The sequence below is a fragment of the Kitasatospora sp. NPDC042419 genome (assembly GCF_056437345.1).
Genome location: NZ_JBWKAW010000013.1, coordinates 114,425 through 172,095, shown reverse-complemented (window position 1 = coordinate 172,095; position 57,671 = coordinate 114,425). Strand labels below are relative to the sequence as shown.

Here is a 57,671-nt window from a genome sequence, read left to right as displayed (position 1 = left end):
TGCGGTGGTCGGCCAGGACGTTCACCGGCAGCGGCGCGGCCCGCACCAGCGCCTGCACCGCCGGAAGGTCCAGCACCCCGAGGACGAAGATCCCGTCGGCTCCGGCCTGCGCGTAGGCGCGGGCCCGGGCGAGGGTCTCGTCGAGCCAGGCCGAGCGGTCGGCCTGGGAGAGGCGGTGGGTGTCGATGCGGGCGTTGACGAACAGTGGGACGCCCGCCTCGTCGGCCGCCGCACGGGCGGCGGCGATCCGCTCGGCCTGCTCGCGGATCGGGCGCAGCGTGTCCTCCAGGTTGATGCCGACGGCGCCGGCGGCCAGGACGCCGCGTACGGTCTGTGCGACTCCGGCGGGGTCGGTGGCGTAGCCGCGTTCGATGTCGGCGGTGACGGGTACGGCCACGGCGGCGGTGATGCGGGCGAGGGCGGCGAGGGCGTGGTCGCGGTCGAGGTGTCCGCCGTCGCCGTAGCCGAGGGACCAGGCCACTCCCGCGCTCGTCGTGGCGACCGCTCGCGCGCCCTCGGCGGCCACCACGCGGGCGGACGCGGCGTCCCACGCGTTGGGCAGGACGACGGGGCGGCCCGGTACGTGGAGCGAGCGGAAGAGCCGGGCCTTGTCGAGCAACGTTGTCACGGGGGGCATTCCACCACGGCGCTCCGGCGGCCCGGAAGGCCCGACCGGCCCCGCCACCAGCCGGTCCGCCCGGCGGGGCCCCGGTTCCTGTGACGACCAGGATGACCAGGGCGACCAGGGCAACCCGGGTGACCCGGGTGACCGGGACGACCGGGGCGACGCGACTGACAGGGACGACAGGGACGACCGTCAGGCCGCCGTCACCGGGAGCGCGTTCGCGGCGGACCGGCGAACGGCACCGGGGCGCGTCGTCATGCCTGGCCGGTCGGACTCAGCTCGCGTTCCAGGGCGGACAGGGCGAACGTGTGCGCGGAGGCGTCCTGCCAGCGCTGCCGCCCGAACATCACGTCGGCGGAGAGCCCGTTGAGCATGGCCACCGCCCTGATGACGAACTCGGGGAGGTCCACGTCGGCGAACCGTCCCAGGGCCCGGCCCTCCAGAACGATGGCTTCCAGACGCTCCTCCCAGACGTCGGACAGTGCAGTGAGGAGCTGCCGGCCGGCGTCGTCGTGACGCTGGGCCAGCACCTGCGTCCACAGGGCGTAGCGTTCGTCGCCCTGGTGGCGGGGCAGGTAGAAGCGGACGAACAGCTCCAGCTTCTCGGCGGGGGACGCCGTCCCGTCCGCGGCCTGCTGGAACCGGCTCCCGAGATCCGCTTCGCTCCATGCGAGGACTTCGAGCAGGAGGCGGTCCTTCTTGCCGAAGTGGTAGAGGATGTGCCCGGTGCTCATGCCGGCCCGTGCGGCGATGTCCGACATCCGCACGGCCGCGGTGCCCTTCTCGGCGATGGCGCTGATGGCGGCCCGCATCGCCCGTCCCCGCGCCTCGTCGCCGCTGGGTTGACGCTTCCGGTCGACCGGGCTCCGTTCAGGCCGGGGGGCGGCGCCCGCCTCGGTGTCCGTGGCGGGCCCCGGCGCGCCTTCCGGTGAGAGGTGGTGCTGCGGCCGCTCGGGTCCGGTCTGTGGCGTCGGCATGGTCTCACCCTAGGTTCTGGGGATCTAGATCCGTAGTCTAGACTGAAAATCTAGTCAGTGCGACCGAGAGCACGACGGCCGCGTGCGCGCGGTCGGCCCGACGCCCGGCGGTTCGCCTGTCCGACCCCCCACCACCCAGGAGGCACCCGCATGACGCGCGGATTCGACGTTGTGGAGACCTGTATCGCCGACCTGCGCGCGGCGCTGGAGAAGGGCGAGACCACCGCGGTCGGGCTGCTCGACGCCTACCTCGCGCGGATCGAGGCGTACGACCGGCCCGGTACCGCCACCGCCCTCAACGCGATGGTCGTGATGAACCCGGACGCCCGCGCCGAAGCGGAGGCCTCCGACGCCCGCCGCGCACGCGGCGAGACGCTCGGCCCGCTGGACGGCATCCCGTACACCGCGAAGGACAGCTACCTCGCGAAGGGACTGACGGCCGCGGCCGGCTCGCCCGCGTTCGAACACCTCGTCGCCCAGCACGACGCCTTCGCCGTCGAGCGGCTGCGCGCGGGCGGAGCCGTCCTCATCGGCCTCACCAACATGCCGCCGATGGCGAACGGCGGCATGCAGCGCGGCGTGTACGGCCGCGCGGAGAGCCCGTACAGCGCCGACTGGCTCACCAGCGCCTACGGCTCCGGCTCCTCCAACGGCTCGGGCACCGCGACGGCGGCGTCGTTCGGCGCGTTCGGCCTCGGCGAGGAGACCTGGTCGTCGGGCCGGGCACCCGCGTCGAACAACGCCCTGTGCGCCTACACGCCCAGCCGCGGCGTGATCTCGGTCCGCGGCAACTGGCCACTCGTACCGACCATGGACGTCGTGGTCCCCCACACCCGCACCATGGCCGACCTGCTCGAACTGCTCGACGTCGTCGTGGCCGACGACCCGCAGACGCGCGGCGACCTGTGGCGCGCACAGCCGTGGGTGCCACTGCCCTCACCCTCGCAGGTGCGCCCCGCCTCGTACCCGGCACTCGCACCCGCGGACGCCCGGACGGCACGCGCCGCGCTCGCCGGCAAGCGCGTCGGCGTACCCGCGATGTACATCAACGCCGACCCCGACGCCGGAACGAACCCCGACGGAGGCATCGGCGGCCCGACCGGCCGGCGGATCGACACGCGCCCCTCGGTGATCGCCCTGTGGGAAGCCGCACGCCGCGACCTGGAGGCGGCCGGCGCCGAGGTGGTCGAGGTCGACTTCCCCGTCGTGTCGAACTACGAGTCCGACCGCCCCGGCGCGCCCACGCTGTCCACCCGCGGCCTGGTCGGCCGCGACTACCTCACCGTCGAGATCGAGGACCTGTCCGCCTGGGCGTGGGACGACTTCCTGCGCGCCAACGGCGACCCCGCGCTCTCCACCCTGGCCGAGGTCGACGCCGCCGACATCTGGCCCAAGCAGCAGGGCGAACTCCCCGACCGCTACACCGGCTTCGACGACACGATCGAGGACTACCCGCGCCTCGTGCGCGAGCGCCCGTACGCGTCCTTCACCGACATGCCGCACCTCGAAGAGGGGCTGCGCGGGCTTGAGGAGACCCGCCGGCTCGACCTGGAGCAGTGGATGGACGGCCTGCGCCTGGACGCGGTGGTGTTCCCCGCCGTCGCCGACGTGGGGCCCTCGGACATGGACGTCTCCGAGGCCTCCGCCGACCTCGGCTGGCGCAACGGCGTCTGGGTCGCGAACGGCAACCTGGTGCCCCGCCACCTCGGCATCCCGACGGTCACCGTGCCCATGGGCACCATGACGGACACCGGCATGCCCGTCGGACTGACCTTCGCGGGCCGCGCCTACGACGACAACGCGCTGCTGACCCTCGCCGCGGCCTTCGAGGCGACCGGCAGCCGGCGGACGGCGCCCCCGCGCACGCCGCGGCTGCCTGCGGAGTGACGTGACGGCGCCGCCGGCCTGAACAGCGGACAGGGGCCGGAAGACCGGGGAAGGTCCTCCGGTCCCTGTCCGCGTGCCGCCTTGACGCCCTGTGACCCGTCCCGGTGAAGCTTGGCCGTTCCCGAGAAGTCTGACCACGCCGCTTCTAAGCTCGGGCCCGGCTTCGTACCCCTAGCGAACGGGAGACCCACATGGCCGAGCAGACCGACCTGATCCTCCACGGCGGCGAGATCGTCACCCTCGAAGAGGGCGGCGGCGCCCCGCCGGAGGCGGTGGCCGTCAAGGACGGCGTGATCGTCTTCGTCGGCGGCCGTCAGGAGGCGCTGGACCACTGGAGCGGCCCGCACACCGTCGTGCGTGACCTCGAAGGTCGCGCCCTGCTGCCCGGGTTCATCGACGCGCACGGGCATCTCGGCGGCATCGGCCTGCAGGCCGTCATCGCCAACCTTCTGGCCGCCCCCGACGGCGACGTCACCGACCTCGACTCGCTGAAGGAGAAGCTCCGCGCCTGGGCCACGAGCCCGGTGGGAGCGGACTCCGAGTGGATCATCGGGTTCGGGTACGACGACGCGATGCTCACCGAAGGCCGGCACCCCACCCGCGACGACCTCGACGAGGTGTCGACGGACCGCCCGGTGCTGGCCATCCACCAGTCGTTCCACCTCGGTGCGGTGAACAGCGCCGGCCTGCGGTGGCTCCGCTACTCCGCCGCCACACCGGACCCCCAGGGCGGGGTGATCCGGCGGCGCGAGCTCGCGGTCCCGCCCTCGCACGGCGAGCCCGACGGCGTGCTGGAGGAGAAGGCGTTCACCCCGGCCTCGGACCTGGCCCTCGCCGGGCTGCCGGAACGCGAGCTGAACGCCCTGTTCGTCACCGGCGCGGCCGCGGCGGCGGCCTTCGGCTTCACCACCGTCCAGGAGGGCGGCACCACCCTCGCCAACCTCAAGGCGCTGCGCGACACGGCCGCCGCCGTGCCGCTGCCGGTCGACGTGGTCGCGTACGTGAAGGCCGACGAGGTGACCCCCTCCGGATCGGACGACCCGATCGGGGTGAGCGACGAGTACGTGAACGGCGTCCGCGCGGCCGGGGTGAAGCTGGTCCTGGACGGCTCACCGCAGGGGCGCACCGCGTGGCTCACCCGCCCGTACCTGACGCCGCCGGACGGGAAAGGGTCCGACTACTGCGGGTACCCGGCCGTGCCGGACGACGCGGTCGTGGCCAAGCAGGTCGGCACGGCGGTCGAGCGGGGGTGGCAGGTGCTGGCGCACGTCAACGGCGACGCGGCGATCGACCAGTTCCTGCAGGCCGTCAAGGAGGCCGGGCCGGGCCGGCGGCCGACCGTGGCGATCCACGCGCAGCTGGCCAGCCAGGACCAGGTCGAGGCGTTCGCCCGGCTGGGGATCACGCCGTCCTTCTTCTCGATGCACACCTACTACTGGGGCGACTGGTACCGCGAGACGGTCCTCGGCGAGGACCGGGCGGTGAACATCTCCCCCGCCCGCTGGGCCCTCGACCGGGGCATCCGCTACACCTCGCACCACGACGCCCCGGTGGCGCTGCCGAACTCGATCGCCGTGCTGTCCAGCCAGGTGACCCGGCGCACCCGCAGCGGCACCGTCCTCGGCCCCCACCAGCAGGTGTCCGCCCTGGACGCGGTCCGCGCGATCACCGTCAACGCCGCCCACCAGTACGGCGAGGAGAGCCGCAAGGGCAGCATCGAGGTCGGCAAACTCGCCGACCTGGTGATCCTCAGCGCGAACCCGCTGACGATCGACCCGGAGGAGATCCGCGACATCAAGGTGACCGAGACCATCAAGGCCGGCACCACCGTGCACCCTCCCCTTCCGGCCGGACGGGTCTCCGGGACCCCGTCGACCGCACCCACCCCGCAGTGGGGCTGCTCCTGCTGAACCGGCGGCACCCCGGCCCACCACGCCCGGCGGCCCCGGCCGCCGGGCGTTCACCGTCCCAGCCGCCCGGCCTCCCGTGACGACTCCCGCACCCGATTTCCACGCCGAGCCACCCCCGCCCCGGACCCGCCCCGACGCCGCGCGACTGGCGTTGACCGAACGTCTACCGGCCGGTGGTCGACTCTGAGCACCAACCCCTTCGAGGTCCTGGAGGACCATCGTGATCAAGCGTGTAGTGGTCGGCGTGGCGGCAGCTGCGCTGTTCAGTCTCGGCACCGGCGTGGCACTCGCGAATTCGGGCGTGGACAGCACCGCGCGACCGTTGGCGAGCTACACGACGCCTGTGGTTTCCGACCCCTCCGACCCCCGCGGCACGGAGGCCGCGAATGTCCCGGACGCCTGGATCGGCCACGAGGAACACCGCGTACTGGCAGGGGAATCCCTCCGGAACCCGCGCCCGAACACCGCCGTGTGGGAGTACCGCCCGAACGGGCACCTCGTGACCGCAGCGAGCTGGTTCGACAAGCCCCGTGAGCGCGAGATGTAGTTCGGCACGTCCGCCCCACCAGCGCGGAGTCGCTGGTGGGGCCCTATCGTTGCAACGGCAACGGCAACGGCACGTGCTGTCGCTCCGGGTGGGGTCCCTCCTGGGATCGCGGCATGTCAGCAGGCGAACACGTGACCGGGTCCTCGTTCTCCGTTTGCCGAGGCCGTGGTGAAACGCGACCCGGAGCGCTTTCGCGGCGAGGACGACGAATTCGACTCCCTGATACTGGAGTTGGCGCTCAGCACCGTTGTGCTCGGCGAACCCGCGCAGGAACTCCGCGCGAAGTTCGTGGAGTTGACCCGCAAGGGTTCGGGAAGCGCGGAAGTGCCCGCCGGGCTCGTGCAGCACAGCGCCCTGGGCCTGCGTTCGGACTCGAGTCATCCCCGACATGGCTCTCCTGTACCGGGCCTTGGAGCTCGTCGGCGCAGATCCGGAAGCCGAATTCCGCAGGTCTCACCAACCGCTTCCCGTGCCCTTGGACGGGAACCTCCTCGAATTCGTCGCGAGGGAGCCGCGGAATCGGTCACTGCAGAGCATGCTCTGTCACGAGGAAGGCGAAGGAGCCGGCTTCGGATTCGTCTGCGACTGGTAGTGATCCTCGGCTGACCCTCGCATCACCGTGGTGCGATCCGGGCGGCCACCTCCGACGAGTGCCGGAGAGCTTCGTCCATGGCCGGGACTGCCCCGGCAAGTGAGCGGCGGATGGTGACGGCCTCGCGAATTGCGGCCAGGGCCTCCACCTGGCGGCCGGCCTCGTCCAGATCGAGGCAGAGGTTGTGGAGGCTCGCCGCGAGGGCGGGCAGGTGGGCACCCGGGTTGGCCCGGGCGAGTTCGCGGCCGATGGCGACGGCTTCGTGCCGCGTGGCCAGGGCTTCTTCCTGGTGACCGAGCGCTCTCGCCCCGCCGGCCAGGGTGTTGAGGGCCTTGGCGAGGTTCGGCAGGTGGGCGGCGGGGTTCGAACTCGTCAGGGTCCGGTAGTGGCCGACGGCCTCCCGGGCGGCGGCCAGTGCCTCCTCATGGCGGCCGAGCGGTCCCGATCGGTGGGCCAGGGTGTTGAGGGCCACGGCGAGGTCGGGGAGGTGGGCGTCGGGGCTCGCCTCGGCCAGCGCACGGTAGTGGCCGACCGCCTCCCGGGCGGCGGCCAGGGCCTCCTCGCCGCGGCCCGCGTTTCCCAGGTGCAGGGCGAGGTTGTTGAGGGCCACCGCAAGGCCGGGCAGGTACGCGGCGGGATTCGCTCTCACCAGCGCACGGCGGATGGCGGTGGCTTCCACGCTGGCGGCCAGGCTCTCCTCCCACCGCGCCATGTCCGCCAGGGCGACCGAGAGGTTGTTGAGGACGGCGGCGAGGTCGGGCAGGTGGGCGTCGGGGTTCAATTTCGCCAGGATCCGGTGGATACCGGCCGCCTCCGTGGCGACGGCCAGTGCCTCCTCCCGGCGCCCCGCCGCTCTCAGCTGGAGCGCCAGGTTGTTGAGGGCCTTGGGGAGATTGCGCAGGTGGGCGCCGGGGTTCGCCTTCGCCAAGGTCCGGTAGTGGTCGGCCGCCTCCGTGGCGACAGCCAGTGCCTCCTCCCGGCGCCCCGCCGCTCTCAAGTGGAGGGCCAGGTTGTTGAGGGCCGCGGCGAGGTCGGGCAGGTGGGCGCCGGGGTTCGTCTCCGCCAAGGTCCGGTACTGGCCGGCCGCCTCCAGGGCGACAGCCAGGCTCTCCTCCCACCGGCCCACCTCGCCGAGTCGGCTGGCGAGGCTGGTCAGCGCGAGGGCGAGGAGGGGAAGGTCGGCGTCGGGGTTCGCCTCCGCCAACGCGCGGCCGATCTCGGCGGCCTCCTGGACGACCGTCACGGCCTCCTCCCGCCGCCCCACGTCCGCCAGGCTGTTGGAGAGGTTGTGGAGTGCTCCGGAGAGGGCGCGCAGGCGGGTTTCGGAACTCACGCTCGCCAGCGCTCTGCTGATCTCGGCGGCCTCCTGGGCGGCGGTCAGGGCCTCCTCCCGCCGCCCCACCGCGGTGAGGCGGACGGAGAGCGTGCCGAGGACCTTGGCGAGGTCTGGCAGGTGGGCGTCGGGGTTCGTCGTCGCGGTCGCGCGGAAGACCGCTGTGGCCTCCTGGCTGACGCTCAGGGCCTTCTGCGGCTGGCCCATCCTCGCCAGCCCGATGGAGAGGTTGTTGAGGGCCGCGGCGAGGTTGGGCAGGTAGGCGTCGGCGTCGGCTCGCGCCATCGTGCTGCCGATCGCGGTGGCCTCCTGGGCCGCGGTCAGGGCCTCTTCCCACCGGCCCAGCTCCCCCAGACGCAGGACCAGGTTGGTGAGGGCGGTACCGAGGTTGGCCAGGTTCGCGTCGGGCTCCGCCGTCGCCAGCGCACGGCAGCGGTCGACGAGGTTCCGGGTGAGCCGGACGGCCGCGACTTCGAGACGGCGGCTGGAGTGCGGCAGGAGACCGGTCAGCACGATCAGATCGTCGACACGGGTGGAGGGCGCGGCGGCGACCGCCAGAAGGGCCGTGACGAAGGGGGCGAAGTTGTCGGTGCGGGTGGCGGCCCTGATGATCTCCCCGGCCAGGAAGCGGTGGTGACGGACACACAGGTCGGTGAGCCGGGCGTCGAGGCGGTCGTGGAAGACGGGGTGGGCGGCGGCGCGGCTGTAGACGGCGAGGAGTTGTGCGGTCTGGGCGTCATCCGCGCCGTCGAGCAGGTGCTCGGCGAGGTCCGGGTCGTCGTCGAGGACGCGTCCGATGTGGCGTTCGGCCAGGCGGTCGGGCTGGAGCGTGCCCCATGGAGGTCCGCCCGGCGCGGGTGCGGGGTAGAGGGCGGTGAGCCAGGCGGTGATGCGGTTGCGGCGGTCGCGGGTCTGGTCGGCGAGGGCTGGCAGGCGTCGCCAGAGCCGGTCGGCCTGTTCGCGGTCGGCGGCGCCGGCGAGGTGGGCGGCGGCGAGCCCGGTCTCCAGGGTGGTGAGGCTGAGGGCCGGGGCGAGGACGAGGACGGCTTGTCGCCAGTAGCGGCGCTCGTGTGTGAGGAGGCGGTCCTCGACGAGGTCGGCCTCCTGCCGCACGGGGCCCGCCTCCGCTTGGCCCCGGGAGTCCTGGGGGCGGGGTTCGGCGGTGTCGAGGAGGTCGGCGAGGGCGGTCATGTGGAGGGTGAGGGCGTTGCCGTAGGCGTCGGGGTCCAGCCGCGGCGGTCGCAGGGCGCGGGCGAGGGCGGGCCAGTCGCGGGCGGGAAGGCCGTCCACCTGCGGGAGGGCGTCGGCGAGGGCCCGAGCGGCGTCGCGGTAGCGGTCGTGCCGGTTCTCGGGGGTGTCGTCGAGGGGGGCGAGGCGGTGGGTGCGGGCGGTGGCCAGGTGGTCCTCGGCGAGGCTGGTGGCGGTGGCGGCCTGGTGCCACCAGTCGCCGTCGGTGCGGGCGAGGAGGAGCAGTTTGAGGGGGGTGCCGGCCGAGTGGTCGGCGGCGGCCTCGACGAGGGAGGCGAGCTGGTCGGCGCGGTTCTCGGCGTAGTCGAGGACGACCAGGAGCGGCTTGGCGGCGTGGCGGATCTCGCGCAGTCGTTCCGGGCCGGCGCTGGTGCGGGGCCACAGGACGGCCCAGCCGTCGGTGGCCAGTCGGTGGGCGAGGTGGTGGGCGAGGCGGGTCTTGCCCTGTCCACCGGGGCCGTGGAGGAGCCAGGCGCCGAAGCCGCCGAGGCGGCACCAGGCGGTGAGTTCGGTGAGGAGATCGTGGCGGCCGTGGAAGGGGACGATCTGGTGGCGGGCCTGGAGGAGGGCGGCGGGCGAGGGCAGCCGCTGGGTGCGGTCGGGGTCCTGGGCCCGGTCGGCGAGGTCCTGGTACTCGATGGCTTGCAGTCCGCCGCTGGGGCCGACTCCGTACTCGGCGAGGGCGGCGCGGAATCCGGGGTCGTGGTGCAGGACGTAGGCGGGGACGGCGTTCAGCCGGCCGTGGGCGGAGTGCGCCCGGTCCGCCGCCACGACGCCGGTCAGGAGCCGGTCGCAGAACACGGCGGCGCCGGACAGGCCTGCGAAGGGTGACGTCCCGTCGGCCGGCCACCGCGGCGGGTACTGGTCGAGGTCGACGACGTGCTGGTTTCCGACGAAGCCGGTGCCCGGGTTGAGCCGGCCGCGCAGTTGCTCTGTCTCCACGGCCCGTCCGGGTCGCTGGGCGGCGTCGGGTGTGCCCCAGGTCTCGCAGGGCAGGCCCGGGCGGTCGGTGACGGCGCGGCCCCAGCGCACCGGGGTGGCGGGCGGCTGCCCGTGAGGGCTGTCGTGGACGAGGACGAGCGCGGCGTCGTCGCGTCCGCCGGGGGTGCCCGCCCACACGACCCGACCGGTCGCGGCGCCGTTGCCGCCGGGGTGGAACACCTGCACCCTGCGGGCGAAGGGTCCGGTGACGTGCGCGGAGGTCAGGACCAGGCGGCCACCGACCGCGTATCCGGACCCTCGCCCGCCCGGCCCGTCCACTCCGGCGAGACGTATGCGCTCCACCCGTGCCCCCATGGCTCGGCTCTGTGTGTCACCACCTGGTCGTCGCCGGTGCGCTTGGCACCGGCCGCGATCCCGTTCTCAGCCGTCGACGCGCCCGCTGTGTCCCCCGGCCGGCCCGGACGCTCCCGTGCGGACTCGCGGGGAGGCCGGTTCCGGCGGGGCGCCCGGGGGTACGGGTGACGGATGCGCGGTGGACGCGGGCGCGGACGGCACCGGCTTCGGGCTCCGCTCCGACCGTCCACGCTTCGGACCCCGCCTTCGCTCTCGCGTCGGTGCGCGGCTCGGCCCCGAACTCTGTCTCCACGGGCCCCAGCGTGAACACGACTCCCGGATGGTCCCCGGCCCGGGCCGTCTCGTCCGGGAGCTCGTCGCGCACCACGGCCACCACGGCCACCCGGCGGAGCATCCACCAGACCCACCTCCCGGCGTCCTGACGGTTCGTCAGTCGATGCGAACACCGTAGGGCCCGCACACGGACCCCCGCAGCCGAAAGGTGACTTCGACCCGGTGGGTCCGGCCGGCTCGGGGTCGGCGCGCCGATTCGCGGGCGGGCGGGCCCGCGCGGGGCGAGGCGCCACCGCGCGGCCGCCGTACGCCCGCGAACCGCCCGGCGACGGCGGCCGGGGCGGCACTCCGGTCCGATCGGGCCCGACCTGCCGTCGGGGTGGCCGGAAGTGAATGTTCCGGTCCGAATTGACGGCGTACTGTCGTATGGTCTTAGCGCCGTGGGCGATCAAACCCTTGATCCCGTCGACGGCGTCGCCCTAGGATCCAGATGAAATATCACATGGCAATGGAGCCGTCGTGGGGGATCACAACGTTCCGAGCCGGGGTACCGCCACGAGCGCCCTGCCCAGGCCGTTCTACTGGCTCGCCGTCGGGGACGCCGTCTCCAGCTACGGCAGCCAGCTCAACATGGTCGCGCTCAGCCTCTTCGCCTACGAGGCCGCGGGCAACGCCCTCGGCACGGCCGGGTATCTGACGCTGCGTCTCCTCGGCGGCTTCGGCGCCGGCATGCTCGCCGGGCGCGTCGTCGGCCGCCTCGACCGCCGTCTGCTGATGGTCGGCTGCGCCTTCACGCAGGCCACCGGCCTGGTGGCGCTCGCGATCGTCCCCGACCACCTGCGGATCCCGGTGCTCTACCCGCTGGCCCTGCTCTTCGGCGCGGCCGGCACGCTCAGCGCCGTCGCACTGCGCAGCAGCGTGCCCGAGATGGTCGGCCCGGACCATCGGGCCCGCGCCAACGGCGTGCTGGTGACCGGGCGTTCGACGGCGATGGTGCTCGGGTTCGCCTCCGCCGGCGTGCTGGTCGCCTGGGCCGGATTCCAGGCCGCGCTGCTGACCGACGCGGCCAGCTTCCTCGTGTTCGGCACGGTCGTGCTGCGGCTGCCGCTGCGCACCCGGGCCGCGCGTGACGCCGGGTCCGGGGAGGCGGCGGCAGCGGAGCCGCGCGGGCGGTTCGCCGGGCTGGTGCTGCTGCGCGCCCTGCCGGTGATCGGCGCGATGGTCGCCATCCGGCTGGTCGACGCGTTCGGCTCGGCCGCGCACAACATCGGCCTGCCGGTGTTCGCCACCCGGACGTCGCCGGACAACCCGGCCGCGGTGCTGGGCCTGTTCTGGGCCACCTGGGCGGTCGGCAGTCTGGGGGCCCACCAGTTGGTCTCCCGACTGCTGGTCAAACGCGGCCGGGAGCCCGGCGAACGGGCCTTCGCGGTGGGCACCGCGATGATGTCGGCCTGCTTCATCCTCGCTTTCACCGGGCTGCCGACCCCGCTCTTCCTCGTCGTCGCGCTCGGCGCCGGGCTCGCGGACGGCTTCACCGAGATCTCCTACACCACCCGGATCCAGGCGGTCGACGACGACCGGCGCGGTCAGGCGTTCGGGCTGGTGGCCAGTGCCGAGAGTCTCGGCATGGGCGTCGGCATGCTGCTCAGCGCCGGACTGATGGAGCGGTTCAGTCCGCTCACGGTGGTCGGCTTCTCGCACGCCGTGCCGATCGCGCTGGCCGCCGGGTTCCTGCTGATGGTGGGGATCGGTGCCCGCCGGCGGCGCGGACCGGCCGCGGTGCCCGTGCCCGCCGACAGTTAGCCGGCGGGCACCGTCTCCGGCGCCCTGCTCCACTCGCTGCCCCACTCCCTGTTCCACCTCGTGTTCCGCCTCCTGTTCCGCCTCCTGTTCCACTCCCTGCGGCACACCCGCCGCCGGTGCACCCCTGCCCGCCCTCAGCACCTCCGCTCCCCCGGCTCCCCCGCCGTGCCTGGTTCCCGCCGTACCTCGTTCCCGCCCGCAGAGCCCAGGAAGGTACCACCCGTATGAGCGTCCACGGCCCCGACCGCCCCCGACTCGACGCGGTGGAGGGCCGACTGCTGCAGCACGCCGGCCTGGCCGACTGCGCCCTCGTCCCCGGCGGTGCGCAGGGCGGTGCCGAGCTGGTCGCCTACCTGGTGCCCGCCGACGACCGGGACCGGTCCGGGCTGCGCCGCTGGGCCGCTGCGCAGTTACTGGAGGACGCCCCCGGTGCCGAGATCCGCCTGGTGGACGGCATCCCGCGCACCGCCGACGGCGCGCCGGACGCCGCCGCCCTGGCCGCCGCCCGCGATCCGCACGAGCACCCCCGGCCCACCCGCCAGCACCTGAGCCGACTCTCCGGCCGGTGGAGCCCGTTCGGTTCCGGTACTCCGGCCGCCCCCACCCCGGGGCCCGCCCCTTCCCCCGGGTCCGGGGCGGAGCCGGGGGTGGTCTCCGGCGCGCCGGCCGTCGCGGTCGGGCCTCCCCTGCCGGCGCTGCCCGACGGCCCCGCCGACCTGCCCGGCGCGCTGCTGCGCGCCGCCCGGCTCCACCCCGAGCGCGGCCTGCACCTGGTGCGCGCCGACGGCGGCACCACCACCCTGCGCTACCCCGAGCTGCTGGACCGGGCGCTGCGCGTGCTCGGCACCCTCACCGCCGCGGGCCTGCGCCCGGGCGATCGCGCGATCCTCCAAGTCCCCGACCCGGAGCACTACTTCCCCGCCCTGTGGGCCTGCCTGCTGGGCGGCGTGCTGCCCGTCACGGTGGCCCGCCCGCCCGGCTACGACCACCCGGGCCCGGTGCTGGAGAAGCTGGTCAACGCGTGGGAGACGCTGGAGCACCCGCCCGTGCTGGCCGCCGGTGAGGCGGTGGCCGGGCTCGCGGGCATCGGCGCTCTCCACCCGCAGGCGGCCGGGCTGCGGGTGGTGCCGGTCGACCGCTCCGCCGCGCAACCGCCCGCCGCACCGCACGGCGCGAGCGGGGACGTCGCGATCCTGCAGCTGTCCTCCGGCTCCACCGGGCGGTCCAAGGCGATCCAGATCAGCCACCGGGGCATCCTGGAGTACGTCGCGGGGGCGTACGAAGAGGGCTTCGCGCCCGGTGACGCGACCGTGAACTGGCTGCCGCTCGACCATGTCGCGGGGCTGCTGATGTTCCACCTGCGGGACGTCGTGGCAGCCTGCGACCAGACCCACATCCCCACCGAACTCGTCCTCGCCGAACCGCTGTTGTGGCTGGACACGCTGGAGCGCCGGCGCGCCGCGCACTCCTGGTCGCCCAACTTCGGCTACCGCCTGGTCGCGGAGGCGCTGCGGTCCGCCCCCGAGCGGCGCTGGGACCTCTCGGCCGTCAAGTCCCTGATCAACGCGGGCGAGCAGTGCACCGAGAGCGTCGCCGACGAGTTCCTGGCCCGGCTGGCCCCCTCGGGGCTGCGGCCCGAACACCTGCTGCTCGGCTGGGGCATGGCCGAGACCTGCACCGTCATCACCTACAAGCGCTACGGCGAGGCCGGCGCCGTGCAGGTCCTGGCCACCGACTCGCTCACCGGAGACCTGCGGCCGCTGCCCGAGGGTTCGGCCGAGCCCGCCACCCGCTTCCTCTCGATGGGCCGACCGGCCGCCGGGGCGCGGCTGCGGGTCGCCGACGACCGGGGCACCGTGCTGCCCGAGCTGCGGATCGGGCGCCTGCAGATCTCCTCCGGCCGGGTGACCCCCGGCTACCTGAACAACCCGCAGGCGGACCGCGAATCCGCCACCGCCGACGGCTGGTTCGACACCGGGGACCTCGCCTACCTGCGCGACGGGGAGGTGATCCTCACCGGCCGCCGCAAGGAGATCATCATCATCAACGGCGTCCACCACTTCTGCCACGACCTGGAGGACGTGGTCTCCGCCGTCGACGGGGTGCTCTCCGGCCACGTCGCCGCGTGCGGCGTGCCCGACGAGCGCAGCGGCAGCGAGCAGTTGGCGGTCTTCTTCGTGCCCGCCCCGGAGGCGGGCGAGCCACACCGGGTGGCCGGCGCCGTGCGGGCCGCGCTGGCCGAACGGTTCGGGCTCTCTGCCGCGCTGGTGCTCCCGGTGCCGGCCGCCGACTTCCCCCGCACCACCAGCGGCAAGATCCAACGCACCGCGATCCGCGCCCGGTTACTCGACGGGGACCTCGACGCGCTGGTCGCCCGGCTGGACCTCGCCGAGGGCAACGCCCGCACGCTGCCGGACATCGTGCGCCGTCCGGCCTGGGAGCCCAGGCCCGCGCCGGCCGCCCCTGCCCCGGCGCCGCCGGGGAGCGTCCTGCTGCTCGGTCCCGTCGGGCCCGGCACCCTGTCGGACGCGCTGGCCGCCCTGCTGCCGGGCGCCGTCCAGGCGTCGCAGGCGGACTCCTACGCCCGGCTCGGCGACGGCTACGCACTCGACCAGCGGCGCTCCGAGAGCTGGCCACGGCTGCTGGACGACCTGGAGGCCGCGGGCCGCCGCCCGCAGCGGGTCCTGCACCTGTGGGCGCAGGCCGCCGAGCCCGACGAGGTGCTGTGCGGCGAGGCCCTGCTCGGCCTGGCCCGCGCGCTCGCCCACCGCTACGGCGGCAGCGGCCCGAGCACCGCCGGCGGATCGAGCACCCTCGGCGGACGGAGCGCCGCCGGCGGCCCGGACGCCCTCGGCAGCCCGGGCGGCGTCGAGCTCACCACCGTCAGCGCCGGCCTGCACGCCCTCGCCGACGGTGACGTGCCGCGCCCGGCCGCCGCGCTGACCGCTGCCCTCACCGCCGGGGTCCGGGCCGAGCAGCTGCTCGCCGGTGCCCGCCACCTCGACCTGCCCGCCGGGGCGCCGCCGGACCCGCAGGCCGTGCTGGCCTTCCTCGCCGACCCGCGGCGCGAACCGGAGGCGGCCTGGCGCGACGGGCGCGCGTACGTTCCCCGGCTCGGCCCGCTCGCCCCGCCGGACGACACCGCACCGCCCTGCACGCTGCTCTCCCCCGGGGCCCGCTGGCTGGTGACCGGCGGGCTGGGCGGGCTCGCCGGCGAGCTGCTCCCGGAGCTGCTCCGCCGGTACGGCCCGCACCTCCTGCTCGTCGGCCGCACCGACCCGTACGCGGACGGGCCGGAGCCGGCCCGGCGGCGCGCCGCGCTGGAGCGGCTGGTGCGGGCCGGCGGCCGGGTCGAGTACCGGACGGTGGACGTCACGGACCGACGGGCCCTGGCGGCCGCCGTCGCCGAGGCCGAACAGGCTTGGGGCGCACCGCTGGAGGGCGTCCTGCACCTGGCCGGCGACTACCGGATCGGGCTGCTGGAGGAGCTGGGGCCGGAGCGCTGGGAACAGGCCGTCGGGGCCAAGACCGCGGGCACCGACGCGCTGGCCGAGCTGGTGGCGGCCCGCCCCGGCGCCCAGTTCGTCGGCTACTCCTCGATGATCGGCTTCCAGGAGGTCGTCGGCTCGGCCGGGTACGCGGCCGCCAACCGCTACCTGGAGGCGGCGGTCGAGCGGCTGCGCCGGGAGCACCGGGTGCCCGCCTGGACGGTCTCGTGGGGCCTGTGGCGCGGGGTCGGGATGAACCGCGAGACCTCCCACGACGAGGCCGCCGCCGAGCGCGGGATCGCCGTGCTCGACGCCGCGCAGGGCCGGCAGCTGGCCACCGCGCTGCTGGCCGCCCCGCCCGGTCACTACTACGCCGGTCCCGACACCACCCGCCCCGCCGCCCGGCGCCGACTGCTGGCGGACGAGCCGCGGCTGGTCGCCGAGGCGGACGAGCCGCCCGCCGCCGTGACCGCCCGCCGACCCGTCGCGGCGGCGCCCGCGCCGACCGAGCTGCGCCGCGCCGTGCTGGACACCTTCGAGGCCGTCCTCGGCGAGCCGGTCGACCCCGGTCGGGCGTTCCACGAACTCGGCCTCGGATCCGTGCAGTTGATGCGGGTCCACGCCGCGCTGGCGGCCGGCCCCGCGCCGGGGCTCGGGCAGACCGCGCTGTTCCGCCACCCCACCGTGGACGCGCTCGCGGCCCACCTGGCCGGCGATCCCCAGGAGCAGGTCCGGACCGCCCCCGACGCGGCGACGGTGGTTCCCGCCGACCGGCGGGTGGCGGTGATCGGCCTGGCACTGCGCCTGCCCGGCGCGGACACCCCCGAGCAGTACTGGCGCAACATCGTGGACGGCGTGGTCAGCACCACCCGGTACACCACCGACCAGCTCGCCGCCGCGGGCATCCGCCCCGAGGAGTACACCCACCCCGACTTCGTCCCGGTCACCGCGCCGATCGCCGACATCGGCCACTTCGACGCCGAGGCCTTCGGGATCAGCGCCGCCGAGGCCGCCCTGATGGACCCCCAGCAGCGGCTGCTGCTGGAGACCTGCGCCCGGGCCCTGGACGACGGCGGCTACGGCGACACCGCACCCGACACCCGGGTCGGCGTCTTCGCCGGCACCGGCATGACGCTGTACTCGCTGCGCACCTACCTCCAGCACGCCGTCGGCACGGCCGCCGACCCGGCACAGCCCGTCGAGGCGCTGCAGGTCGCGATCGGCAACCAGGCCGACTTCGCCGCCACCCGGGTCGCCTACCGGCTCGGCCTCACCGGGCCCGCCGTCGGCGTGCAGACCGCCTGCTCCACCTCGCTGGTCGCCGTCCACCTGGCCGTCCAGTCACTGCTGACCGGCGACAGCGACCTCGCCCTCGCCGGAGCCGCCGCCCTGCACATCCCGCAGGCCGCCGGCTACCGCTACCAGGAGGGCTCGATCCTGGCGCCCGACGGCGTCTGCCGGGCCTTCGACGAGCGGGCCGGCGGCACCGTCGGCGGCAACGGCGTCGCCGCAGTCCTGCTCAAGCGCCTCGACCGGGCGCTGGCCGACGGCGACACCGTGCACGCCGTCATCCTCGGCTCCGCCGTCAACAACGACGGCGCGGGCAAGGTCGGCTACACCGCGCCCAGCGTCGACGGCCAGGCCGCCGTGGTCGGCCGGGCCCTGGACGTGGCGGGCGTGCCGGCCGACAGCATCGGCTACATCGAGGCGCACGGCACCGGCACCCCGCTCGGCGACCCGATCGAGGTCCAGGCCCTCACCCGCGCCTACCGGGCCCGCACCGAGGCGGTGGGCTTCTGCGCCCTCGGCTCGGTCAAGCCGAACATCGGCCACCTGGACACCTGCGCGGGGATGGCGGGTCTGATCAAGGCCGTCCTCGCGCTGCGCCACCGGGCGATCCCCCCGGTGGCCCACCTGACCCGGCCCAACCCGGCCCTGGGCCTGGCCGGCAGTCCCTTCGTGCTCCCCACCGGGGCCACGGACTGGCCCGCCGGGGACGCCCCGCGCCGGGCCGGGGTCAGCGCGCTGGGCGTCGGCGGCACCAACGCCCACCTGGTCCTGGAGGAGGCACCGGTGGCCCTGGCGGCGGCACCGGCGGCCACCGGCGCCGCCGAGCCGCCGGTGGCCCTGCTGCCGCTGTCCGCCCGCAACCCGCAGGCGCTCGCCGAACTCGCGGCCGCCGTGCTCGACCGACTGCGCGGCGAGGACGCGCCGCGCCCGGCCGACCTGCTGCTCACCCTCGGCGCGGGACGCCGCCCGCTGCGCCACCGGCTCGCCGTCACCGGCGCCGGGCCCGCCGAACTCGCCGAGACGCTCGCCGCGTTCGTCGGCGGACGCGCCACCGGACCGGCGCACTCGGCCCGGGACGCCGGGCGCGGCGCACCGGCGCCCGTCCTGCTGTACACCGGGCAGGGTGCGCAGTACCGGGGCATGGCCGCCGGGCTGTACCAGGCGTACCCGGTGTTCCGGGAGGTGCTGGAGACCTGCGACCGGCTGCACCGCGAGGCCTGGGGAGAGGCGCTGCTGCCCCTGCTGCTGGAGCCGGCCGCCGAGGGCGAGGCGCAGGCCTGGAGCACCGAGGCCGCGCAGCCGGCGCTGTTCGCCGTGCAGGCCGCCTACACCGCGCTGTGGGAGGAGTTCGGGCTGCGGCCGGCGGCGGTCGCCGGGCACAGCGCGGGCGAGTACGCGGCGGCGTACGCGGCCGGGGCGTTCTCGCTGGCCGACGGGCTCTTCCTGGCGGGGGTGCGCGGACGGCTGATGCACCGTTCGACCGAGCCCGGGGCGATGACGGTGGCCGGCGCGTCCGCCGAACGGCTGGGCTCGCTCGCCGAGTGGCTGCCCGGGGTGGACCTCGCCGTGGTGAACGGGGCCGGGCAGTGCGTGCTGGCGGGGCGGCCGGGGGACGTGGCCGCGGCGGAGGCGGTGCTGGCCCTGGAGGGGGTGGAGACCGAGCGGCTGGCCACCGACCGGGCGTTCCACTCCCGGCTGATGGACCCGGTGCTGGAGCCCTTCCGGGGCCGACTGGAACAGCTCGCCCTCCGCCCGTTGCGGGTACCGCTGGTGAGCAACCTCGACGGCGTGGTGCTGGCGCCCGGCACGGTGCCCGACCCCGGGCACTTCGTCCGCCAGACCCGGGAGACCGCGCGCTTCGACCGGGTGCTCGCGACGCTGGACGGGCTCGGCCACGGGCTGTTCCTGGAGGTCGGCCCGCACCACACGCTGAGCGGGCTGGGCCGGCGCGAACTCCCGCAGGCCGTGTTCGTGCCGAGCGGCCGGCGCGGGCGCGGGCCGGAGCGCCAACTGCTCACCGCGCTCGGCACGCTGTGGACGCACGGGGTGCCGGTGGACTGGGCGGCGGCCGCGGCCGGCCGGCAGTGGCCGGACGGGCCCGCTCGGCGCGTACCGCTGCCGGGGCGGCCGTTCCACCGCACGTACCACTGGTTCACGGCGCCCGGCAGCGGCGCCGGGGCCGTCCCGCCGCCGCCGGGGGCCGGGACCCGTCCGGGCGCCGGAGCCCGGACCGAGGCCGCCCCCGGCCCCGTACCCGTACTCGTGCCCGCACCCGTACTCATGCCCGCACCCGTGGCCGAAGCCGACCGCACCGTTCTGGAGGAGCCCCTCATGACCGACACCCCCGTGCCGGACCCGGTGGAGCAGGCGGCCGTCCTGGTCCTGAGCCGGGTCGTCGCGCAGACCGCGCGTCAACTCGGCGTCGCCGAGGAGGCGGTGGGCGCCGAGGACCCCTTCTTCGACCTCGGGGCCGACTCGCTGTCGATGATCAACATGATCCGGGACCTGGAGCGGGCGTTCGGCGTACGGGTCCCGATGCGTGAACTGTTCGAGGACGCGGACACCCCGGCGCGGCTGGCCGGGCTGATCACGGGGCGGATGAGCGCCGAGGCGCTGGCGGGCCTGGTGCCCGCACCGACCCCGGTACCGGCGCCCGTCGCGGCTCCGGCCGTGGAGCCGGCCACCGTTCCGGCCGCCGTTCCGGCCGCGGCGGTGGTGCCGGCGATACCCGAGCCGGTCGCCGCACCCGCTCCGGTGCCCGTGCAGGCCGCCACCGTCGGCCCGGCCCCCGTCGGCCCCGTCGCCGTACCCGCCGGGCCGACCGTCGCCGCGCCGGCCGCACCGGCGCCGCACGCCGCCGTCGTGCCCGTCGCCGCCTCGGCACCCGGCGAGGCCGGCTCGGTGATCGAGCGCCAGCTCGCCCTGATGGGCCAGTTCTCCCAGCTGATGACCGACCAGCTCGGTCTGCTCGCCGGCACCCCCGCGGCGCCGGCCCTCCCCCTCGCAGCGGCTCTCCCGGCCGCACCGGCCCTCCCCGCCGCTGCCGTGTCGGAGCAACCCGTCGCGGCGCAGCCCGCACCGGCGCCCGTCGCCACCGCCACCACCACCGCCACCGCCACCGCCCAGCCCGCACCCTCCGCCGCCGCGCCGCAGGTGCACGGCCCGCGCGTCACGGTGTCCCGGGACTCCGGGATGTCCGGCGGCGGCCTGACCGCCGAACAGCGCCGCCACATGGACGAGCTGGTGGAGCGCTTCACCGCCCGCACCGCCGCCTCCAAAGCCCTCACCCAGCGCCACCGCCGAGTGCTCGCCGACAGCCGGGCCGTGGTCGGCTTCCGGTCGGCGACCAAGGAGATGCTCTACCCGCTCGCCGCCCGCCGCGCACAGGGCTCGCGCCTGGAGGACGTCGACGGCAACTCCTACGTCGACATCACGATGGGCTTCGGGGTGCTGCTCTTCGGCCACGAACCCGCCTTCGTGCAGGACGCCGTCCGCGAGCACCTGGCCGGCGGACTGCGGCTGGGCCCGCGCGGCGAGGAGACCGGCGAGGCGGCCGAGCTGCTGGCGGAGCTGACCGGCACCGAGCGCGTCGCGTTCGCCAACTCCGGGACGGAGGCCAACGCGGGAGCGATCCGGCTCGCCCGGGCGTACACCGGGCGGGACAAGATCGTGATGTTCGAGGGCTCGTACCACGGGCACTTCGACAACACGCTGGGCCGAGCGGTGGGCCACGGGGCCGACCGCGAGACGGTGCCCGTCTCGATCGGCATTCCCGGCAGCGCGGTCGCCGACCTGGTCGTCCTCCCCTACGGGGACCCGGAGAGCCTGCGGGTCATCGACGAGCTGGGCGACCGGATCGCCGCCGTGCTCGTCGAGCCGGTGCAGAGCCGCCACCCCTCGCGGCAGCCGGCCGAGTTCGTGCGCGGGCTGCGCGAACTCACCACCCGCCGCGGCATCGTGCTGATCTTCGACGAGATGCTCACCGGCTTCCGTCCGCACCTGCGCGGCGCCCGCGGCTTCTGGGGCGTGGAGCCGGACCTCTCGACGTACGGGAAGGTCCTCGGCGGCGGCTTCCCGATCGGCGCCATCGCGGGGCGGGCCGCCCTGATGGACGGGATCGACGGCGGCTTCTGGCAGTACGGGGACGCCAGTTACCCGCCGAACGACACCACCTTCTTCGGCGGCACCTACATCCAGCACCCGCTGTCGATGGCCGCCTGCCGCGCCGTGCTGCGGCACTTCAAGGAGCAGGGGCCGGGCCTTCAGGAGCGGCTGAACGCCCGTACCGGGGAGCTGGCCGCCGGCCTCAACAGCTTCTTCGACGAGGAGGAGTTCCCGCTCCGGCTGGCGCACTTCGGCTCGCTCTTCCGCTTCGAGCCGCGCGCGGACATGGAGCTGCTCTTCCACCACCTGCTGGTCAAGGGCGTGTTCGTCTGGGAGTGGCGCAACTTCTTCCTCTCCACCGCGCACTCCGACGGCGACGTGGAGTTCGTGGCCGACGCCGTCCGGTCGTCCCTGCGGGACATGCGGCGCGGCGGCTTCTTCCCGTCCACGCGCTCGTTCGCCGTCCCGTCCGTCCCCGCGTCGCGCCGCGAGCAGTCGGCGCCGGAGGCCCGGCCGGAGCCGCACGCACCGGCCCAGGCACCGACGCCCGTACCCACGCCCGCACCGGCATCAGCACCGGCACCCGCACCCGCACCCGCACCCGCACCCGCACCGGCCGGTGATCCGGACCGCAAGGTCGACTTCAGTCTCTACTTCTTCGGCGACTACCCGCTCGACACCCGGCCCGAGGACCGCTACCGGATCGTCCTGGAGAGCGCCCGGTTCGCGGACCGCAACGGCTTCCACGCCGTCTGGCTGCCCGAGCGGCACTTCCACTCCTTCGGCGGCATCTTCCCCAACCCCTCGGTGCTGGCCGCCGCCCTGGCCCGGGAGACCGAGCGCGTCCGGCTGAACGCGGGCTGCGCCGTGCTGCCGCTGCACCACCCCGTCCGGGTCGCCGAGGAGTGGTCGGTGGTCGACAACCTGTCCGGCGGGCGGGTCGGCCTCGGCTGCGCCAGCGGCTGGCACCCCAACGACTTCCTCTTCTTCCCCGACCGCTACGGCACCCACAAGAAGCTGATGCACCAGCAGGTCGACACGATCCGGGCGCTGTGGCGCGGCGAGCCCTACCGGGGCCGCAGCGGCAACGGCGAGGAGATCGAGGTGCACCTGCACCCGCGGCCGCTCCAGGAGCTGCCGCCGATGTACACGGCGATCGTCGGCAACCCGGACAGCTTCCGCGAGGCCGCCCGCCACGACCTCGGCGTGATCACCAACCTGATGACCCAGAACGTCGAGGAACTGGCCGCCAACGTCGCCCTCTACCGGCGCACCCGGGCCGAACACGGTCTGGACCCCGAGGCCGGACGGGTCGTGGTGCTGGTGCACACCTACCTCGGCGCCGACCTCGCCACCGCCCGCGAGCAGGCCTACCGCCCGTTCTGCAACTACCTGCGCTCCTCGCTCTCCCTCTTCGGGCAGGTCGCCAACAGCCTCGGCCTCACCCTGGACTACGAGAACACCCCTGAGGAGGACCTGGAGTTCATCCTGGAGCGCGCCTACGAGCGGTACTGCGCCTCGCGGGCGCTGATCGGCACCCCCGAGAGCGTGCAGACCGTGCTGGACTCGCTGCGCGCCGCCGGCGCCGACGAGATCGCCGCCTTCGTCGACTTCGGCCTCTCTCCCGAGCTGGTCGCCACCGGCCTGCCGCACCTGGACGAGCTGCGCCGCACCGCCCAGCAGCCGCGCGAGCGGCGCGCGCCGCTGTCGTACGCCCAGCAGCGGATGTGGTTCCTGCACCGGATGCTGCCCGACAGCTCCCGCTACAACGAGGTCAAGGCGATCGCGCTGGACGGTCCGCTCGACCACCGCGCGCTGGACGGCGCCCTGCAGGCCCTGGCCGAACGGCACCCGGCCCTGCGCACCGTCTTCCGCGAGCAGGACGGCGAGCCGTACCAGGTGGTGCTGCCTGCCGCCGGCGCACCGCTGGAGGTCGAGGACGCCCCGGCCGGGCAGGACGGCGAGGAGGCCGTCCGCGCGCTGGTCGCCGAGGAGGGCGCCCACCGCTTCGACCTGGCCGCCGGACCGCTGCTGCGCACCCGGCTGCTGCGCCTGGGCGAGGAGCGCCACGTGCTCGTCCTCGCCATGCACCACATCGTCATCGACACCCTCTCCGCCGTGGTGATCACCCGTGAGCTGGGCGAGCTCTACCGGGCCGCGCAGTCGGGCCGCCGTGCGGAGCTGCCGCAACTTCCCACCACTTACGCCGAGTTCGCAGCCCGGGAGCGGGCGCTGGTGGCCGAGGGCGCGCACACCGCGAGCCTGGAGCACTGGCGGACGGTCCTCGGCGGCGAGCTGCCGGTGCTGGCCCTGCCCACCGACCGGCCGCGCCCGGCCCTGCCGGACGGCCGGGGCCGCGCCTTCGTCCGCCTGCTGGACGGCGAACTCTCCGGCCGGGTGAGGGAGCTGGCCCGGTCCCGGCGCTCCACGCTGTTCATGGTGCTGCTCACCGCGTTCGCCGGCGTGCTGCACCGCTTCAGCGGCCAGGACGAGATCGTGCTCGGCACACCCGTCGCCAACCGCGACGAGGGCGCCGAGGACCTGGTGGGCTTCTTCGTCAACACCCTCGCCCTGCGCCTCGACCTCTCCGGGGAACCGGACTTCGAGGCGCTGCTCGCCCACGTGCGGAGCACCGCGCTGGACGCCTACGAGCACCAGCAGCTCCCGTTCGAGGTGCTGGTGCAGGAGTTGAACCCGACCCGCGACACCAGTCGCAACCCGCTCTTCCAGGTGATGGTGGAGTTCGAGAACCACGCGCTCTTCGAACTCGACCTGCCGGGCATCGAGGCCCGCCCGCTCGACGACGTCGTCGACAAGGCCGGCTTCGATCTCACCCTCTTCCTCACCAACCTGCCCGAGGGCATCCGCTGCCATGTCGAGTACGCCACCGCACTGTTCGACCAGGAGACCGTCGAGCGCCTGCTGACCGCCTTCGAGCAGCTGCTCGCCGCCGCCGTCACCGACCCCGCCCGGCCGGTCGCCGAGCTGCTGCCCGGCGGCAGCGAGACGGCCACCCCCGCCCTGACCGGCACCGCACCTCTGCGCGAGCGGCTGGCCCGCACCGCGGCCGAGCACCCCGACCGCACCGCCGTCCTCACCCCGGACGGCACCTCCGTCAGCTACCGTGAAGTCACGGACCGGGCCGAACAGTTGGCGGCGCGCCTGGCCGCCGCCGGAGTCACCGCCGGCACCCCCGTCGCCACCCTGCTGCCCCGCTCCACCGACCAGGTGGCCGCGCTGCTCGCCGTGATCCGCCTGGGCGCGGTCCACGTGCCGATCGACCCGGTGCACGGTGCCGAGCGCTGCCGGCTGATCGCCACCGACAGCGGCTCACCCCTCCTGCTCACCCGCACCGGCACCGACCGCCTCGGCATCACCCTGCCCGCCGTCCTGGCCGACGACGACAGCCCGGTGCCGCCCGCACCGGCCGCCGTCGACCCCGACCCCGAGTCGCCCGCGTACTGCCTCTACACCTCCGGCACCACCGGCCGGCCCAAGGGCGTCCTGATGCCCTACCGCGGCCTGCAGTCACTGGTCGACTGGAACACCGACCAGCACGGCCCGCTGCGCACCCTGCAGTACGCCTCCTGCGGGTTCGACGTCTCCGTCCAGGAGGTCCTCACCGCCCTCACCGGCGGCGGCACGATCGTCCTCGTCGACGAGGAGACCCGCTACGACGCCCACGCGCTGGCCGAGTACCTCCGGCACACCCGCACCGAGCGCATCCACCTCCCCCAGACCACGCTGACCAGCCTGCTCGGCGCCCTGGCCGAGGCCCCGGTGCCCGACCTGCGCGAGATCGTCTCCGGCGGCGAGCAGCTGCTCCTCACCCCGGCGCTGCGCGCGTTCCTGCGCGACAACCCGCAGTGCCGGCTGTTCAACCACTACGGGCCCACCGAGACCCACGCGATGACCAGCATCCAGCTGTCCGCCGACGGCCCCGACCACGCCCCGATCGGCCGGCCGGTGCCCGGCAGCCGCGTCCAACTGCTCGACCCGCAGGGCCGTCCGGTGCCGGCCGGCGCGGTCGGCGAGATCCACATCCTCGGCGACTCGGTCGGCCTCGGCTACCTGAACCGCCCCGAGGAGACCGCCGCCGCCTTCGTCCCCACCCCCCAGGGCCTGCGCTACCGCAGCGGCGACCTGGGCCGGCTGCGGCCCGACGGCGCACTGGACTTCCTCGGCCGGATCGACGAGCAGGTGAAGATCCGCGGCTACCGGATCGAACCCGGCGAGGTCGAGAACGTGCTGCGCACCGTCCCCGGAGTGCGGGGCGCCGCCGTCGCCGCGCAGCACGGCCCGCAGGGCACGGCCCTCGCCGCGTACGTCGTGCTCGCCGAGACGGCGGACCTCACCGGGCGCACGGACGGCGGACCGGCCTCCGACGCCGGGCTCGCCCTGGTGCGCGACGAACTCGCCGACCGGCTGCCCGAGCACATGGTGCCCCGGCTCTGGGCCCGCGTGGACCACGTGCCGCTGACCCGCAACGGCAAGCTCGACCGCGCCGCGCTGCCGCCGGCCGTACCGATCGGGGCCGCCGCCGACGCCGCCCCCGCCACCGCGCTGGAGCAGCTCCTCCAGCGTCTCTGGGCCAAGGAGTTGGACGTCCCGGCCCCCGGCGTGGAGACCTCCTTCTTCGATCTGGGCGGGCACTCGCTGGCCGCCACCCGACTGCTCAACCTGGTCCGCGAGGAGACCGGACTGGAGATCGGCATCCTCGACTTCTTCCGCCGCCCCACCATCCGCGGCATGGCCGACCGTGCCCGCACCGCCGAGCCGGCCGAGACCTTCGAGCGAGGGACGCTGTGACCACCATGCCTCCGGTACCCGCCGTGCCTCCCGTGCCCGCCGCGACCGCCGTGACTCCTGCGACCGAGGCCTGGAAGCAGCTCGTCGGGCTGCTGGACGAACGGGAGATCGTCCTCTCCACCGAGGGCGACCGGCTGGACTACCTCGCCCCGCCCGGGGCGATGGACGCCCACCTCGTCGCCCTGGTCAAGGGGGAACGGCAGCGGCTGCTCGCCGCCCTGACCGGCGACGGCGCCGCCGAGGCCGCCGCGCCGGCCGGCATCGCGCAGGCCCGGATGTACCGCAGCCACGCCCGGGTGGCCGACCCGAGCCTGTGGAACATCACCCAGCGGATCACCCTGCGCGGCCCGCTCGACCCCGACCGCCTGCAGCGGGCCCTCACCGCCCTGACGGCCCGCCACCGCAGCCTGCGCACCCGCTACACACCCACCGACCTCGGCCTGCTCCAGCAGGTGCTGCCCGCCCCCGAAGCCCTGCCGCTGCCGGTCGTCGCGGTGGGCGACAGCGGGGAGGCGGTGAGCGACAGCGGGGAGGCGGTTGCCGCAGCCACCCGAGAGGAGGCCGCCACCCCGTTCGACCTCGGCGCGCCACCCCTGCTGCGGGCCCGGCTGCTGCAACTGGCCCCCGAACACCACGTGCTCCTTCTGACGATCCATCACATCGTGCTGGACGGCTGGTCGCTGGCCACCCTGCTGGCCGACCTCGGCGCGCTGTACGGGGACCACCTGGCGGTGCTGCCCGAGCCGGGGTCGATGATCGAACACGCGTGCTGGGAACGGACGGTGGTGACCCGCGAGGCGATCCGCCGGGCCACCGCCCGCTACGCCGAGCGCCTCACCGGACTGCAGCTCACGGTGCCACTGCCCACCGACCGCCCCCGCCCGGAGCGGCGCTCCGGACACGGCGGCGTGCTGCACTTCACGCTGACGCCCGAACTCACCTCAGCGCTGAACCGTTGCGCGGCCCGCCGTTCGACCACCCCGGCGGCCGTGGTCCTGGCCGCCCTGGGCGATCTGCTGGGTGAACTCACCGGTGACGAGGAGACCTTGGTGATGCTCTCGACCGCCAACCGGCGGCGCCGGGAGCACGAGGGGCTGGTCGGGCTGCTCACCACCAACCTGCCGGTCCGGCTGCCCAACCGCGCGCCGGGCGGCTTCGCCGCCCTGATCGACCGGGCGGGCGAGGCCCTGGCGACCACCCTCGACCAGGCGGACGTCCCGTTCGGTCTGGTCACGGAGGACCTGCGGGCGCTGGGGCTGGACCTTCCCCCGTCCTTCCCGCAGGTCCTGCTGGCCGTGCAGACCACCCCGGCGCCGGTCCTGGAGCTGACCGGCCTGGACGTCCGGGTCGAGGACGTCCCGGGCAGCAGCGCGCGGTCGGACCTGCTGCTCATGCTCACCCCCGAGGGGGGCGGCCTGGCGGGCCTGGCCGAGTACGACGCCGACCTCTTCGACGAGGCCACCGTCCGCGGCTGGCTGGACCGCCTGGTGCGGCGGCTGGCCGAGGAGGTGCCGCCGCTGGCGTGACGCCCGCGAGGTCCGGCCCGCCCTTCGGGGCCGGACCTCGTCGGGTACCGCCGAGGCCTCACCGGGTACCGCCCGAGCCTGCTCGGGCCGGATCCCTACGCGCGGTCGGCCGGGGTCCGCATGCCCCCGGCCTGGAGCCCCTCGGGCCGGCCGGCCGACCGGCACCCCGGGGCGCAGCCGGGAGCCGCGAGGAGTGGCCCCGGTCACGGTCGGACGGGCGGTCAGGCGGGCGGTCAGGCGGGCACGGCCCAGACCTGGTTGGCGTAGCCGTTGCAGTCCCAGATCACGATCTGGCCCCCGTTGGTGGTGGAGAAGCCCAGGTCGTCCAGGCAGCGGCCGGACATCGGGTTGTACAGCGAGCCGTCGGGCCGGGGCTGCCACTGCTGGGCGCCGCTGCCGTTGCAGTCGTAGAGCTGCACCGGGGTGCCCGTGGCACCGTTGCCGCCCTTGACGTCCAGGCACTTGCCGAGCGCGCGGACGGTGCCGTCGACGGCGACCTTCCACGTCTGGGCGGTGTTGCCGAGGCAGTCCCAGATCTGCACGGGGGTGCCGTTGGTGGTGTTGCCGTCCTTCACGCCCACGCACTTGTTCCCGTAGCCGACGATCGGCCCGACCGGGCCGGCCGGGACCGCCGGGCCGAACGAGATGCCGAACCACGACGGCATCGCCATGCCGAAGCACCCCGCGGTGGTGCTGGTGTTGCCGGTGACCCAGCCCATGTTCCACGCTGACGTGTAGCTGGGGACCCCTGAGCTGTCGTAGGTCACGCACCACCCCCCGAGGACCCAGGTCTGCATCGGGTCGATGCCCGAACAGGTGCCGCGGTAGCCGGCGCCGTAAGGACTGACGGTGCACTTGTCGGCCGGGGCGGGGCCCGGCGCGACCGGCGTGGCCTGGGTGCCGGCGGTCAGTGCGGATGTTGCGGACGTTGCGGACGTTGCGGATGTTGCGGACGGCGCGACCTCTGCGGCGCCGGCGGCGGGCGCGATGAGCGCGGCGGCTCCGGCGAGCAGGGCGGTGGCGAACAGGGCGGCGGTGCGACGCATCGAAAGGTCCTTCCGGAGACGGGAAGCCGGGCAACCCGCCTGCCGGAAACCGTGATGACGGTGCGACAGTTGTGCGGGCCGCGTGAAAGCGTCGGGGGATGTATGGCCACGGTCAACCACGCGGGTCGACGATCACGCCAACGGTCCGTCCACGGACGGGGGTTGGTACGAACGGGCGGGCGGGAACGTCAGCAGGCGGGAGTCCCGGGCGATCCGTCCGGAAAGCACCCGGCCCGCCGGCCGACCAACCGCCCGGCCGCCGCGGGGAAGGCCGATCTCGGCTACCTGTTCCTGCCGGAGGCATGGGGAATCGGGTACGCCGCCGAGGCGTGCACGGCGGCACTCGGCTGGTTCGCCGGCGCGCTCCCCGGCGAACCGGTGGTGCTCACCACCCAGAGCGCCAACGTCGCCCCGATGCGTCTCGCGGTGAAACGGGGGTTCACCGTGGTCGAGCGGTTCGAGGCCTGGGACGCCGAGCAGTGGCTCGGCATGCGGCCCCCGGTCACGCCGTCCGGGTGAGTCCGCGAGGCGACCGCCGGGCCTGGCCGTCCGGTGCCGGAACGGCCCCCGCACCCGTGCGGTCCCGCGTCAGCGCAGCCGACAGACACGGAACCGGATACCGGCCGCGCTCAACCGGCCGATGAGCGCGTCACCCATCGCCGCCGCCGGTGTGACCTGCCCCGACGTCCGGGGCAGGTCGTCCAGCGCCAGGCACAGCGATGCCTGCGCGAGCATCTTCGCCGTCTCCCCGTACCCGGGATCGCCGCCCGAGACCTCCGTGAAGACCTGCCGTCCGCCGCCCTCCCCCACGAACCGCACCCGGAACCAGCTCCGGGCCCGCCGCTCCTGGCTCGGCCCGCGTCCCGACGCGTACCGAGCCGCCAACCAGGAACGGGCGGCGGGGACTTGAGCGGCCGCCACGAGCGCCCCGGCCCCGACCGACCCCGCCAGCGCCATCGGCAAGGTCTTCACCGACGCGAAGTGCCGGTAACGGAAGTCGGGCCCGTACCGCTCCAGCGCAGCGGCCGAACGCCCCACGACCAGCGGGTCGATCGTGGGCAGCGGCAACGCCCACGCCCCGGTGGACCGGCTGAAGTGCGGCCCCCCGAGGGGCGTACGGACCGAGCGCCCGACGAGTGGTGGCTCGGCCGGCCGCCGCTCGCGCGCCGCGGCCGCCGCCTGCGACCGACGCCCCATGACGGTCAGGGCCGAAGCCAGCGTGCCGCCGGAGATCATCCCACTGGCCCGCACGAAGCCGTCGATCGTCAACGGCACGCCCTCCGGCAGCTGCTGAACCGTGAAGTACGCGCCCAGATCGTGCGGCAGCGAGTCGAAGCCGCAGGCGTGCACGATCCGCGCACCCGTCTGCGCGGCCCGCGCTCCGTGACGGAGGAACATCCGGTCGACGAACTCCGGCTCACCCGTGAGATCGGTGTAGTCCGTCCCCGCCCGGGCACACGCCGCGACCAGCTCCTCCCCGTACCAGCAGTACGGTCCCACCGTCGACGCCACCACGTGCGCGGACTCGGCGAGCGCCCGCATCGCGGCCGGATCACCCGCGTCCGCAGTCACCAACCCGAGCCCGGCCGCCCGCTCGGGACATCGGACGGCCAACTCCTCGCGAAGCCGCTCCAGCTTCTCCCGGCTGCGCCCCGCGAGCGCCAGCCGGCAGTCCTGCGGAGCGTGCGCGAGCAGGTACTCGGCGGTGAGCCGCCCGACGAACCCCGTCGCGCCGAACAGGGCGACGTCGTAGGGCCGCTGGGACCGCGGGCTTCGCGTCATGCCGTCTCCTCTTACCGGATGGTCGAACGCGTCCCTCGCCTCCGCGGCGCGGCGGCGAGGACACCCCGGCAGTATTACCCACGCGTAGCTTTCCAGCCAGCGCCCGGACCGCCGCACGGACCACCGCACAGACCGCTGCGACAGGCGGGCGCGACAGGGCGGTGCGGCGGGCGCGACAGTCGGTGCGGCGGCCGCGCACGGGGCGGCCGCCGCTGCCCTGTCACCAGCGGTCGTGGACCAGCGGGCGGATGCGGTCGTCGTAGAGGCCGCGGATCGCGGCGAGGGTGGCGTCCGGGAGCGGGGGAAGGTCTGCGGCGGCCGCGTTGGCGGCGGCCTGGGCGGGGTTGCGGGCCCCCGGGATGACGGTGGTGACGCCCGGCTGCTGGATGATCCAGCGCAGGGCCGTCTGGGCCGGCGTGGCTTCGCCGGAGCTGAGCTCGGCGAAGGCCGCGGCCGCCTCGACGCCGGTCCCGAAGTCGACCCCGGAGAAGGTCTCGCCCTGGTCGAACGCCTCACCGTGGCGGTTGTAGGTGCGGTGGTCGTCCGCGGCGAACCGGGTCTGCGCCGTGTACCTGCCCGAGAGCAGGCCGGAGGCCAGCGGAACCCTCGCCAGGACGGCGACCCCGGCGGCGGCCGCCGCCGGCAGCACCCGCTCCAGCGGCTTCAGACGGAACGCGTTGAGGATGATCTGCACACTCGCCACCCCGGGGCGGGCGATCGCGGTCAGCGCCTCTGCGCAGGTCTCCACGCTGACCCCGTACGCGGCGATGCGCTGCTCCCCGACCAGGGTGTCGAGGGCGTCGAAGACCTCGTCACTGGAGTACACCGGTGTGGGCGGGCAGTGCAGCTGCACCAGGTCCAGCCGCTCGACGCCCAGGTTGTCCCGTGAACGGTCCGCCCAGGAGCGGAAGTTCGCGAGGTTGTAGTGCTCCGGGCGCTGCTCGGCCCGACGGCCGAACTTGGTGGCGACGAACACCTCCGCGTCCGGGCGGCCCTTCAGGTAGCGGCCGATGAGCTGCTCGCTGCGACCGTCACCGTAGACGTCGGCGGTGTCGAAGAGGGTGACGCCGGCCTCGACCGAGGCGTCCAGCACCGCCAGGGCGTCCTCCTCCCGGACCTCGCCCCAGTCCGCGCCGAGTTGCCAGGTACCGAGTCCCACCACCGAAACGGGTCGCCCGGTGCGACCCAGTACACGCTGTTCCATGGGCCGACCCTCTCACAGCGCGGTCCGGCAGACCCCTCGGCGCGCCCTCCGACCACAGCGCCCGCACCGAGCCGGGCCGCTCCCGGCACACGCCGTCGCCCCACGGACGCGGCCCGCCGGCCTCCCTCCCCCTCCCTCCTCCGCTCCTGGTGCGCGGAGCACAGCACGGCGGCCCGCCGGCGGATGGCCGGCGGGCCGCTTCGTGCGGTGCTGCGGTAGCGCGATGGTGCGGTGCTGCGGGTGCTGCGGGTGCTGCGGGTGCTGCGGGTGTTACTTGAGGCCGTTGTGAATCGCGTTCACCAGCTCGCCGTTGGCGGTGTCACCGCTGAACTCCCAGAAGAAGGCGCCGCGCAGGTTCTGGTCCTTGGTCCACGCCATCTTGGAGCCGATGGTGGCCGGGGTGTCGTAGCTCCACCAGTTGGTGCCGCAGTGGGCGTAGGCGGTGCCGGCCACCGTGCCGGTCGCGGGGCAGGTGTTCTTGAGGACCTTGTAGTCCTCGATGCCGGTCTCGTAGGTGCCGGCCGCCGCGCCGGTGGCGGTGCCGCCCGGGGCGGACTGGGTCACGCCGGCCCAGCCCCGGCCGTAGAAGCCGATGCCCAGCAGGAGCTTGCTGGCGGGCACGCCGATCGTCTTGTACTTGGCGATGGCGTCGGCCGAGTTGAAGCCGGCCTTCGGGATGCCGTTGTAGGTGGTGAGCGGGGAGTGCGGGGCCGTCGGGCCCTTCGCCGCCCAGGCGCCGAAGAAGTCGTACGTCATGACGTTGAACCAGTCGAGGTACGGGGCACCGGCGGCGTAGTCGGCCTTGTCGATGTTGCCGCCCTGCGAGGCGTCGGCGGAGACGGCCACGGTGACGAGGTCGTTGCCGAACTCGGTGCGCATCGCCTGGACCATCTTCTTGAACGAGTCGGCGCCGCTGGTGTCGCAGGTCAGGCCGCAGGCGTTCGGGTACTCCCAGTCGAGGTCGATGCCGTCGAAGACGTCGGCCCAGCGCGGGTCCTCGACCAGGTCGTGGCAGGACTTGGCGAACGCGGCCGGGTTCTGCACCGCCTGGCCGAAGCCGCCGGACCAGGTCCAGCCGCCGAAGGACCAGATCACCTTGATGTGCGGGTAGAGGCGCTTGAGCTCGCGCAGCTGGTTGAAGCTGCCGCGCAGCGGCTGGTCCCAGGTGTCCGCGACGCCGTCGACCGACAGGTCGGCGGTGTAGGTGCGCTCGTAGTCGGCGTAGGCGTCGCCGATGGTGCACTTGCCGTTCTGGACGTTGCCGAAGGCGTAGTTGATGTGGGTGATCTTCGCGGCGGAGCCGGAGGTCACCAGGTTCTTCACGTGGTAGTTGCGGCCGTAGACGCCCCAGTTGGTGAAGTACCCGAGCTTGACCTTGTCGCCGGTGACGACGTCGCCGCCGGTGGTGCGCACGGTGCCGGGCTCGCTGGCGGGGCCGGTCAGGTCCGCGGTGTCGCGGGCGACGACGGTGTAGGTGTAGCTGGTGCCCGCGGTGAGGTTGGTGTCGCTGTAGCTGAGGCCGGTCACCGTGGCGACCTTGGTGCCGTTTCGCAGGACGTCGTAGTTCTTGACGCCGGTGTCGTCGGTGGCGGCGGTCCACGACACCTTCAGCGAGGTGTCGGTGATGTCGGAGCCGACCGGGGTGCCGGGCGCGGAGGGCGCCTGGTTGCCGGGCAGGTCGGTGCCGTCACAGGAGGCGCCGTTGAGCTTGCAGCCGCTGGGGGCGCCCGAGCCGGCGCCGTTGAAGCCGAAGGTCACGGAGGCACCGGGGGCGAGGGTGCCGTTCCAGCCCTTGTCCTTGGCGGTCCAGTGGGTGCCGGAGCTGGTGACCGTGGCGTCCCAGGCGGAGGCGACGCTCGTGCCGGCCGGGAAGTCCCACTCGATGGTCCAGGACGTGAGCGTGGTCGTGCCGGTGTTCTTCACCGTCCACTTGCCGTCGAACCCGGCGCCCCAGTCGGAGCCCTTCGCGAACGTGGCGGTCGCCGAGGTGGCGGCCTGGGCGGGGGTGGACAGGCCGACGACCGCGACCAGCGGCAGGGCGAGCGCGGTCAGGCCGGCCGCGGCGACTCTCAACCTCTTTTTGGACATGACGAAGCGAGTGCTCAAGACGGGGCTCCTCGATGTGGGGGCGGACAGGGGTGGGGAGTCCGTGACCGCACGCTGCGCGACGTCCTTCGCAGCGTGCTCCCGCGAGACTAGAAAGGTCCAGACCAACCCGTCAAGAGGTCCAGACCAGTTTTCCTTTACCTGATCTTTGCCGACAGGAGCGCTGCCAGGTCCGTCCCCTGACGACCCGTCCGGGCACGCCGCCGAGGCGACGGCGACGGCAGGAAGCGGCCACACCGTACGCAGGCGCACCGCCGCCGCAGACCCGGAACCGGATCCTCCTGATCAGCGGTCGGCCGGGGTGCACCGGCCGAAGCCGCGCGCAGCGGCGGCGGACAGTTCGGCCGCGTAGTCGGGCAGGTCGAGGCTGCTGACCTCCCGCCCCTTCTCCAGCATCTTGTCGAGGATCCAGCGCCGGTTCAGCAGCCCGTTGCGCACCCGCAGCCCGGTCGCGGTGCCGGGCGCCAGGAAGGGCCCGGTGCGGTCACCGCCCTTCTGGCAGCCCCGGGCGTAGTCGCGCAGGGCGTGCTCGTAGCGGGCGAACGCGGTGCGGTGGTCGCCACGGGCCCGGGCCAGCTCGCCGGCCAGGACGTAGGCCGCCACCACGGCGGTGCCGGTGCCCATTCCGCCGATGGTGGCTCCGCAGGCCGCGTCGCCGAGCAGGGCGATCCGTCCGGTGGACCAGGTGGGGACGTCGGCCCGGCTGATCGAGTCGAAGTACAGCTCGGGCGCCTGCCCCAGGCTCTCCAGCAGCCGGGGCACCTCCCAGCCCAGGCCCGCGAAGGCCTCCCGGACCAACGCCTTCTGCTGCGCCACGTCATGGCGGTCGTAGCGGAGTTCGGCCGAGGCGAAGAGGAAGAAGGCACCCGCTCGATCCGGGTCGCGATGGTCGGCGCCGACTGCGGCAAGCCGGCCGGGGACGTTGAGGCCGACCGAACCCGGCGGGAAGCCCCGGTAGTTGGGCAGCTGCCAGGTGGCCGCGTAGTAGCCGAGGTGGCGGACGTAGCGCTCCTCCGGACCGAAGGCCAGCCTGCGGACGTTGGAGTGCAGTCCGTCGGCGCCGATCACCAGGTCGAACTCGCGTGGCGCGCCGTGCCGGAAGGTCACACGGACGCCGCCGGACGTCTCCTCCAGGGCGGCGATCGAGTCACCGAAGAGGTACCGGGCGCGCGGGAGGCTGCGCCGGTACAGCGCCTGGGCGAGCTCCCCGCGCGGGACTTCGACGTCCCCGCCCGCGAAGTCGGCGGGCAGGTGGAGGAGTCGGCGGCCGTGCCGGTCGACGAAGGTCATCGGGCTGCCGCCGGTGCCGAGCGCGCGCAGCTCGTCGAGCACGCCCATCCGCTCCAGGACGGTCAGGTGGGTGTCACCGCGGAAGTCGACCGCCTGGCCGCCCCCGCGCAGGGCGGGGGCCAGCTCGACGACGGTGACCTCGAAGCCGTACCGCCCCAGCCAGTAGGCCAGTGCGGGGCCGGCGATGCTCGCACCCGAGATCAGGACCTTGGCGCTCACGCGAACCACTCCTTCGAAGCCGTCGATTAACTGTGTCCCTAGGACACTGTTTATTGCTGTGTACCGTAGACACAGTTGCCTCGCCCCGCAAGGGGCAGCCGGAGTCGACGGGACGGAGCGGGAGTTGGACGAGGAAGCGAGCGCGGCGGTACGGCTGCTCTGGGGACCGCCCGCCAAGCCCTCCCGTGGGCCGAAGCCGGCGCTGAGCCTGGCGCGGATCGCCGCCGCGGGCGTCGAGATCGCGGACCGCGAGGGCCTCGGCGCCGTCTCGATGCAGAAGGTGGCCGGGCTCCTCGACTTCACCAAGATGTCGCTCTACCGGTACGTACCGGGCAAGACGGAGCTGGTCGCGCTCATGGTGGAGGCCGCGGTCAGCGAACCTCCGGCGGCGGTGGAAGGGCTCGGATGGCGCGAGCAACTGACTTCCTGGGCACGGGCGCTGACGACCTCGTTCACCGAACACCCCTGGCTGCTCGACGCCACCGTCGGACCGCGGGTGATGGGCCCCAGGGAACTCACCTGGCTGGAACGGGTGGTCGCGGCCCTGGACGGCCACGCACTCACCGGCCCCGAGCGCATGGACGCCGCGGTGCTGCTGGCCGGACACGTCCGCGGCATCGCCGAACAGGCCCGCGCGACCCGGCCGGGCGGCTCGCCCGAGGCGGAACTCCTGGCCGTCCTCGGCACCCTGGTGCACCGGCACGCCGACCGCTTCCCCGCACTCGCCTCGGCCATGGCCCCCCCGGACGGCCGGGACCAGGCGCTGGACTTCGGCCTGGAGCGCATCCTCGACGGCCTTGAGGCCCTGATCGCACGCCGCACCGGGTAACCCGGGAGGCCCCACCCGCCACCGGCCCCCTCCCCCGGCACACCACCGGGGCCGGCTCGACCCTCCACGCGGGTACGGCGGGAGACGTGCGCCCGGACCGCCGGCGCCCGGCAGGCGGTCCCGCCGGGCTCCCGGCCGCCCGTGGCCCTCCCCCTCGTCACGCCCCTCATCACACCCCTCGCCATGCCCCGCGTGAGCAGCGGAGGGCACCGCGGCGCGCCCGCGCCCGCGTCGGGGCCGGGGCCGGGGCCGGAGGCCTTTCCTCCCAGGGGTGCCGGCAGGCCTTCGGACGGATTGTCCACGGTGGTCCCAGGGGCCTACTGGACAATCGCCGACCGGCGAACACTGAGGTCGAAGCGGTCATCGCCGCCTCCAGGTGCGGCACCGGCAAGCCGGCGCCGTTCGTGCCGCCGGGTCGCACCGTCGGACGCGGGAGCCCCGTGCAGCCGCCCCGCTCCGACCCGGCGAGCACAACGACGAAGAGGAGAGAACATGCGTACCAAGAGGGCCGTACTCGCCGCCTCCAGCTGCCTGTTGGCGCTCGGCGGAGTCCTGACGATCGGCACCGGAACGGCGAACGCGGCCACGTGCACCGGGGCGCAGCCGCCTGTCTACATCTCGGGAGGCGAGTCCCACTACTCGGTGGACTGCGGCCCCACGATCACCCACGTGTCGGGCTGGATCAAGGACACCTCCGCCGACGGGAAGTGCGTGCAGCTCAAGATCTGGTGGCCCGACCACGAGCTCTACACCTACACCGAGAAGGCCTGTGGCAAGGGCACCCGCATCAACTTCGACCACAACGGCCGGACGAACGCGACAGCGCCGAAGGTCTACACGTACACCATCGGCTGAGGTACCGCACCGCCCTGAAGGGGGTGGCATCCGAGCACGCGGATGCCATCCCCGCCGCCGTTCGCGCACATCGCTCCGACCCGGCCCGGCGCGGCGACGTCAGGCGGCTCCGCAGCCCCGGCGCCCGCCCTGAGCCCGACTCGCCCTGAACCGCTCGACTCGCCTGGCCGACCGCCCGGCCCGGGAGGCGTGCAGGCCGTCCCCCTCGCCATTGCCTTGCGGTACAAGACAACGGATGACTATCTTGTACCGCATGACAAAGGAGGCGTCCGCCCGCGACCAGCGACGCAGCCAGCTCCTCCGCGGAGTGCTCGACCTCTGCCTGCTCGCGCTGATCGCCGAACGGCCGCGCTACGGGTTCGAGTTCGCGCAGGGGCTGGCCGAGAGCGGACTGGAGCTGGTCAGCGACGGCAGCATCTACCCCCTGCTCGCCCGGATGGAGCGCGCGGAGCTGATCGCCGCCTTCCGCGCGCCCTCCCCGGCCGGAGGCGCTCCGCGAAAGTACTACCGCCTCACCGAGGCGGGTCACGCCGAACTCGCCGCCGGACGGGCCGGCTGGCAGGCATTCGCCGGCCCGGTCGGCCGGATCCTCGACGACAACCGATCACCAGGGGGAAGCACATGACGAGCGAGAAGGTGCTCGCGACCTGCCGCAGCAACTGGGAGTACCGAGGCATCGACGAGGCCTCCATCCGGGAGATGCTCGATGAGCTCACCGCCCACCTGGAGGACGCCGCAGCCGCCGGACGCAGCGCCCGGGACGTCGTCGGCCAGGACGTCAGGTCCTTCGCCGCCGCCTGGGCCAGGGCCCGCACCCCGCTCCCCCGCCGGGTGCTGCGGACGGCGGGGATGGCGTCCTTCATGCTCGGCACCCTCCTGCTGCTCACCCACCTGATCCGGCGCACCACCGAGCTGAGCGTGACGGCCGACCAGATCGTCTTCTACGCCGTCATCGCCACGATCACGGTCGCCTGGGAGATGCGCCGGGGTGGCCTCGGGCTCCGCCGCAGCTGGGGTGTCGCCCTGGTGGCCGGCCTCCCGGCCGTCGCGCTCACCCGCTACCTCACCGGCGACCAGCCGCTGTTCACCGTGCCGCTGTGGCTCGCGCCGGTCCTCGTCCTGCCCGCCCTGCCGTACATCCTGGCCGACTACCGGGCCAAGCGGACCACCGCGCCCCTCGCCGAGTAGGACGTGCGCCCGCGGGGTGCCCGGGCGTGCCCAGGGGGCAGGGGGCCTCCTCCGCTCCCGGTGTCCGCCGACCGCGACCGGGCTCCCCGGGATCCGGGCCGGGCGCCAGCGGGTGACGGTCTCGCGCCGGGCTTCAGGCCGGCTCCTCACGGGCAGGCGCGAGGCGGGTCTCGATCTCTTCGAGGACCGGCCGGTAGGCCTCCTCGGCCGCCTGCATCCGGGCCCGGCACTCGGCGAACAGTCGCCGGGAACGGGTCGCGCGACCCGGCATCAGGTCGTAGCGGCGCAGGCGCACCGTGCGGCGGTCCACCATGAATCCGCTCCTACAGCGAACGCCGTGGGCGCGGCGCACGATGTCCTCGGCTCCGCTCAACAGGTCCTGGTAGGCGTCGTGGGCCGCCTTCCAGCGGGTGGCCTCCTGCGGGGTGCCGGGCACCTCCGCGCCGCGCACCATCGGGCCGACGACGTCGTACAGGGTGAACTCAAGCCCCTCGGGCACCCGGGCCCAGGGCATGACGCTCCACGGCCACGCGATCAAGGTGTAGGTGCGCTGCTGCACGCGTATCACGCGGTCCCCCCGGGGTCTGTGCGCGTCGGGCCGGGCGCCCGGTCCCAGCGTAGGGGCTCCGTGCCCGCGCCCGACGATCGGCGCAGCCGCCGGGCGGCCGAGGGCAGCCGTGCCGTCCGGGGGTTCCGACGGCTGCCCGGCCGCGGTGCCGTCGTCCCCGCCGCCCCCGCCGCCGATACGCGGCCGAGACGCGGCCGAGACGTCTTTACCGGACCCTGATCCGTCCGATGGACGGCCGATACGCGCTCCACACAGGAACCTGACGTCCCGCGCCTACCGTGCCTCGCATGCCGATGACACCGCCGATGACACCTGGAACCCCTGCCACCCACCGGGCGCTCCCCCGCAGGCTCGCCGCCGTGGGAGCCCTCCTGCTGAGCGCGACCACCGTGACGGCGGTGCTGCCGAGCACGGCCCTCGCCACGGAGCGCGAGTCGGTCACGACGCACTCCGGTGCCACGACCGCCGAGGAGCGCAGCCGGATCGACGCCTACTGGACCCCCGAGCGGATGAGGCTCGCGGGCGCCCTGATCCCCGAGATCACACCCGTGCCCGAGGACGACAACACACCCGACGATCCTCGGCCGCTGCCTGCGGGCACCCCGGACCCCGGGGGCGTCTGGACCCACGGCGGGGAGGTGAACCGCAGCGTCGGCCGGCTGTTCTTCACCTTCTCCGACGGCTACGACGGAAGCTGCACCGCGACGGTCGTCGCCGGCGCGAACCGCAGCACCGTCGTCACCGCAGCGCACTGCCTGCGGGGCGTCGGCGCCCCTGCCACCGACGGCACGTGGAACCACAACCTGTACTTCGTGCCCGGCTACCGCAACGGCACGAAGCCGCTCGGCGGTTTCAGCGTCAGGAGCATGGCCACGTCCTCCCGCTGGGACGCCGATCCGAGCGGCACGACCTCGAACGACGTCGCCGTGGCCGGCTTCGACACCGGGCTGCTCGTGGTGAACCGGTCGGCCGACGGCCGGCGCGTCGCGGACGTGACCGGAAGCCGGCAGATCGCGTTCACCCGGCCCACCGAGGGCGAGTTCGTGCACGCCTTCGGGTATCCCAAGGACCGGCTCAACAACCCCGAGGGCAAGTACACCGGTTCACGCATGATCCACTGCGCGGGACCGGCGCGGCCCGGCCCCTCGGCGCCCCTGCTGTGGGGCGGCTCCTGCGACATGTCGCACGGGGCGAGCGGAGGCCCCCACTTCGCCCACTTCGACACCCGGACCGGCACCGGAACCGTCGTCGGCGTCACCACCACCACCGACGAACTCGCCGGGGGCCCGGCGGGCACCCTGTACGCCACCCGGTTCGGCGACAGCGCGCACCGTCTCTACGACTGGGCGCGGACCCGGCCGGTCTGACCTCGCCGCCCATCCCGGGTCGGCCCGTCCCGCCCCGGCCCAGCCCGGCGCCGCGCCCCGTGGAGCCGAGCCCCGTGGAGCCGAGCCCCGTGGAGCCGAGCCGGCACTCCCGCGCACCCGGCGGATAATGGCCGGTGCCCCGGGCCGACCGCGCCCGCGGCACCGATCGACCGAGAGGCAGAGAACGGATGACCCTGGAGGAAGGCCGGCGCGTCCGGCTGGCGGAGGACCTCGGTATCGGCGAGGCGACCGCCGGGGAGCCCGGGGCCGTCGTCGGGTTCCTGTCGCTGGGAGCGGGGATCGAGGGCACGGTCGAGCGGGTGGACGGGGAGCTCCCGCAGAGCGAGGAGGCCCGCGAGTACCAGCGGCTCAAGGCGCTCTTCGAGGACTACGGGCACACCATGCCGGTGGCGAGCCGTGAGCGCCTGGAGGCGGAGATCGCCGTACTGGAGCCGCAGTGGGTCGCCCACCGGGAACGGGGAGCCCGGGTGACGGTCCGGGTCCGCTTCGACAACGGCCTCGTCCTCGACGGGGCGCACCAGGACGTCCTCACCCCGCTGTGAGGGAGGACGCCCTCGGCCGGGGAACGGGCCGAGGGCGTCCGGGGGCGCGGGCGGCGGCGACGGCCGGAGCCCGCCCGACGTGTTGCCGCCACCCGTGGGGCGGCCCCCGGAGAGGCCCACCGCGACTGCGGACTTTCGATCACCGACCGGCGACAGAACAACAGTTCGCCTACATACTCATGATCGACAGGAATGTCTTCGGGACGGATTTACAGATGATCGGAAGTGGTCCTTCCAAGTGAATCCGACCGATTTTCCCCGACCTCGACTCGACAGCCCTGCCACGGTGTCGGAGATTGGAAAAGGCGCTGCCCCACCGGGCCGCACCGTATGTCCTGATCTTCAGACAGGAGGCCGGAAAATGGCCGACCAGCGATCCAACGACGCCGCCCGACGGGCGATCGCCTTCCTCCAGACGAGCGAGCTGGTGGATCTCAAGATGCCCATCGAGCACCTGGTCGACAGGGCCAGCAAGTTGGAGGAGGTGGCGGGCTACGTGCTCGCCTGGGAGAAGTACGTACTCGTGGTCGCCACCGAGGTCGAGCAGGTTTCCAATCCGATCGTCCGCAGGTGACCGGCCGGATCATCCCCCGCCACCCGTGACCCACCTGACGAACCGGTGGACATCGCCCCCAGCGGGTGATGTCCACCTCGTGCTGTGCCGGCCCCAGAACTCCCATCTCCTGGAGGAAACGTGACAGTGACTGACGCCGAAGCCGAAGCCGAAGCCCCCGAAGTGTGGCACGCCGTGGAGAGCAGAGCCGTCGCCTGGCTGGCCGCGCACCACGAGCGTTTCGACCCGGCCGGCGCCGAGGAGAAGGGTGTCCTGTTCGCACGGAAGGCACTCGTCGAGGTCGCCATGCTGACGGGACTGCGCGCACGCCTGGACCCGACACCGCTGTGCGGCGACTACACGCGGCTGCTGGAGCGCGTGTCGACCGTCGCCGCGCGCGCCTCCTACCGGGAACTGGTCGCGCGCGACGAGGGCGCGCTCCTGCTCTACGCCGGGACCTACGCCGCACTGCGACTGTGCGGACGGGAGGACCGCGAGTTCCACAAGGTGATCGAGCAGGCCGCCTCCGGGCGCTACGCGGCCTGTTTCGAGCGAATTCCCTATCGCCAACTCGACCTCTGGCACACCCTCAAACTGGCCGGAATCGGAAACGATTCCCCCACGCCCGATGCGATCCTCCCTTTCACGCTCCTCTGCGCCGACCCGTCGACGCTGAAGCTTTCGGAAAGAGACGTCTACGCGATCACGCATGCGGTTTTCTATGCGACGGACTTCGGTCTGGAAATTCCTTCCTGGCCGGCGAATTTCGGTCCGAACCGGGCAGTGGAGCTGATCGAGTCCCTCCTGGTGATCCACCGCCACCGCGGCAACGCCGATCTCGTGGCCGAACTGCTCTGCTCCCTCCTGTGCCTGGGCGTGGCGGAGTCGTCCGAGATCGATCGGGCCTGGAGGTTCCTGAGCGACGTCCAGGAGCCGAGCGGGGCCGTGAACGGCCCGGACGGCGTGGTGCACCCGACACTGGCGGAAGGCAGCCCCGACTATCGGGAGTGGGCGACCGCGTACCACACGACGATCGTGACGGCGCTGGCCTGTCTCCTCGCCCGCAGCCCGCTCGTCCCCCGGTCCGCCGCCCCGGCGTCCGTTCCGGCGGCGCCCCGCCCGCAAGTTCGGGAGGTCGTGCGGAGCGCGGTCGGCTGGCTTGCCGCTTCAGTCGCGGAGGGGCACGCCGAGGCCGCGCTCCCCGCGGCCGCGGCGGCCGCGGCCGGTGCCCGTTCCCTCGGCGAGCCGGACCTGGCCGGCCCTGCCGTGTCCGCCCTTGTCGCACGCCTCGGCGAGGCGGACGAGGAGATCTGGCGACGGCAGGGCGCCGACGTCGTCGGGGAGCTGGCGCGAGGAGCGCGGGCACTCGGGTCGGAGTGTCCGTCACTGGAACGGTTCCTCGCGGCCACGGCGGCCGCGCTGGCCGAGGTTCCGGCGGTTCCCGCGGCCGCGGCTCCAGGCGTGGCGGCTCTCGCCGACCTCGGTCATCTGGCCCCGGAGCGGGCAGCCGACCTCCTGCACGCCCTGGAACCGGTCGAGCCGCCGCTCGCCGTCGGTCGCGCGTCACTCGCCGCGGCGCAGCTGATCAGGACCACCGGCGACTCCCCCGAGCGGCTCGGCGGCACCTCCGGAGAACGACGGTCCTTGGCCGAACGCTTCGCGGCCGCCCTGCCGGAGGCGTACCGCGAGTACAACCTCGCCGAGGTCGCCGTCCTGGTGCGAGGGCTGGTGCTGCTCGGCTGGGGGGAGAACCGGCTGACGCGTGACGCGGTCTCGTTCCTGCTCTCCCAGCAGGCCCCGAACGGTGCCATCGGCTACGCCGCCTGCGATGACGAAGGCGAACGCACCGCCGCGCAGCTGGCCTGGACACGTAGTTGCACCGTGGCGCTCTCCAAGGTGCTCGCGGCGGACGTACGGCTCCAGCCGGTCGCCGCCGCTTGACCGACCTCGCCCGGCACGTGCGCGGTGGCCCGCCGGCGGCGCCCCGTACCACCACCGGCCCGCGGGCCGTCCGGTCGGTCTCGTCGGATCAGCGCGCGGCGCCGGGCAGGCGTCAGCCGAGGAAGCGGCCGTGCCGGGCGACCACGCGGCCGGCACGGACGACGACGTCGCGCGGGGGCAGGTCGACCACGATCTGCGGGAGGCATTCGCCGGGGAGCAGCATGAAGTCGGCCGGGGAGCCCGGCCGGAGGGTGGCGCGCGGGAGGTCGAGCAGGTCGGCGCCGCCGTCGGCGGCCAGGGCGAAGCAGTCGCTCAGCTCCTGGTCGGTGCGGGCGTCGGTGGTCCAGCCGAGCAGGTGGGCGCGGTGCAGCATGTCGGCGTTCCCGTAGGGGCTCCAGGAGTCGCGCACGCCGTCGGAGCCCAGACCGACACGCACGCCGTGCGACCGCAGTTCGCGGAACGGCAGCACCTGGTGGGCCGAGGGAGCGACGGTGGTTAGGCCGACGCCGGCCTGCGCCAGTTCGCCGGCGAGGTCCGCGAGCCGCTCGCCGGTGAGCTCCGGGACGCAGAAGGCGTGGCTGACCACGACCCGGCCGGCCAGGCCCGCGGCCCTGGTGCGCGCGAGGATGTCGCGCAGCGGGCCGAGGCCCCGCTCGCCGCGGTCGTGCAGGTGGACGTCCAGCCGCAGGCCGTGGCGTTCGGCCAGGTCGAAGACCAGGTCGAGCTGGGCGGGGCCCTCGCCGTCCGGTCCGCCGTCGAAGCCGGCGGGGTCGATCCCGCCGACCGCGTCGATCAGTCCGCTCGCCGCCGCCTCGGCCAGCAGCTGCGCCGCGCCGGGGGTGCGGCGGACGCCGTGCTGCGGGAACGCGACCAACTGGACGTCCAGCGCCGGGGCCAGCCGCTCGCGGGCCTCGGCCAGCCCGGTCACCCCGGCGAGTCCGTAGGCGGGGGCGACGTCCACGTGGGCCCGGACGGCACGCGTGCCGCAGGCGACGGCGTGGGCCAGCAGCCGGTGGGCGCGTGCGGCGAGCGGGGTGCGCTGATGGTGGTGGAGGTCGACGTCGCCCCGGACGTACTCGGGGAGCGAGCCGGCCGGGCGCCGGCTGTACCAGGGCTCGCCCCAGGCCGTCTTGTCCGGGTGGATGTGGGCGTCCACCAGGGTGGGCAGGGCGATCCGCCCCTCGCCCTCCACGACGAGCGGGTCCGCGCCGTCCGGCAGGCGCTCGGCCAGCAGGCCGTCGACGGCGAACAGGTCGACGGCGCGACCGGCGCCGTACGGGCGGACGTCGCGGAAGACGGTGGCGGTGGTGGTTCCGGGCATGGGACCGATTCTCCGGCAGCGGCGGGCTACGGGGGGTCAACCGATCGGATGATCCCGCCGTCCACCGACCGGTGGCGCCGAACGGGCCGGGCCGCCGATCCCGCGCCGGGGCCCGGTGGCGCAGGCTGGAGGCCATCAGCGGCCCGCCCGCCCCGGCCGCCGGCCCCTTCGTGGAGGAACCCCGATGACCGACCACCCCCTGTCACCGGCCGAACGGGCCGACGGGTCCGGGCAGGAGCAGCGGTGACCGCTCGGGCCGCCCTCGCCCGGGCCGCCGCAGGCGCGGCGACGGCCCTCGTGCTGCTCGCCGCCTGCAGGCCGGACCCGCCCGCACCCCCGGCCGCGCCGACCGCGCCCACACCCGGCGCACCCACGGCCGCCGCACCCACGGCCGGCGCACCCACGGCCGCCGCCGAACCGGAACCGGCCCCAGCGGCGCCCGCCGGCACCGCCACCGGGCCCGCCGACTCCCCGAACCGGCCGTCCCCCGTCCTCCTCGTCACCGACTTCGGCGCGGACACCGTCACGTTCGTCGACCCGAGCCGCACCGGCCGCGCTGCGGATCTGGGTTCCGTCCGGGTCGGCACCGCCCCGTACGCACTCGCCGTCGCCTCCGACGGCACCGCCTGGGTGGCCACCGCCGAGGGCGTCGCCGCCGTCGACACCCGGGCCCGCACCCGCACCGCCCTGATCCCGTACCGGACCCGCACCGGCCCCGTGACCACCGACGAGTACCGGGGCGGCGGCATGGGCCTCGCCCTCTCCCCGGACGGCAGCCGGGTATACGTCGGCGTCAACGTGCCCGGCGCGAACGGCACCCTGGAGGTCGTCGACACGGCGACCCGCACGGTCACCGAGGTCGCCCCGGTCGGCCGCCGCCCCTTCGACGTCGACGTCTCCGCCGACGGCCGCCGGGTCTACGTCACCGGCCACGACTCCTTCGACGTCACCGCGGTCGACACCACCACCTGGGACACCCGGCGCATCGAGGTCGCCCCGTACGGCACCGAGGGCGGCCTCGGCTCCTGGCTCAAGCCCCACTACACCGCCGTCCGCCCGACCGACGGCGCGCTGCTGCTGCCCTTCGAGGGCGAGCGCCTCGCCGTCGTCGACCCGTCCACCGGCCGCACCGTCATCGAGCCGATGACCGCCGACACCCACCAGCACGGCGCCACCGCGGCCCCCGACGGCACCCTCTACGTCGTCGGCACCGGGCCCGTCGACCCCTCCACCGACGCCGGACCCTCCCTCACCGTCCGCTCGCCCGACGGCACCGAACGCGTCCTCCCGCTCGACGGCCCGCACGAGACCGTCACCCTCTCCCCCGACGGCCGGACCGCCTACGTGGCCGGCGGCTTCACCCGTGAGGGCGGCTGGAACGGCCTCACCCTCGTCGACACCGCCACCGGCCGGACCACCCGCCTCCCGGTCGGCCGTCTGCCGCTCTCCGTCGCCGTCCTCCCGGAAGGGGCCGGCGGCTGACGACCGCCCGACTCCCCGCCGCCACTCCCGCCGCCGGCACGCACCGGGCCGTCAGCCGTGAGACTGCGGGGAGTCGGTGGGGAGTCGGTGGCTTCCGCCAGGAGGGCGCCGGCCGGACAGGCCGTTGCCGGGGTGATCGACATCTGTATCCTGTCGAGCTGTTCGACCGCGGCCGCGACTGCTGCGAGGCCATCCCGCAAACGCCGCCGTACGAGTCGAATTGACCATCAATCAGGGGGAAACAGCATGACAACGCAGATCACGACACCTGGATTCTCCGTCGGGTCGGTGCATTCGGCGGACGGCACGGTCATCAGCTACCGCAGCACGGGGTCGGGCGGCCCGGCACTGCTCGTGGTGCCCGGGGCGCTGTCGGTGGCCGAGGAGTTCGACGGGGTCGCCGCCGAGCTCGCCCGGCACTTCACCGTGCACACCGTCGAGCGGCGCGGCCGCGGGGCCAGCGGCCCGCAGGGTGACGGCTACGGCGTGGACGCCGAGTGCGCCGACATCGAGGCGGTACGCGCAGCGACCGGTGCGCGCCTGGTCTTCGCGCACAGCTTCGGCGCGTTCCTCACCCTGGAAGCCGCCCTGCGCGGGTCCGCCTTCGACCGGATCGCCCTCTACGAGCCCGGGGTCTCCATCGACGGCTCCGTCCCGATGGGCTGGGCGCCCGAGACCGAGCGGCTGCTGGCGCAGGGCGAGGACGCCGAGGCGTTCCTGACCTTCGTCCGCGGGATCAACCCCGAGACCTCCGGAAAGGCGCCGCGCTGGCTGCTGCGGATCATCCTCCGGTTCGTCATGAAGAAGCCGGAGCGGCTGCGCAAGCACGCCCTGCTCAGGGGCACGATCCGCGAGCACGCCGAGGCTGCCCGGCGGGACAACGAGTACCCGGAGTACGCCCGGCTCACCGCCCCCGTCCTGCTGATGGCCGGGAAGGACGACACCACGACGGGGGCGGGCCGCGCGGCCGTCCGCCTCGCCGAGGTCTTCACCACCTCCGAACTGGTCCGCTTCCCGAAGCTCGACCACTTCGGCCACGAGAAGGACCCGGTGGCCGTCGCCGCCGCCGTGAGCGCCTTCATCCTCGGCAACGGCCGGGGCGCGGCCCGCTAGTCCGCCGGTGTCCGCCGGAGCTCCCGGGGCTCCCGGAGGCTCCGGCGGAAAGCGAGGCCCACCCGTACGCCGGAGCAGGCCCGCGGCCGCTCGCGCGGCCGGCCGACCGGCCGGGTGCCCCGCGGGGACGGAGAGCTCAGGGCTACCCGACGGCGCTCCACGCGCCGAACGAGCCGTCCGCCCGCTGCCGGTTGTGGTGGAGGCGGCCGTCCGGGCCGAGCACCACCAGGTCCGTGAGGCCGTCGCGGTCGACGCCCGCGGCCGGTACCCCGACGACGAAGCCGCCCAGGTCCGTCCAGTCGCCGAACCGCCCGTCGCTCCCCTGGCGGTTGACGCTGAGCCCGCCTCCCCGGTTGCGTACGGCCACCACCGCGCGCCGCCCGGCGGCGGCGTCCGCGGACACGACGGCCGGCTCGCCGGTGCCGCCGTGGTCGGGCCCGCCGCCGACCGGCTCCGCCCCGGGCGTCCACCGGCCGTCGGCGGCGGCCTGGACGAGGCTCATCGTGCAGGAGTAGGCGTCGCCGCCGGACAACGGGTCGGTACCCGACACCTGCCGGTAGAACAGGGCCGGACGGCCGTCGGGCGTCGTGCCCGCGGTGACGCCGCCGGCCGGGGCGATGTCGGGGAAGTCACCGTCGAGGACGAGGGCGCCGTCGGGTCCGGGCTGGGACCAGTGCAGCACGCGCGGGCGTGAGGCGGCTCCCACGGTGACGGCGAACACCTCGATCCCGCCGTCCCGGGTGGTGACGGCCGTGGGCGCACCCTGGACCCCGGAACCCCCGAGGTCGGTCCAGTCGCCCCAGGCCCCGTCCGGTGCGCTCTGCTGCCGGGTGCTGATGCCGCCGCTCCGGTTGCGGACGAACATCCGCAGCCGTCCGTCGCCGCCGGCGGCCACGGCGGGCGTGCTCACCTGGAGGGCGGGGTTGGCGAGCTTCGAGGTCGGCGGGCCCGCGACGGTGTCGGGGCTTCCGTGGCCGTGCCAGACCCCGCCACCGGTGGTGCCCCGCGTGTAGGAGACGATCTCGCCGGTGTCCGAGCGCTGGCCGAAGACCTCCAGTGCGCCGTCCGGGTGGCGGGCCACCGTCACACCGGCCGCCAGCGGCCCCCCGGGACCGTCGTGCGCGACCGGGCCCCGCCACCGCTTGTCCGCGTCCTCGGCCCACTCCTGGAGCGAGCCGCTCTCCACCGCGAAGGCGTGCAGCGCGCCGGTCCCGTCGGCGGCCACCGCCTGGGTGGACCGCGGGGAACGCAGGTACTGCCTGGACTGCCAGCTCGCGTACGGGCTCACGGCGAAGGCCGCTCCGGTGGGGATGTTGGCGTCCCGCTCGGCGTAGGTGCCGAAGGTGGCGTGCTTGTCGGCGGTCTCCGTGGAGGAGAGGTCGGCCGGGGACGACCAGACGTTGTAGTCGCGGTAGTGCTCGACCACCACCCGGTGCCCCGCCGCCGTGTAGGCCGCGACGGCCGCGTCCGCGAACCACGCGGCGGAGATGTGGTCCGGGTGGTCGTGCTCCGCGTGGAAGTCCCACAGCGTCGGATCCGGTGCAGGGTCCTGCACCCGGACGAGCGTGGGGCTGTGGTCGGCCAGTACCGCGCGCAGCGTGTCGATCAGCCGGGCCCCGTCGTAGGCCTGCGGCCAGCGGGTGCCGGGCCCGTCCATGTCCAGCGTGGTGGTCTCGGCGGGCGTGGCGCTGTCCCGGGTCTCCCACAGTTGGCGCAGGGCGTTCCCGCCCAGGTAGGCCGAGTCCGCGTACTCGGGGAGGCTGAGGAAGACGAGCTGCACCGAACGGTCGGCCCTGAGGGTGAAGCGCTCGGCGACCGGGCCACCCGGCAGCGGCCGGTAGTTCTCCCGGTCCCAGCAGGCTGCGCCCGGGTCGCTCGCGCAGTCACCGGCCCCGGTCCCGGCCGCCTCGCCGACCATCCGGGCGTAGGCGAGCCGGATGCCGTCCTGCCGGTGGGCGGCGTAGGCCGCCCCGGCGCCCGCGGCGCCGCCGGTGATGTAGACGGTGGTCACCTGGAAGCCGGCCCGGATGCTGTCGGACAGGTCCGGGTTCATGAACAGCAGGTCGTCGTCCTGGTGCGCGACGATCTGGACGATCGCCGGCCGCCGGCCGTCGGCCTGTGCGGGCGGCGGAGACGGGTCCCTCGGCGCGGTGTGCGGTACGGGCGGGGCCGTCCACAGCTGCGACGCCGCGACGGCCAAGGCCACCGCGGCGGTCCTTGCCCGCCCCACCCTCTACCCCGATCCCTTGGAAACGCCGGATGCGTCCCGCCCCCGGGGCGTCGACTCGGAGGATTATCGCACTGGCGTGTGGGGGTGACGGACGCCGGCGGGCGGCAGCGGTCGGGCCACCCGGTCGCCGAGCAGCCGGAGCGCCGGGGTGCAGGTGCGGGCGCGGGCGTGCGGGCGCGCGTGCGGATGCGGGATGGCTCGGGGTACGGCCGGGACTCCCCCCGCCGGGCCGGTTACGGGCGCTGGTCCGGGAGCTCGAAGGGCGAGGGGACGGGGAAGTACTCGCGCAGGAAGCCGGTGACGGTCTGCTCCAGCTGTTCCGCCGGGAGGAGGTCGCGGGTGCCGTCCGCGAGGCAGAAGTAGTCCGCCCAGCGCTCCTGCTGCAGCTGTTCGAGCCGGGCGAGGTCGTCGGTGCTGTCGGTGACGAAGTAGCCGTCGTAGAGGTGTCCCTCCACGGTGCGGGCGGTCGCGTGGGCGTAGTGGATGGCCAGGGTGACCGGCGCGAGGTCGGTGGCCGCCCGGAACTCCGAACGGACGGTGCCCTCCAGCTGGGCCGCGAACCGCTCCGCGCTCTCGGCGAGCACACTGCGCAGCAGCGGGTGGGGGGCGTGCTTGAGGGTGCGGGGGTAGGTCCTGTCGACGGCGGCGGCGAGGGCTGCCCGGGTGTTCTTCTGGGCGGCGACGTAGACGGAGTCGTCGGGTGCGACGTCGCCGGGCGGGATGATCCGGTTGTCGGGGAAGTAGCGGGGCATGCCGTTGCCGAGGAAGAAGTCCTCGGGTGTGAGGGCACGGCCGAGGAAGACGTCGTCGTTGATGTAGAGGAAGTGCTCGGCGAGTCCGGGCAGGAGGTGCAGGCGGGTTTCGATGGCGTGGGAGTTGAAGACCCCGTCGACGCCGGTGCCGGCGAACAGGTCGCGGTGCGACACGACGGTCAGGCCCGGCCGGTCGGTGTCCAGCCAGTGCGGTACCTGGTCGTCGGTGACGAGGAAGATGCGACGGATCCACGGGGCGTGCGAGGCGAGGGCGCGCAGGCAGTACCTGAGTTCGTCGCGGTTGCGGAAGCGCTGGTCGGCGTCGCCCGCGATGCCGCTGGCGGCGACGCCGTCCTCGGGTGCGATGGGGGCGGCGGTGTGGGCGAGCCGGGCTCGGGCGGCGGCCCGGCGCTCCTGCCAGGCGGGGTCGGCGTCGTCGACCCAGGTGATCACGGCGTCGACGGGGAAGGCGACCTGGTCGGGCAGGGCGGTGGCGAAGACGTCGAGCAGCGGGTAGGCGGCGCCGGCGACGGTCGTGGTGGCGGTGGCCGCGAGGGAGGGCACCCACCAGCCGAACGGCGTCTCGCCTATCGAGGCGACCGCGCCGGGGGAAGGGGCCGCGGAGTCCCAGAACTCGATGTCGCAGCCGACCTCCGGACCGTACAGCAGGGAGCCGACCGCGGCCGGCCGGTAGAGGCGCACACCCTTCACCCGGTCCGCCGGCGGCGCCCCCTCGACCGCACCCTCGTCCTCCCGAGCGCGGTCCCCGTCCTGCTCCTCGCCCCGGCTCGGCTCCGGGGCGGCCGGGGGAGCCTCCAGCAGGGCGACCGCGGCGGGCAGCTGCTCCGCCAGAACGGTGCCGAGGGTCCGTCCGTGCTCCAGCAGGTCGGCGTAGACGGCCTGCCCGGCGAACGCCGCGGCGAGCGCCTCCAGCACCGCACCCCGGTCCCCCGGGGCGATCGCCAGACGGTGCCGCGGCTCCCGGTGCGGCACGAGACCGTACGCGACACCGGCCGCCCCCAGCGCCTGCGCCGCCTCCGCCAGGTTGCCGTCCCGACGCTCACCCGGCAGCAGCGTCCGACGCGCCTCGGCCAGACGGTCACGACACCGGACCACGCCGGTGAGCGAGCCGAGCAGCTCCTCCTCACGCACCGACCGCACCCGTCTCAGCCGCTCAGCCGGCGACGGAGGCTCGTCCCGCACGGCCTCCTCCGACACGGCCGACGCGGCCTGGGCGTCCTGCGACTCCTGCTCGGCCGACGGCTCCTGCCCGGACGCCGCGCCGTCGGGCAACCGGCCGCGGCGCGTCAGAGCGGTGAGCGGGCGCATCGCGGCGGAGAGACTCCCCAGACGGACGGACACAGGTACTCCAGAGGCTGGTCATGACGTGATCGGCGTCACTGGTCACATCGGGTCACTGGCGCCGCACGCGATCGTATGCGACCAAGAGAATTCTTAGTCAAATAATCGTAACGATATGGTGTCCATTCGGCGCGTCCCGGAACTTCTTCCGACGGTTTGCCTGCGATTGGGGCCCGACGGCCCGATTCGCACCCCACACCCGGCGGCCCGGGGCGGGGCCGTCTGCCCCCGCCCCCCGGCTCCCGGCTCCCGGCTCCCGGCTCCCGGCCGGGGACGGGTCGTGGTGGTGGTGGCACTGAACCACCGAATTGCTGCAGGAGCCCTACGCCGACAAGTCCCCCCTGACGGCTACCGCCCGGCGGTCGCCGCGGCGCGGGTGTCGCCCTGCCGGGGACCGGCAGTCCGCGCCGGGGCCGGAGCCTGAGACCGGAGCCGGGGACGGCCTCGCCGCGGGATCGGGGTGGTGACCGGCCTTCATGGGCCGGGCGGGGTGCGGCCCGGCGGGGCCGGGGTGGGAGTGAGGGTGGGGCGCGAGGTGGCGCGGGCGCGGGTCGTCACGGGCTCGGGTCGTCGGGGTTCCGGCTCCGGAGGGCCTGCTCGATGTCGGCCAGCGCGGAGCGCTGCTCCGCGGAGAGCCAGCGGGTGAAGTGGCGGTGCACGGCGGCCCGGTAGACGGGGGCGGCTTCGGCGTACGCCCTGCGGCCGGCCTCGGTGAGGACGACGTCGTCGCCGCGGCCGTCGAGTTCGCAGGGCCGGCGGCCGATCAGTCCGCGCCGCTCCATCCGCCCGAGCTGGCGGGAGAGGCGACTGTGGGCCCACCCCATCAGGGCGGTCACCTGGCCGACCCTGATGCAGTGTTCGGGGTCGTCGAGGCGCACCAGCGCGTCCAGGACGTCGTGGTCCGCTATGGAGAGGCCTCCGTCCCGCTCCAGGTCGCGTGCGATCGGGGCGTCGGCCAGGAGCTGGACGCGGCGGTAGGCGGCCCAGGCCCGGAGTCCGTCGTCGGGCGGCGGTGGAGTCATGCCAGGAGTCATGCCGCCAGAATACTCGTGACATGTAACCAGAATCCCCGTAGAGTCTTCGTTACACGTAACGAAGACTCTACGGGGAAGGGGTGGGCCCGATGCCGGCCGACCACCGCACTCTCAAGGCCAACGGTGTGGAGCTGAACGCCGAACTCTTCGGCGACCCCGGCGATCCCGCCGTCCTGCTGGTCCACGGCGCGGGCCACTGCCTGCTCAACTGGACCGACGGCTTCGTCGAACGGCTCGCCGCCGGCGGCCGGTACGTCATCCGCTACGACAGCCGCGACGCGGGCAGGTCGACGACCTACCCCGTGGGAGCCCCGCCCTACGGCCTGCCCGACCTGGTCGAGGACGCCGCCGCCCTGATCGGCGCGCTGGGGCCGGACACGGCGCACGTCGTCGGGATGTCGCAGGGCGCCGCGGTCGGACAGCTCCTGGCGATCCACCACCCGCACCGGGTCGCCACCCTCACGCTCGCCTCCTCCACGCCCGGCGGGCCCGGACACGACCAGGCGGACCTCCCACCGATGTCGGACCGGATCGCCTCCTTCTTCGAGCAGGAACAGGACGAGGTCGACTGGTCCGACCGCAGCGCCGCCGTCGACGCGCTCGTCGAGGGCGAGCGGCCCTTCGCGGCCGCCTCGCGCCCCTTCGACGAGGACGGCGTCCGGCGCCTGGCGGAGCTCGTCGTCGACCACGCGGACAGCATCGCCGCGCAGTCCACCAACCCCTACCTCCTCGACGCGGGCCCGCCCTGGAGGCACCGCCTCGGCGAGATCACCGCTCCGACACTGGTGTTCCACGGCACCGAGGACCCGCTGTTCCCCGTCGGGCACGGCCGCGCCCTCGCCGCCGAGATCCCCGGCGCCCGCTTCACCGCCCTGGAGCGGACCGGGCACGAGGTCTTCCCCCGCGAGCAGTGGGACAGCGTCGTCCCGGCGCTCCTCGCCCACACCGCCCCGGCCGCACGCTAGCGGGCCCGGCCCGCTCTGAACCGGTCCCGAACGGGACCGGTTCAGGACCGGACGCGCTCCCGGCCCTCGGACGCGGCGTCAGGCGCGGTGCCGGGTGCGGCGACGGACGCGGCGCCGGACTCCGCGTCGGACGTGGCGTCGACGGTGGCGACGGGCAGGACACCGGGAGGCGTGAGGGCGGCCGAGATCTCCGTGACGACGCGGGCGAAGGCCCGCACCCGGTGGTCGGCGTCGTCCCGGGTGCGCCACACCAGCCCGTGCTCCACGGGCGGAGCGTCCGCCACCCGGACGAAGCGGATGTCCGGGTGGCGGTACAGCACGTGCAACTGCCCGTCGCCCGGCACCATGGCGCGCCCGGCCGCGACCAGGGCCACCGCCTCGGCGTAGGTGGCGCACGGCTCGCCGTACCGGGCGATAGACCGCCCGCCGGGGGTCCACCGGGGCAGGTGGAAGTCGATCCAGTAGCCCGGGACGGTGTCCGCCACGTCGATGAACGTCTCGCCCGCGAGCTCCTCCAGCACCACCTCGCCCCGCTCCGCGAGGCGGTGCCCCGCGGCCAGGCCGATGTAGCGGGCCCCGCGGGTGACCACCGCCCCCACGGTCAGCTCCGGGTCCCGGACCGGCAGCGTGATCATCAGCAGGTCGGCGCTCCCGTCGTGCAACTGCGACGCGTGGTGGTGGAGCTGCGTCTCGACCACGCGCACCGAGCAGTGCGGGTTGTGCTGCTCGAAGAGCTCGCGGGCGGCGTGCACCACCCGCCCGCTCTGGGCGCCCATGAAGCCGACGGTGAGCGTGCCGGTGATGCCGCAGCCCGCGAGTTCGGCCCGGCGCAGCGCACGCCTGATCCCGTCCTGGAGCGGCAGAAGGTCGTCCCGCAGCCCGCGTCCGACGGCGGTCAGGGCGACCCGCCGGGTGCTGCGCTCGAACAGCGGGGCGCCGATGCGGCGCTCGATCTTCTTCACCGTCTTGCTGACCATGCCCGTGGTGACGTGCAGGCGCTCGGCCGTGCGGCCGAAGTGCAGTTCGTCGCAGAGCGTCAGAAAGAGCTCCATTTCGGCCCGTTCCATCGACCGGTCTCCCCCCTTGATTCATGACCCGGTGGACACGATCATGCCGCACTGTTGACGGTACGGCCCAAATGCAGCCGGGCGGCCCGCCACAGCGGTCGTTCGTTGAGGCGGTGGCAACAGTCCGTTGACCGATTGATCGTTGATCAACTTGTCGACCTCGGCGCATTGTTGACCCGACAAGCCGGGAGCCTGACCGGCGAGCCGCCCTGTGGACACCGGCCGGCCCGCGTCGCCCCGCGCACACGTGTCCCCCGACGAACAGAGGACAGACATGACCGGATTCTTCGCGCCGCTGACCGTGGGCAAGCTCGAACTCCCCAACCGGCTGGTGATGGCGCCGATGACCCGCAACCGCGTCCGGCCCGGCGGCCTGATCTCGGAACTGGCCGCCGACTACTACGCGCAGCGCGCCGGCGCGGGCCTGATCGTCTCCGAGGCCACCGGAGTCAGCGAGATCGCCCTCGGGTACGGCCTCACCCCCGGCCTGTACGCGGCGGAGCAGGTCCGGGCCTGGCGCCCGGTGACCGACGCCGTCCACGCGGCGGGCGGGCGGATCTTCGCCCAGCTCGTCCACTGCGGCCGGATCGGACACCCGAGCCTCTACTCGGACGGCGCGCTGCCGCTGGCCCCCTCGGCGATCGCCTCCGGGGAGCAGCTCTACACCCCCGACGGGATGCTCGACCACCCCACCCCCCGCGAGATGACCGCGCAGGACATCGCCCGAACCGTCGCCGACTTCGCCACTGCGGCCCGCAACGCCGTCGAGGCCGGCTTCGACGGCGTGGAACTGCACGGCGCCAACGGCTTCCTGCTGCACCAGTTCCTGGCGGACGGCACCAACCGGCGCACGGACGGGTACGGCGGCTCCCACGACGCGCGGATCCGGCTGACGCTGGAGGTCGTCGCGGCGGTCGCCGAGGCGGTCGGCCCGGAGCGGGTGGGCCTGCGGCTCTCCCCCGGCATCACGTTCAACGGCATGGCCGACGCCGAGAGCGACACCGCCGGGCTGTACACCGCCCTGGTCCGGGCGCTGGCGCCGACCCCGCTCGCCTACCTGCACGTCTTCGAGATCCTCAACCGGGACGTCACCCGGATCATCCGCGCCGAGTGGCCCGGCACGCTCGTCCTGTGCCCGCACCCCACGCCCGACTCCTTCCCGAGCACCCCGGAGACCGGGGCCCAGGCGCTGAGCGAGGGGGTGGCCGACGCCGTCGCGATGGCGGAGCAGTGGCTGGCCAACCCCGACCTGCCCGCCCGGATCAAGGCCGGCGGCCCGTACAACCCGGCCGACAAGGCCACCTTCTACGGCGGCGACCACCACGGCTACACCGACTACCCGACGCTGGCGCTCTGACGGACCGTCTGCCGCCCGTCGGCCGTCCGTCTGCTGCCCGGGCGGTTCCGGGCGGCGGGCGGACGGGCGGAGGACGGACGGGCGGAGGACGGACGGGCGGAGGACGGACGGGCGGAGGACGGACGGGCGGAGGACGGACGGGCGGAGGACGGACGGGCGGAGGACGGACGGGCGGAGGACGGAGGGCCGGCAGAAGCGGGCCGGACGGGCAGCCGACGAGTTCTCAGGGAGACGTCCGGTAACACGCGGCGGTCGCGGCGGCGCGCTCGCGCAGGGAGTCGCGCAACCACTGCGGGGCCAGGGCCTCCGCGCTGGTGGCGAGCTGCCACAGCGCCCATTCGGCGTGTCTCGGGTCCTGGAAGGTCACCTCCAGCCGCAGCCGGCCGTCCGCTTCGGCCTCCTCGCTAAGGACGGCCAGCGCGGTGTCCACCAGGTCCGCCCGCCGCGCCGGATCCATCCGTACCAGCACGGTGACCTGGTCGCCTCCGGTCCGGAACCGCGTGCTGCGCTCCTGCCACACCCGGTCCAGATCGACCCGGTCCGGTCGCTGAGCCGGTTCGGCGAGCTCCTCGGCGGCCAGGATCCGGGACAGCCGGTAGGTGCGGTCCGCGCCGGACCGCACGGCCAGCAGGTAGCCCTGGCCGCGTACGGTGACCAGGCCGATCGGGTCCACCGTGCGCCATTCCGGGGCCCGGTCCACGGCCGCGTAGCGGATGCGCAGCTTGTGTCCGGCGAACACCGCGCGCCGGACCTCGGCCACGACGGTGTCGGGCACCTCCTCCGCGGTCGGACGGCGCGCGAGGAGGTCGGTCTCCGGGTCGATGAGCAGCCGCTGGACCGCGCCGGCCGCGGTGGCCCGTTGGCTCTCGGGCAGCGCGTCGACCACCTTGCGCATGGCCGACGCGAGCGCCGCCCCCAGGCCGAACGCCTGTGCGCCGCGTCGTGACCCGGCGACCAGCAGGGCGAGTGCCTCGTCGTGGTTCAGTCCGGTGAGCTCGGTCTGGAAGCCGGGCAACAACGCGAACCCGCCGTGCCGACCGCGTTCGGCGTAGACCGGGACGCCCGCTGCGGACAGCGCCTCGATGTCCCGCAGCACGGTGCGGGTGGACACCTCCAGCTCGCCGGCCAGCGTGGTCGCCGACAGCCGGCCGTGCTGACGCAGCAGCAGGACGAGCGATACCAAGCGGTCGGCGCGCATGCCGAAACTCTACCGGGATACACGACACAGGGTGTCGTGATTCGTTGGGAGGCTCTTACCTGTCAGCACGACAGAGACCCTGTCACACACGAGAGGTGATCCACATGGCGCACTCCATCGTCAACCCCGACGGTCTGCACAACCCCGTCCCGTTCGGCTACAGCCACACCGTCGCCGTCCCCGCCGGCACGGAACTGGTGCTCGTCGCCGGCCAGTACGGATCCGGCCCGGACGGCGCGGTCGTCTCGGCCGACTTCACCGAGCAGGTGAAGCAGACGTTCCACAACATCGGCGTCGCGCTCGCCGCCCACGGGCTCGACCTCAGCCACGTCGTCCAGCTCAGGACGTATGTGGTGAACCACGACCTCGGCAAGCTCGGGCCGATCGCCGGGGCCGTGCAGGAGCACTGGGGCGCGAAGCCGCCCACGCAGACCCTCATCGGTGTCGCGAGCCTGGCCACGCCCGACGTGCTGTTCGAGGTCGAGGCCCTGGCCGCCCGCCCCTGACCGCCGCCCGGCGGCGGCCCGGCGGTGCGCCGCCGGCGCGCGCGGTCGAGCGGTGCCCCGCCCCG

General features: G+C 74.3%; 35 protein-coding genes and 1 pseudogene (1 of these 36 cut by a window edge). 20 read left to right on the top strand and 16 right to left on the bottom strand.

Annotation, left to right across the window (positions count from 1 at the left end):
* A protein-coding gene (locus AC067J_RS24150; protein WP_478302397.1) for an isocitrate lyase/PEP mutase family protein crosses the window boundary here: on the bottom strand, positions 1-637 show its 5' portion. Its footprint begins 257 nt before the window's first position; the window shows 637 of its 894 coding nt (coding positions 1-637); its start codon is at positions 635-637; its stop codon lies off the left edge, out of view.
* Positions 638-879: 242 nt separating this feature from the next.
* Positions 880-1,602, bottom strand: a complete 723-nt coding sequence (locus tag AC067J_RS24145; protein WP_478302395.1) for a TetR/AcrR family transcriptional regulator — start codon at positions 1,600-1,602, stop codon at positions 880-882.
* Positions 1,603-1,752: 150 nt separating this feature from the next.
* Between AC067J_RS24145 and AC067J_RS24140 the strand changes: the two genes are divergently transcribed.
* From AC067J_RS24140 to AC067J_RS24130, 3 genes are all read left to right on the top strand, one after another.
* The gene (locus AC067J_RS24140; RefSeq protein ID WP_478302393.1) at positions 1,753-3,489 is read left to right on the top strand and encodes an amidase; all 1,737 of its coding nucleotides are present in this window, start codon (positions 1,753-1,755) and stop codon (positions 3,487-3,489) included.
* 191 nt (positions 3,490-3,680) lie between these two features.
* The gene (locus tag AC067J_RS24135) at positions 3,681-5,399 is read left to right on the top strand and encodes an amidohydrolase (RefSeq protein ID WP_478302391.1); all 1,719 of its coding nucleotides are present in this window, start codon (positions 3,681-3,683) and stop codon (positions 5,397-5,399) included.
* Positions 5,400-5,619: 220 nt separating this feature from the next.
* A complete protein-coding gene (locus AC067J_RS24130) occupies positions 5,620-5,946 on the top strand; it encodes a hypothetical protein (RefSeq protein ID WP_478302389.1) in 327 nt (108 codons plus the stop codon).
* Between the two features lie 614 nt (positions 5,947-6,560).
* On the opposite strand, the gene AC067J_RS24125 is transcribed toward AC067J_RS24130, so the two are convergent.
* Both AC067J_RS24125 and AC067J_RS24120 read right to left on the bottom strand, forming a co-directional pair.
* A complete protein-coding gene (locus AC067J_RS24125) occupies positions 6,561-10,403 on the bottom strand; it encodes a tetratricopeptide repeat protein (protein ID WP_478302388.1) in 3,843 nt (1,280 codons plus the stop codon).
* A 28-nt stretch (positions 10,404-10,431) separates the two neighbouring features.
* Positions 10,432-10,809, bottom strand: a complete 378-nt coding sequence (locus AC067J_RS24120) for a trypco2 family protein (RefSeq protein WP_478302386.1) — start codon at positions 10,807-10,809, stop codon at positions 10,432-10,434.
* Between the two features lie 398 nt (positions 10,810-11,207).
* Here AC067J_RS24120 and AC067J_RS24115 point away from each other — a divergent pair, with 398 nt between their 5' ends.
* From AC067J_RS24115 to AC067J_RS24105, 3 genes are all read left to right on the top strand, one after another.
* The gene (locus tag AC067J_RS24115; protein WP_478302384.1) at positions 11,208-12,491 is read left to right on the top strand and encodes an MFS transporter; all 1,284 of its coding nucleotides are present in this window, start codon (positions 11,208-11,210) and stop codon (positions 12,489-12,491) included.
* A 224-nt stretch (positions 12,492-12,715) separates the two neighbouring features.
* Positions 12,716-26,182: a MupA/Atu3671 family FMN-dependent luciferase-like monooxygenase gene (locus AC067J_RS24110; RefSeq protein ID WP_478302382.1), complete on the top strand. Its 13,467-nt coding sequence runs from the start codon at positions 12,716-12,718 to the stop codon at positions 26,180-26,182.
* A 23-nt stretch (positions 26,183-26,205) separates the two neighbouring features.
* Positions 26,206-27,708, top strand: a complete 1,503-nt coding sequence (locus tag AC067J_RS24105; RefSeq protein ID WP_478302381.1) for a condensation domain-containing protein — start codon at positions 26,206-26,208, stop codon at positions 27,706-27,708.
* 233 nt (positions 27,709-27,941) lie between these two features.
* On the opposite strand, the gene AC067J_RS24100 is transcribed toward AC067J_RS24105, so the two are convergent.
* Positions 27,942-28,754, bottom strand: coding sequence for a ricin-type beta-trefoil lectin domain protein (locus AC067J_RS24100; RefSeq protein ID WP_478302379.1), 813 nt, complete (start codon positions 28,752-28,754; stop codon positions 27,942-27,944).
* Positions 28,755-28,988: 234 nt separating this feature from the next.
* On the opposite strand from AC067J_RS24100, the pseudogene AC067J_RS24095 reads away from it, so the two are divergent.
* Positions 28,989-29,273 (top strand): annotated as a pseudogene (locus AC067J_RS24095) (GNAT family N-acetyltransferase); the annotation flags it as partial.
* A 69-nt stretch (positions 29,274-29,342) separates the two neighbouring features.
* Here the strand turns inward: AC067J_RS24095 and AC067J_RS24090 are convergent.
* The 4 genes from AC067J_RS24090 to AC067J_RS24075 all read right to left on the bottom strand — a co-directional run bounded on the left by AC067J_RS24090 (position 29,343) and on the right by AC067J_RS24075 (position 35,355).
* Positions 29,343-30,536 carry a saccharopine dehydrogenase family protein gene (locus tag AC067J_RS24090; RefSeq protein WP_478302377.1) on the bottom strand — a complete coding sequence of 398 codons (1,194 nt, stop codon included), beginning with the start codon at positions 30,534-30,536 and terminating at the stop codon, positions 29,343-29,345.
* A 220-nt stretch (positions 30,537-30,756) separates the two neighbouring features.
* Positions 30,757-31,740 (bottom strand): aldo/keto reductase, encoded by a 984-nt coding sequence (locus AC067J_RS24085; protein WP_478302375.1) that lies wholly within the window; start codon positions 31,738-31,740, stop codon positions 30,757-30,759.
* A gap of 270 nt (positions 31,741-32,010) precedes the next feature.
* A complete protein-coding gene (locus AC067J_RS24080; protein ID WP_478302529.1) occupies positions 32,011-33,828 on the bottom strand; it encodes a glycosyl hydrolase family 18 protein in 1,818 nt (605 codons plus the stop codon).
* 303 nt (positions 33,829-34,131) lie between these two features.
* Positions 34,132-35,355: an FAD-dependent monooxygenase gene (locus AC067J_RS24075; protein ID WP_478302373.1), complete on the bottom strand. Its 1,224-nt coding sequence runs from the start codon at positions 35,353-35,355 to the stop codon at positions 34,132-34,134.
* A 124-nt stretch (positions 35,356-35,479) separates the two neighbouring features.
* On the opposite strand from AC067J_RS24075, the gene AC067J_RS24070 reads away from it, so the two are divergent.
* The 4 genes from AC067J_RS24070 to AC067J_RS24055 all read left to right on the top strand — a co-directional run bounded on the left by AC067J_RS24070 (position 35,480) and on the right by AC067J_RS24055 (position 38,227).
* The gene (locus tag AC067J_RS24070; RefSeq protein WP_478302371.1) at positions 35,480-36,184 is read left to right on the top strand and encodes a TetR/AcrR family transcriptional regulator; all 705 of its coding nucleotides are present in this window, start codon (positions 35,480-35,482) and stop codon (positions 36,182-36,184) included.
* Positions 36,185-36,676: 492 nt separating this feature from the next.
* Positions 36,677-37,039, top strand: coding sequence for a hypothetical protein (locus AC067J_RS24065; protein WP_478302369.1), 363 nt, complete (start codon positions 36,677-36,679; stop codon positions 37,037-37,039).
* Between the two features lie 253 nt (positions 37,040-37,292).
* Positions 37,293-37,664 carry a PadR family transcriptional regulator gene (locus AC067J_RS24060; protein ID WP_478302367.1) on the top strand — a complete coding sequence of 124 codons (372 nt, stop codon included), beginning with the start codon at positions 37,293-37,295 and terminating at the stop codon, positions 37,662-37,664.
* Positions 37,661-38,227, top strand: coding sequence for a hypothetical protein (locus tag AC067J_RS24055; RefSeq protein ID WP_478302366.1), 567 nt, complete (start codon positions 37,661-37,663; stop codon positions 38,225-38,227). The genes AC067J_RS24060 and AC067J_RS24055 overlap by 4 nt, the downstream gene beginning before the upstream one ends.
* A gap of 133 nt (positions 38,228-38,360) precedes the next feature.
* Here the strand turns inward: AC067J_RS24055 and AC067J_RS24050 are convergent, their stop codons facing one another.
* On the bottom strand, positions 38,361-38,786 hold the full coding sequence (locus AC067J_RS24050; protein ID WP_478302364.1) for a hypothetical protein: 426 nt from the start codon (positions 38,784-38,786) through the stop codon (positions 38,361-38,363).
* Positions 38,787-39,082: 296 nt separating this feature from the next.
* Between AC067J_RS24050 and AC067J_RS24045 the strand changes: the two genes are divergently transcribed.
* The 4 genes from AC067J_RS24045 to AC067J_RS24030 all read left to right on the top strand — a co-directional run bounded on the left by AC067J_RS24045 (position 39,083) and on the right by AC067J_RS24030 (position 43,219).
* A complete protein-coding gene (locus AC067J_RS24045) occupies positions 39,083-40,162 on the top strand; it encodes a trypsin-like serine peptidase (RefSeq protein ID WP_478302363.1) in 1,080 nt (359 codons plus the stop codon).
* A 188-nt stretch (positions 40,163-40,350) separates the two neighbouring features.
* Positions 40,351-40,725: a hypothetical protein gene (locus tag AC067J_RS24040; RefSeq protein ID WP_478302361.1), complete on the top strand. Its 375-nt coding sequence runs from the start codon at positions 40,351-40,353 to the stop codon at positions 40,723-40,725.
* 361 nt (positions 40,726-41,086) lie between these two features.
* Positions 41,087-41,299 (top strand): hypothetical protein, encoded by a 213-nt coding sequence (locus AC067J_RS24035; RefSeq protein WP_478302359.1) that lies wholly within the window; start codon positions 41,087-41,089, stop codon positions 41,297-41,299.
* Positions 41,300-41,425: 126 nt separating this feature from the next.
* Positions 41,426-43,219: a DUF6895 family protein gene (locus tag AC067J_RS24030; RefSeq protein WP_478302357.1), complete on the top strand. Its 1,794-nt coding sequence runs from the start codon at positions 41,426-41,428 to the stop codon at positions 43,217-43,219.
* A gap of 112 nt (positions 43,220-43,331) precedes the next feature.
* Here AC067J_RS24030 and AC067J_RS24025 read toward each other — a convergent pair whose 3' ends face one another.
* Positions 43,332-44,540, bottom strand: coding sequence for an amidohydrolase (locus tag AC067J_RS24025; RefSeq protein WP_478302355.1), 1,209 nt, complete (start codon positions 44,538-44,540; stop codon positions 43,332-43,334).
* Between the two features lie 243 nt (positions 44,541-44,783).
* Between AC067J_RS24025 and AC067J_RS24020 the strand changes: the two genes are divergently transcribed.
* Together AC067J_RS24020 and AC067J_RS24015 are read left to right on the top strand one after the other, a co-directional pair.
* Positions 44,784-46,022, top strand: a complete 1,239-nt coding sequence (locus tag AC067J_RS24020; protein WP_478302354.1) for a YncE family protein — start codon at positions 44,784-44,786, stop codon at positions 46,020-46,022.
* Between the two features lie 246 nt (positions 46,023-46,268).
* Positions 46,269-47,135 carry an alpha/beta fold hydrolase gene (locus AC067J_RS24015; protein ID WP_478302353.1) on the top strand — a complete coding sequence of 289 codons (867 nt, stop codon included), beginning with the start codon at positions 46,269-46,271 and terminating at the stop codon, positions 47,133-47,135.
* Between the two features lie 142 nt (positions 47,136-47,277).
* Here AC067J_RS24015 and AC067J_RS24010 read toward each other — a convergent pair whose 3' ends face one another.
* The 3 genes from AC067J_RS24010 to AC067J_RS24000 all read right to left on the bottom strand — a co-directional run bounded on the left by AC067J_RS24010 (position 47,278) and on the right by AC067J_RS24000 (position 52,513).
* Entirely contained in the window at positions 47,278-49,341 is a 2,064-nt protein-coding gene (locus tag AC067J_RS24010) for a DUF8189 domain-containing protein (protein WP_478302351.1), read from the bottom strand.
* A gap of 257 nt (positions 49,342-49,598) precedes the next feature.
* Positions 49,599-51,479: a stealth family protein gene (locus AC067J_RS24005; protein ID WP_478302349.1), complete on the bottom strand. Its 1,881-nt coding sequence runs from the start codon at positions 51,477-51,479 to the stop codon at positions 49,599-49,601.
* 554 nt (positions 51,480-52,033) lie between these two features.
* The gene (locus AC067J_RS24000; RefSeq protein WP_478302347.1) at positions 52,034-52,513 is read right to left on the bottom strand and encodes a MarR family winged helix-turn-helix transcriptional regulator; all 480 of its coding nucleotides are present in this window, start codon (positions 52,511-52,513) and stop codon (positions 52,034-52,036) included.
* Positions 52,514-52,602: 89 nt separating this feature from the next.
* Here AC067J_RS24000 and AC067J_RS23995 point away from each other — a divergent pair, with 89 nt between their 5' ends.
* The gene (locus AC067J_RS23995) at positions 52,603-53,478 is read left to right on the top strand and encodes an alpha/beta fold hydrolase (protein WP_478302346.1); all 876 of its coding nucleotides are present in this window, start codon (positions 52,603-52,605) and stop codon (positions 53,476-53,478) included.
* Between the two features lie 41 nt (positions 53,479-53,519).
* On the opposite strand, the gene AC067J_RS23990 is transcribed toward AC067J_RS23995, so the two are convergent.
* Positions 53,520-54,530: a LysR family transcriptional regulator gene (locus AC067J_RS23990; RefSeq protein ID WP_478302344.1), complete on the bottom strand. Its 1,011-nt coding sequence runs from the start codon at positions 54,528-54,530 to the stop codon at positions 53,520-53,522.
* Positions 54,531-54,819: 289 nt separating this feature from the next.
* Between AC067J_RS23990 and AC067J_RS23985 the strand changes: the two genes are divergently transcribed.
* Positions 54,820-55,902, top strand: a complete 1,083-nt coding sequence (locus AC067J_RS23985) for an alkene reductase (protein ID WP_478302343.1) — start codon at positions 54,820-54,822, stop codon at positions 55,900-55,902.
* Between the two features lie 223 nt (positions 55,903-56,125).
* Here AC067J_RS23985 and AC067J_RS23980 read toward each other — a convergent pair whose 3' ends face one another.
* Positions 56,126-57,100, bottom strand: a complete 975-nt coding sequence (locus AC067J_RS23980) for a helix-turn-helix transcriptional regulator (RefSeq protein ID WP_478302342.1) — start codon at positions 57,098-57,100, stop codon at positions 56,126-56,128.
* A 104-nt stretch (positions 57,101-57,204) separates the two neighbouring features.
* Between AC067J_RS23980 and AC067J_RS23975 the strand changes: the two genes are divergently transcribed.
* Entirely contained in the window at positions 57,205-57,606 is a 402-nt protein-coding gene (locus AC067J_RS23975; protein ID WP_478302340.1) for a RidA family protein, read from the top strand.
* Positions 57,607-57,671: the final 65 nt, after the last annotated feature.

Bases quoted from the DNA above. Each gene is read 5' to 3' on its own strand.
- AC067J_RS23985 (WP_478302343.1), top strand. From the start codon at position 54,820: ATGACCGGATTCTTCGCGCCGCTGACCGTGGGCAAGCTCGAACTCCCC.
- AC067J_RS24025 (WP_478302355.1), bottom strand. From the start codon at position 44,540: ATGCCCGGAACCACCACCGCCACCGTCTTCCGCGACGTCCGCCCGTAC.
- AC067J_RS23990 (WP_478302344.1), bottom strand. From the start codon at position 54,530: ATGGAGCTCTTTCTGACGCTCTGCGACGAACTGCACTTCGGCCGCACG.
- AC067J_RS24045 (WP_478302363.1), top strand. From the start codon at position 39,083: ATGCCGATGACACCGCCGATGACACCTGGAACCCCTGCCACCCACCGG.
- AC067J_RS24145 (WP_478302395.1), bottom strand. From the start codon at position 1,602: ATGCCGACGCCACAGACCGGACCCGAGCGGCCGCAGCACCACCTCTCA.
- AC067J_RS24110 (WP_478302382.1), top strand. From the start codon at position 12,716: ATGAGCGTCCACGGCCCCGACCGCCCCCGACTCGACGCGGTGGAGGGC.
- AC067J_RS24100 (WP_478302379.1), bottom strand. From the start codon at position 28,754: ATGCGTCGCACCGCCGCCCTGTTCGCCACCGCCCTGCTCGCCGGAGCC.
- AC067J_RS24000 (WP_478302347.1), bottom strand. From the start codon at position 52,513: ATGACTCCTGGCATGACTCCACCGCCGCCCGACGACGGACTCCGGGCC.
- AC067J_RS24035 (WP_478302359.1), top strand. From the start codon at position 41,087: ATGGCCGACCAGCGATCCAACGACGCCGCCCGACGGGCGATCGCCTTC.
- AC067J_RS23980 (WP_478302342.1), bottom strand. From the start codon at position 57,100: ATGCGCGCCGACCGCTTGGTATCGCTCGTCCTGCTGCTGCGTCAGCAC.
- AC067J_RS24060 (WP_478302367.1), top strand. From the start codon at position 37,293: ATGACAAAGGAGGCGTCCGCCCGCGACCAGCGACGCAGCCAGCTCCTC.
- AC067J_RS24140 (WP_478302393.1), top strand. From the start codon at position 1,753: ATGACGCGCGGATTCGACGTTGTGGAGACCTGTATCGCCGACCTGCGC.
- AC067J_RS24090 (WP_478302377.1), bottom strand. From the start codon at position 30,536: ATGACGCGAAGCCCGCGGTCCCAGCGGCCCTACGACGTCGCCCTGTTC.
- AC067J_RS24085 (WP_478302375.1), bottom strand. From the start codon at position 31,740: ATGGAACAGCGTGTACTGGGTCGCACCGGGCGACCCGTTTCGGTGGTG.
- AC067J_RS24015 (WP_478302353.1), top strand. From the start codon at position 46,269: ATGACAACGCAGATCACGACACCTGGATTCTCCGTCGGGTCGGTGCAT.
- AC067J_RS24065 (WP_478302369.1), top strand. From the start codon at position 36,677: ATGCGTACCAAGAGGGCCGTACTCGCCGCCTCCAGCTGCCTGTTGGCG.
- AC067J_RS24080 (WP_478302529.1), bottom strand. From the start codon at position 33,828: ATGTCCAAAAAGAGGTTGAGAGTCGCCGCGGCCGGCCTGACCGCGCTC.
- AC067J_RS23975 (WP_478302340.1), top strand. From the start codon at position 57,205: ATGGCGCACTCCATCGTCAACCCCGACGGTCTGCACAACCCCGTCCCG.
- AC067J_RS23995 (WP_478302346.1), top strand. From the start codon at position 52,603: ATGCCGGCCGACCACCGCACTCTCAAGGCCAACGGTGTGGAGCTGAAC.
- AC067J_RS24135 (WP_478302391.1), top strand. From the start codon at position 3,681: ATGGCCGAGCAGACCGACCTGATCCTCCACGGCGGCGAGATCGTCACC.
- AC067J_RS24055 (WP_478302366.1), top strand. From the start codon at position 37,661: ATGACGAGCGAGAAGGTGCTCGCGACCTGCCGCAGCAACTGGGAGTAC.
- AC067J_RS24120 (WP_478302386.1), bottom strand. From the start codon at position 10,809: ATGCTCCGCCGGGTGGCCGTGGTGGCCGTGGTGCGCGACGAGCTCCCG.
- AC067J_RS24040 (WP_478302361.1), top strand. From the start codon at position 40,351: ATGACCCTGGAGGAAGGCCGGCGCGTCCGGCTGGCGGAGGACCTCGGT.